Here is a 57,671-nt window from a genome sequence, read left to right as displayed (position 1 = left end):
TGAAACATATCGCGCAGCTCGCGGTAAAACGGCAGTGCGGCCGCCTTGAATGGAGCGTGCTGGACTGGAACCAGCCCGCCATTGATTTTTACCTGAGCATAGGCGCGCTGCCGCAGTCCGAATGGGTTCGCTATCGTCTTGATGGCGCAGCGCTGCTGAATTTTGCCGAATAGCAACACGTGGTACCCGAGATGATCCCGCCCCGCGGGGTCGCTCTGTCCTGCCTTGATCCCGTCTCAACAGATGATGAATTTATGCTACCCTTCCATAAATTTCATAAACATATTGCAGAACGCCATGACGACAGCCCCTTTTATCCGCCCACAACTTTCCCTGCCAGACGGTGCCGACAGGCTGCTGTTGCACTCCTGCTGCGCCCCCTGCTCGGGTGAAGTGATGGAGGCTATCCAGGCTTCGGGGATTGACTACACGATTTTCTTCTACAACCCCAATATCCATCCACAAAAGGAATACCTCATTCGTAAGGAGGAGAATATTCGCTTTGCGGAAAAACACGGCGTGCCGTTTGTTGATGCCGATTACGATACAGATAACTGGTTTGAGCGCGCGAAAGGCATGGAATGGGAACCCGAGCGTGGCGTCCGCTGCACCATGTGCTTCGATATGCGTTTCGAGCGTACGGCGCTCTATGCGGCAGAAAATGGATTCAGCGTCATCAGCAGCTCGCTCGGGATCTCGCGCTGGAAAAACATGCAGCAGATAAATGACTGCGGCCAGCGTGCTGCCGCGCGCTATCCGGGTATGGTTTACTGGGACTATAACTGGCGTAAACAGGGCGGCTCCTCTCGCATGATTGAGATCAGCAAGCGGGAGCAGTTTTACCAGCAGGAATACTGCGGGTGCGTTTATTCGCTCAGGGACAGTAACCTGCATCGTAAGTCTCAGGGCCGCCCGCTGATTCGCATCGGGAAACTGTATTACGGTCAGGATGACAATGAGAAATAACGGGTTTCCGGTATAGAGATATATCCGAAAACAGCCCTGATATGTACCGAATTTAGCCTAACGTCTCCCACATCCACAAAGAGCGGCTATCCTTTAATAATCAACAAAAGGAGGCAAAAATGTCTGATTTCGGTACTGATAAAAACACCCAGTTTGCTGAAGATAAAGCTAAAAATAAATTTGATGAGCTTGCAGGTTCCGCGCAGCAGCAGTTTGGTGAATTCGTTGATTCACCAAAGCATCAGGTAAAAGGTGCGGCTAAAAAATATGCCGCGCAGGCCAGCGATGCCGTTTCCGACGTCACTGAAGCTGTCAGAAATAATCCCCTCACCGGCCTCGTCGCAGCGGGTGCGGTCGGTATTGTTCTCGGCCTGCTGCTCGGTCGAAAATAATAAAAGGCCCTTCGGGGCTTTATTTTTCTTAGCTAAACATTCTGACCATACGGTCTAACTCTTCCTCTTTCACGGCACGAGATAAATAATACCCCTGAAAGTTTTTGACGCCCAGCGCGACTAATTTTTCAAACTTTTCTTCACTATCAACCCCCTCGGCAATACAGTCCGTTCCGGTCATGTCGCTATAAATCTGTATCGCTTTAATCAGGTTATAGTCATTGTCGTTTGCCACAAAATGCTCAACGATGTCGCGATCCAGCTTGAGTCCATCAAAATGCACCTGCCGCACCGGGAACATGGTTTGATGGTTAGAGAAGCAGTCATCCAGAAATAATCGACACCCCGTATTACGCAAATGCCGCATGGTTTCAGGGATCCTTTTGTCCTTCGTCACGTCAATATCTTCAGCAAATTCAAAGACCAGCTTTTCGGCCCACTGCGGCTTGAGCAGCATGTCGATAGCTTTCTTTGCCATATCAGGCAATGCATTTCCGGAAGCCAGACGAGGCGGAATATTTACAGAAAAATAGTATTTACCGTTATACTTATTAATCCCTGACACGGCGGCATGGATGACTAACGCCGTTATTTTCAACCATATCTCATGGTTTGAAATATCCGTGAGAAAACTGGCCGGCTTGACAATTTTACCGTTTTTATTCCAGCGGATCAGTATCTCAAAGCCTACGCCCTTTTTGTCACGATCGGTAATGATCTGATAAGCGGGGAAGATCTCTTTTTTATATAATGCATTAAAAATTTCTGATTCTTTATCCGTAAAATCCGTATGTTGGCTCCGCCGCTTGATACGTCTTTCCGCGCTGAAATTGTGCGAATCGTTTAGCCACCGCTTAATTAAGCGTAATTTCAGCACGCCTTCCTTACGGTGGGTATAAACCGTTTTATTAGAAAGCCCCATTTCGTCGCACATTTCTTTTACGGACATGCCGCGGTAGAAATTTAATAAAACGTCAATTTCTCTTTTTGTTAGCCACTTTACGGTTTCTTGCGAAGAATTATCCTTGTAGCGATCGCGTAATACGTACGAACGATCTTTAAAAACATGATGGTGTGTATGAATACAGGTTATGACATCTGAAACGCGGGCCAGTCGAATCAATGATAATTGATAACTATTATTTAAAAGAGTGCCCAGGGTGCGATATAGCCAGCTATCCGGCAGGTCGCCATACAGGGTGACGCGTCGAATAACGGGAAGTGCATTGAGCACGGATGCCAGTCGCTTCAGGCTCTCCAGGAGACTGACGATACCTTTTCCGAGAAACACCACAATATGAGCACTCTGATTTATAAGGATATTTTCAAGATCCTGTTGGGATACCTCATCCCCGTCAAAGTGAATATGCGAAGCCTGTATTCCGTACTGGTTAAGGATCAGACGATATCCCTGGAACGTAAAACCGCAGGCGGAGATGACAAATTTATGTTCATCGCACGCCTCATTTCTGAGAGAAATTGTGTGGGTCATAAACTGCTCCTGGGCACTGAGGCGCCATTTCCATTTGTGAATACGTAAAATTTAACGCACCTGTTATAAACATTAATTTTACAGTACAGCCTCAGGGTAAGAAACAGTTATCCGCTGAACTCACAGGAACATCTTTGCGTTAATCACCGTCGTTTAAATATACTTTTCTTTGCAAATAACAACGGCAAATATCTTATTCTCAGGGTATAATGAAAATTCCGAAAAAGAAGAGTGGACACTTCATCTATCGGCTCATTCAAATACGAGAAAAATGCTATGGATAATCACATCTCATCCAGGGCCTTGCTACATCGAAGGGATGTTATAAAGAACAATCCGCGATTCGGTGAGGCAATATTAGAGCACTACACAATTAATGACACCATCTACAAAAAACAACCTTTGTTCTACAAAACAATGCTGCAGGAATCACGGTTTAACATTATTCTCTCCATGTGTTGTTTTATTTTTGGAAATCAGGCCGAGTCAGTTTCAGAGATTAAAGAGTTATGCTCTCGCTATAAAATAGCCAGCCCCAACAGCGTGATTGCGATCATTACGATACTGAGAACCACAGGGCGCATCAGGACCTGGCGCTGCACGGATGACCGACGCAAAACGAGAATCGCGCCAACCGAAAAAGGACTCAATGAACTTAAGCGCTATATGTCCGGCGCTTTTTTGCCCGTCAGCATTCTTTATCCGGCATTTAATATTAATGTTAACCTGCTGGATAATGATATTTTGAGAAACAACTTTTTCCGCCGCGCGGCTGAATATCTTTTCCGGGGATTAACGTTCAGAAAGGTGTTACCTGAGGTGGGGTTATTTATTGATAAAGATGGCGGCCGCATGATTATGCTTTATATCTATCTGCAGGCCATGAAAAATAAATCCGCTCACGGTGCGGTCATTGACTATTCAGCCAGCACGCTCGCAAAGGAATTTTTTGTTTCGCGCATCCACGTCAACCGAATTGTCAAATCGGCACAAGAGGCGGGATATCTTAAAGATCGTGGTGATGGTCGGATGTCGATATACCCGGCGTTTATCGACCTTGTCGAAAATTATGCCGGTTTATATTTTGCGTATGTTACGCATTACATCAACGTTGTGCCTAAAGAGCGACGCCACGCTCACAACGTGACGTCAACCGTATAATCCAGCAGGCGTTCGGAGTTCCGAACGCCATTCCCCTATCGTTCCCGCAGCGCCTCTTTTGCCTTGTTCAGAGGTTTCAACAGATAATCCAGAATGGTTTTGCTGCCGGTTTTAATATCAACGGTGGCAATCATGCCCGGAAAGACCGGAAATTCCTGACCCTGCTTATTGGTCAGATGGTTACTGTCGGTACGGATATAGACGCGATAGTAGTAGACATCCCTTTTCACCTCATCCTGCAGGGTGTCCGGCGAAATCATCGTCACTTCCCCTTCCAGCCCGCCGTAAATGGAGTAGTCATAGGCCGTAATTTTCACCAGCGCTTTCTGGCCGGGATGGATAAACGCCACATCGCGCGGCGAGATTTTCGCTTCGACCACCATCTGATCGTCAAGCGGGACAAGGCTCATCAGCTTGCCGTTCGGCGGGATAACGCCTCCCACGGTTGTGACGTCAATATCCTTCACGATCCCGCGAACCGGGGCATTGAAGGTCAGCCGGGTCAGGGAGTCCTCACGCCCTTTCATCACCGAACGCTGGGCCTCAATCTCCGCATTGGCTTTCGCCAGCTCCTCACGGGCGCGAACGTAATACTGGTTTTTCATCTCGGTGATTTTGTTCTCAAGCTCGTTGTTTTGACGCTCAAGACGTAACACCTCAACCTTGCTGGCCGCCCCCTGGGTCACCAGCGGTCGGGTTAACGACAGCTCGCGCTGCACCAGCTCGGCGCCCTGACGCAAGCCGGCCAGCCCTTTTTCGAGACTTTCACGACGGGACTGGTAGAGCGCCGTTTCCTGTTTGACCAGCTCAACGTCGTCATCCAGCTCGTCCGGAAACGCGAGTTCCGTGTCGTTCACCTCGGCCTTCAGGCGCGCAGCGGTTGCCAGCGCCGCATTCAGGCGAGACTCGCTCTCCAGCACGCTCGACTCGGTTTTTGTCCGGTCAAGCTGCGCGAGCTGCTGCCCGCGTTCCACGATGTCGCCTTCACGCACCATCAGGCTGTGAATGATGCCGCCTTCCAGAGACTGGATGACCTGCTCATGCGAAGACGGTATGACCTTGCCGCTGCCGGTCGTCACTTCATCCAGATGGAACAGGCTTGCCCAGGCGATAAACACCGCCAGCAGGGCGAACAGGGACCATGCCACCAGCGACGAGCGCGGCAGGCGTGGCTCCTTCAGTCGGCTATTGAAACGAGAGAAATCATTCATGCCGCGCCCTCCTCGACAACCGCCGCTGGCTTCATGGTCACGGTGCGCTGCGCGGCTTTCTGCGGCGCCATGCCGTGCTGGTGCAGGATTGCATCGCGCGGGCCGTCCATCACCACCTTGCCGTTTTCCAGCACGATGATGCGGTCGACCAGGTCCAGAATCGGCAGGCGATGCGTCGCCACGACCAGCGTCCGGCGTTTACCCAGCCATTTGTGAAGATGCTGAATAAACTGCTTCTCGCTCATTTCGTCCAGCCAGGCGGTAGGCTCGTCCAGCAGCAGAATAGTCGGCGAGGTAATCAGGGCTCGCGCCAGCAGCAGCGCCTGACGCTGGCCGCCGGAGAGACCCGCCCCGCCCTCGTTGATGATGTAGTTCAGCCCCATTTTCTGCTTGCGCACAAACTCCAGCGCGCCGCTGTTAACCAGCGCCTGATGAATCTCATCATCGGTGGCTAACGGGTTCCCCATCAGGATGTTGTCCCGCACGGAGCCAAAGAACAGCCGGGCCTGCTGGCTGAGCAGCTGCATGTCGCGGCGCACGTCGGCCGGGTCCAGATGATTGAGGGCGATATCGTCGAGCAGGATGCTGCCCTGCTGCGGCTCCTGCATGCCCGCCAGCAGCTGTAACAGCGTGCTTTTACCGGAGCCATTGCGCCCGAGCACCGCCACGCGCTCTCCGGCGCGGATCTGCAGCTTGCTGATGTTGAGCACGGTGAGTTTTTCTTCCTCGTCGTAATAAAACCCGACGTCCTCAAGCGCATAGTCGCCGCGCAGGTGGGCTTTGTGCACCTTCTTGCCGTGCTGCGGATCGTCAATCGGGCGCTGCATCAGGTCGTCCAGCCCCTTGCGGGCCACCTTTGCCGACTGCCAGCGCGACAGCACGCCTGAGATCTGCGACAGCGGCGCGATGGTGCGCGACGCCAGAATCGAGGTTCCCACCAGCGCACCGGTAGTCATGTCGCCGCTGATGACCAGGTAACAGCCCACCAGCAGTACCACCGCGTAGACGATTGACTGCACCTCCTGCGTCCAGGTGAGCAGCAGGCCCGTCAGCCAGCGCTGCTTCATGCCGACGCTGGCGGCAACGTCGTTGGTATTATTCCACTGGTTCTGGAAACGCTGCTCGGCGCGCATCAGCTTGATGTCTTCAATGCCCTGCACCGCTTCCACCAGCGTGGCGTTACGGATGGCGGATTCCCGCATCCCTTCGCTGGAGAGTTTCCCCAGCGGGCGCTGCACCAGCAGGCCGGGGATAAGAAGCAGCGGCACGGCGAGCAGGACCACCAGCACCAGCGGGCCGCCAATCATCCACAGAATAAAGACGAACAGCAGGAAGAATGGCAGATCGGAAATCGCCGCAATGGTGGTCGAGGTAATGAGCTCGCGCACCGACTCCAGCTCGCGGATCTGGGCGATAAAGGATCCGGTCGATTTGGAGCGCGCGCCGTTTTTAATCCGCAGCGCGTGGGCAAACACGCGTTCAGAGATGCGCAGGTCGGCGCGCTTCCCCACCACGTCAGAAATATGCACGCGCAGCATGCGCATGATGAATTCGAACACGATGGCAATCATCACGCCGCCAAACAGCACCCACAGCGTGGCTTCCGACTGCGACGGTACCACCCTGTCGTACACCTGCATTGAGAAGACCATGCCGGAGAGCGCCAGCACGTTGGCGACCAGCGCCACCAGCATAATGTCGCTGTAGCGTCGCCAGTCCTTCAGCGCCAGCTGCCAGAACCAGTTTTTCTCATAGGGTTTGATGTAGTCGTCCACGCGGGCATCCGGCGTGGATTCGAGCGGGCGCAACACCATCAGCCCTTTTAACCGCGCCCCGAGCTCATCACGCGTCAGCGTCGTCTCCAGCCCCGCGTCGCCGCTAAACTGCAGGCTGACGTTGCCTTCGCTGTCCATGCGGTTAATGACCGCAATCTGTCCGCCGGTGAATTCCGCCAGCAGCGGCAGGCGCCACGGATCGAGGGATACCGCTTCAGCCGCCACCATACGCATCCCCAGCCCAAGCTGGCGCGCCATCTCCTCCAGCACCAGCTGGCGCGGAGACTGGCTTTCATGGTTAATCGTGACCCGAACATGCTCCGCTGAGAAATCCAGCCGGTAGTGCCTCGCGATGATGAGCATGCCCTGCAGCCAGGGTTCGTACTGTGGATGTGTCTTCATAATGCTACGTCCTGTCCAGAGCGGTAATTTCGCACTGAAATGATACCTTTACGGAATGATTAAAAATCGAACACTTTCTAAACGAGCCCGCAAAATAATCATGTGAAATATAGGGTTATCGCTATTCATGTAAAGAAACGCAAAAGGCCGCGGGGATCGCTCCCCGCGGCGTTGGTTTACGCAATTAACAGCTGATGGTTCGCCAGCAGCGTCGCCAGATCCGTCTGCACGCCGTTCAGGGTCACCAGCGTGGTTGGCGAGAACTGACCGCCCGTGCCGTCCAGGTCAACCTGGATCTCGGTATTGCTGCCGTTCTGCACCACGCGGATGTAATCGCTGATATTGCCCGCGCTGCTGTCCAGCGTGGCAACGCCGTTCACGTAGCTCGCCGAGCCCGTGCCGGTATAGCCGCTGCCGGAGAGCAGATCGCGCAGGTCAATACGATCCGTGTCCGCGGTCCCTTCCCAGGTGCCGACCGTAAAGCCGTTCACCACGTCGTGACCGTTACCGCCCGTTGCATCCGACGCGTTGATCAGCTTGTAGAGCAACGTATCGTGACCGCCGCTGCCGATGTTGAAGGTGTCGTTCCCGCCGCGGCCTTCGAACTGGTTATCACCGCTGTTGCCGGTAATGACATCGTCGAAGTCCGAGCCGTTGATCCCCTCAATGTTGAGCAGTCGTGACGTTCCGAACCCGGTGTCCTGCGCGGTAGAAAGGCGCAAATCAACGGTCACGCCGGAGGTCGCATTGCGGTAATCCACCACGTCCATCCCGCCGGTGTTGCTCCAGGTGTCGTAGTCGGAATGGGTATTCCAGCCGCCGGAGCCGTTGTAGGTATAGGTGCCATCCTCTGCGATAAAGGTGTCGTTATACCCGGTCCCGGTGATCGTCCCGCTGTGGCCGCCGGTGGCCGCTTCGGCCGTCAGGACGTAGCCCTCTTTGCCGTTGCCCGCTTCCAGACCGCTCCAGGTGACGTTATCCGACACGCCGTTGGTGATCTTCAGGATCTCGGCCGAATAGGTTTCATTCGGATCCAGACCGTAGAAACTCACCAGCGCAGAGGTATCGTTCGACCCGATACCTGACTGGGCGTTGATGATCTGCGAGGCCACCAGCACGCCCGCGGCGTTGTACAGATTGACCGTGTTGCCGTAGTAGGCGTTGATGCCCTCGCTGTCGACAATGTGCAGGTGCATCGCGGTGCCGTCAGCAATGGTTTTGCTGTTTTGCACCAGCACCACCTTGCCGTTCTGCTGAGAGACCAGCAGATCCTGCGCGCCGTCCCAGTTGTAGTCCACCGCCGCCACGCCGGTCGCGTAGGCAATACCGGACGCCAGCTGGCTGGAGTTCCAGGTGGAACCGTAACCGTTGTTGGTGAACAGCGTTGCCGTCTGCGAGCCGCCGTAGGTGCTGAGCTTGATGATGTCCATCTGCCCGTCACCGTTCCAGTCCACCGCCACCGACAGATACCCCGCCGTGGCGTTAGAGGCTTCCACCGCGCTCTTGGTGGCAGAGAGCTTCCCGGTACCGTCGTTGTAGTAGATCACCCCGCCGTTGTTGTTGTAGCTGCTGCCCAGGTACAGATCCATGTAGCCATCGCCGTTGAAGTCCGCCCACGTCATGGACGCCGCCGTGGTGGTATTCGAGGCGTTTGCCACAAACACGTTGGTCAGGTTCTGACCGATAGAGAGCGTGCCGTTGCCGTTGTTGTTGATCACGGTTAACGAGTACGCGCCGCTGCGGTTGGTGTGCTGAACGATATCCACCGTGCCGTCGTTGTTCAGGTCGACGCCGGAGATTTCACGCCCGGAATCGAACTGACCGTAGAAACCGCCTTCGCCACCGGTGCCGTCCGGCGACAGAACGCCGTTGTTGTTCACCAGGTAGGTCAGTGAGTCCATGCCGGCATCGCCGTACGCCAGATCCAGATAGCCATCGCCGGTTTTGTCGTAGGCAATCACGCCGCCGTACCAGATGGTGGTGCCCATCGCCAGCTGGCTGGCGTTATAGGTGCTGCCATCGTAGGTCCACATCACCTGCGTTGACCCGGCGTAGGTATTTTCCGTCGCGAAGATATCCTGCGTGCCGTTACGGTCAAAGTCGGCGGCGGTCTGGCTCACCACGTAATAGCCGCGGGTATTGGTCAGCGCATTTCCGGCATAGGTCGAGCTATCGCTGCTGGAGTATGACTGGCCGTTAGCAATGATATTCCACAGACCGCTGCTGTTCATGCCGAGGGTCATGGTGGAGTTGTTGCTGTTCCCCGCCGTGGTTGCCCAGTCGGTATTCACCGAGGTGGTATCAATCACCAGGCTGCCTGTCGCCGTACCGGTGGTATTGCCGTTACCTGCGCTGCTCTTCACCTGCGCCGTCACGCTGTAGCTCGACACGCTCAGCGCATCGCCGTCCGGGATCTGCAGATACCAGGTGTTGTGATCCGGATCGACCACCACCGCACCGCCGGTCTGGGAGGTGTAGGTTTTTCCGTTCACCGTTACCACCAGGTATTCACCGTTCACCAGGTCGGCGGAGACGGTACCGCTGACAATCGGCGTGGTGTCCGACGTGGTCTGCGCGGTAATCGCCGCCGTGGTGGTCGGGATGCTGGTATCAACGTTCAGCACAAAGCCGTCCGATTCCGTGTAGTTACCGGCCCTGTCGGTGACGCGCACAATGTAGGTGTGGTTGCCGTCGCTCAGGCCGTTGTCCTGGAAGGACCAGCTTGCGCTGCCGTTCATGGTCACCTGGCCGAGCAGGACCCCGTCACGGTAGAGCTGCACAATTTCACCGTCGTCCGGGGCGCGGTTAAGCGTACCGTTGATCAGCGGCGAGTTATCGTCCGTTGCCACCGCGCTGCCAAAGGTCCCCTGACGCTCGCCTTCACCGTCGGTATAGCTCACTACGGTTCCCACCGTGGTTGGCGGCGTGGTGTCAACCGTCACCACCTGAGAGGCGGTGGAGCCGACGTTGCCCGCCTGATCGATAATCCGCACCTGGTAGGTGTAGTCCCCGTCAGCCAGATCGCGGGTATCGGTATAGCTCCAGCGCTGGTTGGTGACCGTGGTATCGAGCCAGGTGTTCCCGCCGTCCAGGCTGATCTGTACGCGCTCGTCGTTTGCCAGCGCGCTGCCCAGCGAACCGTTGATGGTCAGCGTGGTGTCCATGGTGATGAAATCACTCCCGGACTGGCCGGTATCTTCGCTGATGCTGTCGATGGTGACGCCGTACTGCGGCGCCTGCGTATCCACCGTCACCGCCTGCGTGGTGGTTGCCCCGACGTTCCCCGCCTGGTCAACGACCCGCACCTGATAGTTATGGCTGCCGTCGGTCAGGGTACGGGTGTCGCTGTAGCTCCACTGCGTACCGCTGACGGTGGCGTACACCCAGGTGCTGCCGCCGTCCATGCTCACCTGCACGAATTCACCCGCGCCAAGCTCTGCGCCGAGCGTTCCGTGCAGCGTGTACGAGGTCGAACTGGTCAGGAAGTCGTTATTGTCGAAGCCGGTATCCACGGTGATGTTATCCACGGTTACCGTAATCGCCGCATCCGGGGCGACCGTATCGACGGTCACCTGCTGATGGGCGCTGGCCCCCACGTTGCCCGCCGCATCCACCACGCGAACGTAGTAGTCATAGGTCTGGTTACCCAGCGTGCGGCTATCGACGTAGTACCAGCTGTTGCCGGTGACAATCACGTTCTGCCAGGTGACGCCGCCGTCGATGCTGATCTGGGCATATTCGCCGTCGGCCAGCGTCGCGCCGAGCGAGCCGTGCAGCGTCAGGGACGTATCGTTGGTGATAAAGTCGCTGCTGCTCAGGCCGGTATCGTCGCTGATGCTGTCGATGGCGATGGTTTTGCTGGCGTCCGGCGCAACCGTATCAATGGTCACCACCTGGCTGGCGGTGGCGCTGATATTGCCCGCGTCGTCAATCACGCGCAGCTGGTAGTTGTAATCCCCGTCGGCCAGCGTGCGGCCATCGACATAGGTCCAGCTCAGGCCGCTGACGCTGACGTCTGTCCAGGTAACGCCGCCGTCGAGGCTGATCTGCGCGTGGTCGCCGCTGCCCAGCGCCGCGCCGAGCGTCCCTTTCAGGCTGATCTGGCTGTCGCTGGTGATAAAGTCGCTGCCGGACAGACCCGTATCCTGGGTGATGGAATCCACAGTAATGGTCGTCGCCGCAGGCTTCGTCTGATCGATCACCACGTCCTGGCTGTCCGTCGCCCCCACGTTGCCCGCGTTATCGATAACGCGCACCTGATACTGATACGTACCGTCCGTCAGGGTGCGGCCATCGGTGTAGCGCCAGGTGGTGCCGGTCACGGTCAGGTCAATCCAGGTGGTGCCGCCGTCGAGGCTGATCTGCGCCTTCTCGTTATTGCCGAGCTGCGCGGTCAGCGAGCCGTTGACCACCACCTGGCTATCGTTGGTGATGAAATCACTCGCGCTGAGGCCGGTGTCGTTTTGCAGCGAATCAATGCTGATGCCCATCGACGGCGCGGTGAGATCCACGGTGACGGTGTGGTTATCGCTGCCGCTGTTGCCGATGGTGTTGCTGACCTGCGCGTTAATGACGTACGAACCGCCGTCCGCCAGCGCGGCCACGTCTGCGCTGCCCACCGTATAGCTCCAGCTGCCGTCATTCTGGACGGTCGCCGTGTAGGTTTTACCGTTCAGCGTGAGGGTCACCGTCTGGCCCGCCGGGGCGTCGGTGGTGCCGCTGACGACCAGCGGCGTGCCGTGCTCGGCGGCGTTGACGATATCGTCCTGCGCAAAGGTGTTGATGGTGATGGTTGGGACATCGCCGTTCAGCGTCACGTCGTGCGTCGCGCTGCCCGGGTTGCCCGCCCTGTCGCTTACCGAAGCGGTGATGGTGTAATCCCCGTCGCTCAGGCCGAGGAAATCACGGCCCGGCACGAAGACCGACCAGGATCCGTCCGCCCCGACGGTCGCCTGATAGCTGTGCCCGTTGAAGGAGACGGTCACCGTCTGGCCCTGTTCCGCCGTGGTGGTGCCGCTGATGGTCTGGCCCGCCAGCTGCTCCGCGTTGTTGACGATATCGTCATCGGCCACGGTGCTGATGGTCACGGTTGGCGCGACGGTATCGACCGTTAAGGTGTGCGTGGTCTGGCCGTTATTACCCGCGTTATCGTTGACCGAGGCGGTCACCGTCAGCGCGCCCTGGCTCAGCGCGGCCAAATCGGCTGCAGGAACATCCAGCGTCCACGTCCCGTCGTTCGCGACGGTGGCAGTGTAGGTTTTGCCGCCCAGCGTCACGGTGACGGTCTGGCCCGCTTCCGCGCTTGAAGAGCCGTGCACGGTCAGCGGCTGCTGCGCTTCAAGCGCGTTCAGCATGTCGTCACCCGACAGCGTCGCAATGCCCACGACCGGCGCAGTGGTATCCACGCTGATGCCGTGGGTCGCCGACGCGCTGTTGCCCGCGCTGTCCTGCGCCGAGACGGACACCTGGTAGCTCGCGCCATCGGCCAGGGCGCCCACGTCGGCGGCAGGTACGGTGGTCGTCCAGCTACCGTCGCTCTGGATGGTGGCCGTATAGCTCTTGCCGTTCAGCGTCACGGTGACCTGCGTCCCGCTGGCGAACTGGGCGCTGGAGCCGTTAATCACCAGTGGCGAACCGGCTTCAGCCGCGTTGATGACGTCATCGCCGCTGAGGGTATTGATGGTCAGCGCCACGGAGGCCGTGTTCACTACCACGTCGTGGGTCTGGGTGCTGCTGTTGCCCGCGCTGTCGGTAATCGTCGCGCTGAGGGTCACGGTGCCGTCGGTCAGCGCGGAAATCACGCTGGCCGGCACGCCCACGCTCCAGTTACCGCTGGCGTCAACGGTGGTGGTGTACTGGTTCGAACCGATGGTGATGACCAGCTTATCGCCGACGCTCGCGCCGGTTGCCGTGCCGCTGACGATCTGCGCCTGCCCGTGCTCCACGCTGTTGATGACGTCATCGCCCGCGACAGCGTTAAAGCTGACGGTCGGTGGCGTGGTATCAAGCGTAATCGCTTTGCCCGCGCTGCCCGGGTTACCCGCGGCGTCGCTCACGCTGACCTGCACGGTGTAGCCGTTATCCGCCAGTGCGGACAGGTCGGAGCCAGGCACGTTCACGCTCCAGATGCCGCCCTGCTGCACCTGCGCGGTATAGCTCTTACCGCCCAGCGTCACGGTGACCGTCTGACCGACTTCCGCCGTGGTGGTGCCGGAAATGGCCACGCCCGCAGACGCTTCGCTGGCGTTAATCACGTTATCGCCTGCGACCGTATCGATGGTCACGGCTGGCGCGGTGGCGTCCACGCTGTACTCGCGGCCCGCCGAGGCGCTGTTGCCGTGCGCGTTGGTGACGCTCACCTGCACGCTGGCATCACCGTCCTTCAGGCCCGCGAGATCGGCGGAAGGCACGGTGGCCGTCCAGTTACCGTCGGCATCGACTTTCGCGGCGTACGTCTTGCCGCCGAAGGTGATGGTAACGGTCTGGTTTTCCTCCACGTTCGAGGTGCTGCCGGACAGCACCAGATCCGCGCCTTTCTCCGCCGCGTTAATCACGTCGTCGGTGGCAATCGCATCGATGCTGATAGCCACCGCTGACAGATCGACGGTCACGTCATGGCTGATGGTCACCGGGTTGCCCGCCGCGCTCTGGCCTGCAACGGTCACGGTGACCGTGCCCGCAGCCAGGGCCCCGACGTCTGCCGCCGGGATCGCCGCGCTCCATGTGCCGTCTGCCAGCACGGAGGCCGCATAGGTTTTGCCGTTGACGGTCACGGTGAGCGTGGTGCCTGCCACCAGCCCGTCGCTGGAGCCGGTAACGATCAGGTTCTGTCCATGCTCGATGCTGTTGATCACATCGTCGCCCGCCACGGTATCAATGCGCAGACCCGGCAGGCTGGCGTCGATAACGATTTCGCGCTCGCCCGCGCCGGTGTTGCCGTGGCCGTTGGTGACGGTCGCCGACACGGTCAAATCGCCGTTGCCCAGCGCGGTCAGGACGGATTCCGGCACGTTCACGGACCAGGTGAGATCGCTCTGCACCGTCGCGGTGTAGCTGTTGCCGCCGATAGTCACGGTTACCGTGTTGCCCGCTTCCGCGTTCGCTACCTTACCGCTGATGGTCTGACCCGCGGCCACTTCCGCCGCGTTGATGACGTTATCGCCCGCCACGGTGTTGATGGTGATGGTCGGCAGCGCGGTATCGACCAGCAAGGTCGCCGTATTGCTGACGCTGTTGCCCACGCCGTTGGTGGCGGTCGCGTTCAGGGTGTAATTGGCCTGACCGAGACCGGCCAGATCCGCTGCCGAAACGGTCAGGCTCCAGGTGCCGTCTGCCGCCGTCGTTGCAGTGTAGTTTTTACCGTTCAGGGTCACGGTCACCACGGTGCCTTCCGCGAGGTTGGCGCTGGTGCCGCTGACGCTCAGGTCCTGACCTTTCTCCACCGCGTTCAGCACGTTGTCGCCGCTGATTGAGTTGAACGCCACGGACGGCAGGCCGGTATCGACGGTCACGTTATGGCTGCCGGTGCCGGTGTTGCCCGCCGCGTCGGTGACTGACGCCGTTACGGTTACGGTGCCGTCGCTGAGGCCGGAAATCACGCTGGCCGGTACGCCCACGCTCCAGTTCCCCGCCGCGTCCAGCACGGTGGTGTAAGTCTGGCCGCCGATGGTCACGGTGACCTTATCGCCCGCTGCCGCGCCGGTGGCGGTGCCGCTGATGATGTGCGCCTGGCCGTGCTCAGCGATGTTAATCACATCGTCGCCCGCAACGGTATTGATGGTCACCGCAGGAACGGTCACGTCCACCGTCAGATTGCGATCCGCCGACGCCGGGTTGCCCGCCTTGTCACTGACGCTCGCCGTCACGGTGACGCTGCCGTCGCCGAGCGATGCCAGATCCGCCGCCGGAACGCTCAGCGTCCAGCTGCCGTCCGCGTCTGCGGTTGTGGTGTAGTCTTTGCCGTTCAGCGTCACGGTCACGGTCTGGCCTGCTTCGGCGGTGGTGGTGCCGGATACGGTCAAATCGGACTGCGCTTCTGCGGCATTCAGAATATCGTCAGCCGCCAGGGTATGAATGGTCACGGACGGCGCGGTTGCATCCACGCTGTACTCGCGGCCTGCCGAAGCGCTGTTGCCGTTCACGTTGGTGACGCTCACCTGCACGCTGGCGTCACCGTCCCTGAGGTGTACCAGGTCCGCAGACGGTACGGTGTAGGTCCAGTTACCGCTGTCGTCCACGGTAGTTGTGTAGATTTTGCCGTTCAGGCTGATGGTCACGGTCTGCCCGGCTTCCACGTTGGTGGTCGCACCGGACAGCACCAGATCCGCGCCCTTCTCCGCAGCGTTAATCACGTCGTCGGTGGCAATGGCGTTGATGCTGACGGCAACGGTCGCCAGATCCACCGTCACGTCGTGGCTGATGGTGATCGGATTGCCCGCTGAGCTGTCTCCGGTCACGCTGATTTTGACGGTGCCTTCCGGCCACGTGCTCACGTCGGAGGACGGGATCGCCGCGCTCCAGGTGCCGTCCGCCAGTACGGTCGCCGCATAGTCTTTACCGTTGACGGTGACGGTCAGCGCCGTGCCTGCCGCCAGCCCGTCGCTGGAGCCGGTGACGATCAGGTTCTGCGCGTGTTCGATGGTGTTGATCACGTCATCACCCGCGACGGTGTCGACGCGCAGGCCCGGCAGGTTAGCGTCGATAGCGATTTCGCGCTCGCCGGTGCCGGTGTTGCCGTGGCCGTTGGTGACGGTCGCCGTTACGCTCAGGCTGCCGTTGCCCAGCGCGGTCAGCACGTCAGACGGCACGTTCACGGACCAGGTCAGATCGCTCTGCACCGTTGTGGTGTAGCTGTTGCCGCCGATAGTCACGGTTACCGTGTTGCCCGCTTCGGTGTTCGCCACGGTACCGCTCAGGGTCTGGCCTGCCGCCACTTCCGCCGCGTTGATGACGTTGTCGCCCGCCACGGTGTTGATGGTGACGGTTGGCAGCGCGGTATCGACCAGCAGGTTCGCGGTGTTGCTCACGCTGTTGCCCACGCCGTTGGTGGCGGTCGCGTTCAGGGTATAGTTGGCCTGACCCAGACCGGCCAGATCCGCTGCCGGAACGGTCAGGCTCCAGGTGCCGTCTGCCGCCGTCGTTGCCGTGTAGTTTTTGCCGTTCAGGGTCACGGTCACTACGGTGCCTTCCGCCAGGTTGGCGCTGGTGCCGCTGACGCTCAGATCCTGACCTTTTTCAACGGCGTTCAGTACGTTGTCATCGCTGATGGCGTTGAAGGCCACCGATGGCAGACCGGTATCGACGGTCACGTTATGCGTGCCGGTGCCGGTGTTGCCCGCCGCGTCGGTGACTGACGCCGTTACGGTTACGGTGCCGTCGCTGAGGCCGGAAATCACGCTGGCCGGTACGCCCACGCTCCAGTTCCCCGCCGCGTCCAGCACGGTGGTGTAGGTCTGGCCGCCAATGGTGACGGTCACCTTATCGCCCGCTGCCGCGCCGGTGGCGGTGCCGCTGATGATTTGCGCCTGGCCGTGCTCTGCGAGGTTAATGACATCGTCGCCCGCAACGGTATTGATGGTCACCGCAGGCGCGGTGATATCTACCGCCAGGTTGTGATCCACGGACGCCGGGTTACCCGCTTTATCGCTGACCGATGCGGTGACGGTCACGCTGCCGTCGGTTAATCCAGCCAGATCCGCCGCCGGTACGTTCAGCGTCCAGCTGCCGTCTGCGCTGACGGTTGTGGTGTAGTCTTTGCCGTTCAGCGATACGGTCACGGTCTGGCCCGCTTCGGCGGTGGTGGTGCCGGATACGGCCAGATCGGACTGCGCTTCAGCGGCGTTCAGAATGTCGTCGGTCACCAGGGTATTGATGGTCACGGACGGCGCGGTCGCATCCACGCTGTACTCGCGGCCCGCCGAGGCGCTGTTGCCGTTAACGTTGGTGACGCTCACCTGCACGCTGGCGTCGCCGTCTTTCAGGCCCGCCAGATCCGCAGACGGCACGGTAGCTGTCCATTTGCCGTCGGCGTCCACCGTGGCGGTGTAGCTCTTGCCGCCAAAGGTAATGGTAACGGTCTGGTTTGCTTCCACGTTCGAGGTGGTGCCGGAGAGCACCAGATCCGCGCCCTTCTCGGCCGCGTTAATCACGTCGTCGGTGGCGATGGCATCAATGCTAATGGCAACGCTCGCCAGATCCACCGTCACATCGTGGCTGATGGAGACCGGGTTACCGGCGCTGCTCTGGCCCGATACGGTCACGGTAACCGTGCCTGCGGCCAGCGCACCCACGTCCGCCGCCGGGATCGCCGCGCTCCAGGTGCCGTCCGCCAGCACGGTTGCCGGATAGGTTTTGCCGTTTACGGTCACGGTCAGCGCCGCGCCAGCCGCCAGCCCGTCGCTGGAGCCGGTGATAATCAGATTCTGCCCGTGTTCGATGCTGTTGATCACGTCGTCACCCGCCACGGTATCCACGCGCAGGCCCGGCAGGTTAGCGTCTATCACGATTTCGCGCTCGCCCGTTCCGCTATTGCCCACGCCGTTTGTGACGCTGGCCGACACCGTCAAATCACCGTTGCCCAGCGCGGTCAGCACGGATTCCGGCACGTTAACGGACCAGGTGAGATCGCTCTGCACCGTGGCGGTGTAGCTGTTGCCGCCAATGGTCACGGTCACGGTGTTGCCCGCTTCGGCATTCACCACCTTACCGCTGATGGTCTGCCCGGCTGCCAGCTCCGCCGCGTTAATGACGTCGTCACCTGCAATGGTGTTGACGATCACGCCCGGCAGAACAGATTCCACGTTCACGGTGTGCGACGCGCTGGTATTGTTGCCGACGCTGTCCGTTGCTGAGGCGGTGACGGTATAAAGCGCCTCGCCCAGCTGACCGACCTCGTTCGCCGGAACGGTAGTCGTCCATTTTCCGTTATCGTCCACCTGCGCGCTGTACGCTTTGCCGTTCAGCATCACGGTCACCACCGCGCCTGCCGCCAGGCCGGAAGCCGTACCGGAGATCGTCAGATCCTGAGTTTTCTCGGCGTTGTTGATCGCATCGTCACCGGAAACGGTGTCAATGGTCAGCACCGGCGCGGTCAGGTTCACCTCTACGCCGTGCGTGGCGCTGTTGCTGTTGCCCGCTTTATCGGTCAGCGCCGCGGTAATAGTGTGATCCCCGGCGGCCAGCGCGGTTACGTCTGCCGCAGGCACGCCCACGCTCCAGTTGCCTGAGGCATCCAGGGTGGCGGTGTACGATTTGCCGTTGAGCGTGACGGTGACCACATCACCCGCCGCCGCGCCGGTCACGGAACCCGTGACAATCAGTGCCTGCGCATGCTCGGCGCTGTTGATCACGTCGTCGTCGGAAACGGTGTGGATGGTCAGCTGCGGAACGGTGGTATCGACCAGCACGTCGCGATCCGCTGAGGCCGGGTTGCCCGCCTTATCAGACACGGCGGCGCTGATGGTGTAGTTGCCGTCGGTAATACCGCTCAGGTCCGCGGACGGCACGGTCACGCTCCAGCTGCCGTTTGCCTGCACGGTGGTGGAGTAGTCCACGCCGTTCAGCGTCACGGTGACGGTCTGGCCCGCTTCGGCGTTGGTCACGCCGTTAACGACCAGATCCTGCTGCGCTTCGGCGGCGTTGATGATGTTGTTGTCGCTGACGATCTCGATAGATACCGTCGGCGCGGTCGCGTCCACGCTGTACTCGCGGCCCGCCGACGCGCTGTTGCCGTTGACGTTGGTGACGCTCACCTGCACGCTGGCATCGCCGTCTTTCAGGCTGCCCAAATCGGCGGACGGTACGGTCGCCGTCCAGTTGCCGCTGGCATCGACCGTCGCGGTGTACGACTTGCCGCCGAAGGTGATGGTGACGGTCTGGTTTTCTTCCACGTTGGAGGTCGAGCCGGACAGCACCAGGTCCGCGCCTTTCTCCGCCGCGTTGATTACGTCGTCCGAGGCAATCGGGTTAATGCTAATGGCGACTGCCGCCAGATCCACCTTCACGTCGTGGCTGATGGAAACCGGATTGCCCGCCGCGCTCTGGCCTTCCACGGTCACGGCAATCGTGCCCGCATTCAGCGCGCTGACGTCTGCTGCCGGAATGGCCGCCGTCCAGGTGCCGTCTGCAAGCACGGTTGCGGCGTAGGTTTTGCCGTTGACGGTCACCGTTAACGCCGCGCCCGTTGCCAGGCCTTCGCTGGAGCCGGTGATAATCAGGTTTTGAGCGTGCTCAATGCTGTTGATGACATCGTCGCCCGCCACGGTGTCGACCCGCAGGCCAGGCAGGTTAGCGTCTATTACGATTTCGCGCTCGCCGGTGCCGGTGTTGCCGTGGCCGTTGGTGACGCTGGCTGACACGGTCAGATCGCCGTTCCCGATGGCGGTTAAGACCGTGGACGGCACGTTGACCGACCAGCTCAGATCGTCCTGAACCGTCGCGGTCCAGGTATTGCCGCCGATTGAAATCGTGACAGTGTCACCTCTCGCCGCGCCGCTCACTTTGCCGCTCAGGGTCTGCCCGGCAGCCACTTCCGCTGCGTTAATGACATCGTCCGTGGCGACAGGGTTGATGGTGACCTGCGGCAGCGCGCTGTCGACCAGCACGCTGTGGCCGGTGCTCGCGCTGTTGCCCGCCGCGTCGGTTACGCTCGCCGTCACCACGTAGCTCGCTTCGCCCAGCGCGGAGACGTTTGCCGCCGGAACGCTGATGCTCCAGTTCCCGCTGGCGTCGGTGGTGGCCGTATAGCTGATGCCGTTCAGGGTCACCGTAATGGTGGTTCCGTCCGGCTGGTTGCTGGTGCCGGACACCAGCAGATCCTGGCCTTTCTCGGTCGCGTTGATCACGTCGTCAGCCGCCAGGGTATTGATGGCAACCACCGGCGCGGTCAGGGAAACGTCAAACTCGTGCGTAGCGGTGGTGCTGTTACCGGCTTTATCGGTGAGTGTCGCGGAGATCGTCTGTTCGCCGTTAACCAGCGCGCCCACGTCCGCCGCCGGAACGCCCACGCTCCAGCTGCCGGACGCGTCCAGCATGGCGGTGTAGTCTTTGCCGTTCAGGGTCACGGTAATCACGTCACCCGCCTGCGCGCCCGTGACCTTACCGGAGACAATCAGCGCCTGGCCGTGCTCGGCAATATTCACGACGTCGTCGCCCGCGACGATGTTGAACGAAATCTGCGGTACGGTGGTGTCGACCAGCACCGAGGAGCCCGCGCTGGCCGGGTTGCCTGCCTTATCGGACACGGTCGCCGTCACCGCCGCGCTGCCGTCGGCGATGCCTGCCATATCCGCCGCCGGAACGTCGAGCGTCCAGCTGCCGTCCGCCTGCACCTGCGCGGTGTACTGATTGCCGTTGAAGGTCACGGTGACCGTCTGGCCTGCTTCGGCAGTAGAGGTGCCGCTCAGGGTCAGATCCTGCGCCGCCTCTGCCGCGTTCAGCATATTGTCACTGCTGATGGTGTTAATGGTCACCGTCGGCGCGGCGGTATCGACGCTGAATTCCTGCGCCGAAGACGCCGCGTTGCCGTTCACGCTGGTGACGGTTACCTGCACGCTGGCGTCACCGTCTTTCAGGCCGCTCAAATCGGCTGCCGGAACGGTCCAGGTCCAGTCGCCGTTAGCATCCACCGTCGTGGTATAGGTTTTACCCGCAAAGGTGATGGTTACGGTCTGACCCGCTTCCACGTTGGAAGTCGTGCCGGAAAGCAGCAGGTCCTGGCCTTTTTCCGCCGCGTTAAGCACGTTATCGTCGGTCACGCTGCTGATGGTGATGGCGACAGGCGCGAGATCGACGTCCACGACGGTGCCGATAGTCACCGGGTTGCCGGAAGCATCCTGCGCGCTTGCCTTGATATCCAGCGAACCGTCCGCCCACTGGGAGACATCGGCCGCCGGTACCGCCGCCTGCCAGGTGCCGTCCGCCAGTACCGTTGCGGAATAATCTTTGCCGTTGATGGTCACGGTCACGGCGCTGCCCGCCGCCAGATCGGTGCTGGTACCGGATACAATCAGGTTCTGAGCGTGTTCAATCACGTTAATTACGTCGTCACCCGCCACGGTATCAATACGCAGTCCCGGGAGCTGGGCGTCGATGGTGAAGTCGTGAGAAGAAGAGCCGGTATTGCCGTGCGCGTTGGTCACGCTGGCGGATACGGTGAGGTCGCCGTTGCCGAGCGCGGTTAACTGGCTCTCGCTTAACGGCAGGCTCCAGGTCAGATCGTCCTGCACGGTAGCTGTGTACGTCTGGCCGCCAAGGATAATAGTGACAGTGTCACCTGGCGCCGCATTCGTCACCTTACCGGTCAGGGTTTGCCCTGCCGCCACTTCCGCTGCGTTAACGATATTGTCGCCCGCCAGCGTGTCGATCGTTACCACCGGCAGGGAGCTGTCCACCAGCACGTCGTGCGAGGTTGAGGCGCTGTTGCCTGCGCTATCCGTAACGCTCGCCGTCACGGTGTAATGGGCTTCTCCCAGCGCGCTTACGGCGGAGGCCGGTACGGTCACGCTCCAGTTACCGCTGGCGTCAGCGGTGGCGGTGTACTGAATGCCGTTCAGGGTCACCGTAATGGTCGTGCCTTCCGGCTGGTTGCTGGTGCCGGAGAGCAGCAGATCTTCGCCCTTCTCGGTCGCGTTGATCACGTCGTCCGCCGCCAGCGTGTTGATACCGATGACAGGCGGCACGGTATTCACCACCACATCCAGCGAACTGCTTCCGGTGTTGCCGGACCTGTCGGTCACGGAGACGTCGATGGTCCAGGTGCCGTCAGTCAGTCCCTGCACGACGGACGCCGGCAGGCCAAGGCTCCAGTTCCCCGCCGCATCCACCACGGTGGTGTAATCGACGCTGTTAATGGTGATGGTGACCAGGTCGCCCGCGGCCGCACCGGTGACGGAGCCGCTCAGGATCTGCGCCTGTGAATGGGCGAGCTGGTTAACGGTGTTGGTGTCGGTGACAAAGTCGTTAATGGTCACCTGCGGTACGGTGGCGTCCACCAGACCCACGCGCTCGGCGCTGCTGGCGTTGCCCGCCACGTCGCTGACGGTGGCCGTCACGGTCACAATGCCGTCCGTCAGTGCACCCACATCAGCCGCAGGCACGCTCAGCTGCCACGTACCGTCCGCCTGAACCGTGGTCTGATACGTTTTACCGTTCAGCGTCACGGTGACCGTCTGGCCCGGTTCCGCAGTGCTGGTACCGCTTAAGGCTAAATCCTGCTGCGCTTCTGCCGCGTTGATGATGTTGTCGGCGGTCAGGTTATCGAGCGTAATCGCCGGAGGCTGCGTATCCACCGTGACCACGCGCGCGGCGTCCGCGCTGTTGCCGCTGACGTTAGTGACGCTGACGCTCACCTGCGCGCGCCCGTCGATCAGGGTTTCCATGGCGCTGGCGGGTACGGTCAGGCTCCAGGAGCCATCCTGCTGCACCTGCGCGGTGAAGGTCTGGTCGGCGAATTTCACCACCACGGTCTGCCCCGCCTCCACGCCCTGCGTCTGGCCGGAAAGGGTTAAATCACCGCCTTTTTCTGCCGCATTCAGCAGGTCATCGCCGGAGACGGTATCAATGGTGACCGCCACGGCATTCAGATCGAGTTCAATCGGGTGTTCAGCCGCAACGGGATTGCCCCAGGCATCTACCGCGCTGACGCTCACCGTCATGCCGCCCGCCGTCCAGGCCTGCAGGTCCGCCGCCGGAACGCCGATCTGCCAGCTGCCGCTGGCGTTAACCGCGGTGACGTACTCCACGTTGTTGATGGTGACGATAATCTGCGTGCCCGCGGCCAGATGAGTGCTGGAGCCGGTGACGCTCAGATCCTGCTGCTGTTCGATGGCGTTGATCACGTCATCGCCGGAAATGGTGTTCACGCGCAGGCCCGGCAGCTCCGCGTTGATATTGATATCACGCTCGCCGGTGCCGGTATTGCCGTGCCCGTTGGTGACGGACGCGGTGAAGGTTAAATCCCCGTCGCCGAATGCCTGAAGATCCGCTGACGGGATTTTCACGCTCCAGGTCAGGTCGCTGCCAACCGTTGCGGTGTAGCTCTTGCCGCCTGCGGTGATGGAGACGGTATCGCCCGCCGCCGCGCCGGTAACGCGACCGCTGAGGGTTTGATCGGCGCCCGCTTCGGCGTTATTAACCAGGTTGTCGCCCGCAAACGTATTGATAATGACCTGCGGAAGAACGGTATCCACCAGCAGATTCGCCTCGGCAGAACCGCTGTTACCCACGCTGTCGGTCCCGCTGACGCTGACGGTATAAAGCGTGTTCGCCAGATTCAGGACGTCGGAAACCGGCACCTGGACCGCCCAGATACCGTTTTCGACGGTTGCCTGATAGCTGACGTTGTTCAGCGTCACGGTGACGGTGGAGCCGTCCGGCAGGTTGCTGGTGCCGGTCAGGCTCAGCGGCTGCATCGCCTCCTGGGCATTCAGGACGTTATCCTGGCTGATGGCGTCAATCGTAAATTCCGGCGGGTGTCCGCTCAGCGTAATGCCGTGCGTGGCGCTGCCGGTGTTGCCTGCCGCGTCAGTGACGGAAACCGAAAGCGTGTGGTTGCCTTCACCCAGCGCGCCCAGCACGGACGCCGGAACGCCCACGCTCCAGCTGCCGTCCGCCAGCACCACGCCGGTGAAGGTCTGGCCGCCAAGGGTCACGGTGACCACATCGCCCGCGGCGGCACCGCTCGCCAGGCCGGAAATAATGTGCGCCTGGCCTTGCTCGCTGATATTGAGGATATCGTCGCCCGCCACGGTATGGATGGTGACGATCGGCGCGGCGGTATCCACCGTGAAATCTGCCGTCACGGACGAGCCGTTGCCCGCTTTGTCGCTAACGTTAACCGTCAGGGTGTGATTACCCTCACTCAGCGCCTGCACGTCGTTCACATCAAGCGTGACGGACCAGGTGCCGTCGCTGCCCACCGTGGCGTTATAGTTTTTACCGTTCAGCGTGACCGTGACGATCTGACCGGCTTCCGCATTCGTTTTACCGGTCAGGGTCAGCGGCTGGCTGTGCTCAGCCGCATTAATGATGTTGTCCTGCGCGAGGGTATCGACAGAAAGGGTTGGCGCGGTGGTATCCACCCCAATCGTCTGGCTTCCGCTAACGGTGTTACCCGCCGCGTCTTTACCGCTCACGTTGACCGTCCAGGTACCGTCGCCCAGCGCCTGCGCGTCCGCCGCAGGCACGTTAACACTCCACGCGCCGTCTGCCCCGACTTCAGCCGCGTAGGTTTTGCCGTTCAGCGTCACGGTGAGTCCGGTACCCTGCGCCAGGTTTTTGCTGGCACCGGAAAGCGTAAAGCCCGCGGATTGCTCGCTGGCGTTCAGCACGTTATCGCCCGCCGTGGTGGCCAGCGTAATGGCGGCGTCGGCGGTAGAGACCGTCACGGTGATACTGCCCGCAGAGGTGGTTTTACTGCCGTCGATCTGCACGACGGACCAGGTGTGTTCCCCGTCCGTCTGGGTCGGTAATATTACCGTCCAGGTGCCGTCTTTACCGACCATGGCGCTGGCAATGGTGCTGCCGCTGCTGTCTTTGATCTGGATGGTCGCGCCCGGCTGACCGGTGCCGCTAAAGGTTGGGTTGCTGTCGTCCGTGATCTCGTTTGCGCTCAGCACGCCCTGCTTGTCACCCGCTTTATCCGACAGCAAGAAGGTCGGCGTGGCGCTTTCAACGTCTTTCGTATTATCAATGACTTTTGTTTTAGTTTCGCCGTCACCGCCGTTTGCCAGCAGTGCCCCGATAGCACCGCCGCCTAACGCAGCCCCCGCAATCCAGCCCCACGGCGCGTCGCTTAAAACACTTTCCTGCTCAAGGAAAGGTTGAATGCTGCTAATCGGTGTGGCCTGCGCGGTTAACTCGGTCACCGCAGCGCCTGACGCTTCCCCGGCATCAGCAAAAGAAATATGCGTCAGTTCCTGACGGTCGTTGAACACCAGCTCTGACTGATTATGCGATTCTGCATCTTCGACAAAATAGTTATTGCAGCGAATAACGCTGCCATCTTTCATATAAATGAGGAGATCTTTACCCTGGCGGACATAACGCGCCACATCCTGAGCAGAGCCCTGGATTTCAATCACGCTCGGCGATGAAATAGAGACCGACAGATTTCCTTCGCCGGTTAATTTCGTTTTCTCCGCCGTTTTGCGAATGATGACATCAACAACTTTCATGTTACTCATATTCTTCTCCTTGCAGGTGTACGGATTCCTGTGGATATGTCCACCAGACGGATGTAGCTATCCCTGGGAAAAAACACCCATTATTTTCAGTCTTACTTTGCGCAACACTGCGCGTCTTTTATTAACTCAAGTCGGGTAATTTTGCGGCAGCGTTTTTCTCTATTCCAATAAGCGGCATTAAATTATCAACCGCGGAAGCATAATTAATTGCCGAACTCCAGCCGTCATACTCGGCGATTATTTTCGCTGAGGTCGCCTGCCAGACATCCTGCTCAACGCTGAGCAGATCGTTAATGCTCCGCTTGCTCAGGGTGTATTCATTTTTATAAACATCGCGGGCCCGCAGAGCATTTTCCAGCTGCTGCTTCCCCGCCTCCATTCGTCCCCGCGCGCCGGTCCAGTCAGCCTGCGCGACGGAGGCCTTTTGCAGGACATCGAAACGCGCCTGATCGACCTGAGAGGAGGCCATGGCACGTGCGCCTTCCGCCTGTCGAACGCGCGCGGAAACCGCGCCCCCCTGATACAGCGGCGCGTCGATATTGAGCTGTATCTGGTCGTCCCAGTAGGAACGGTTGTCCGATTCATAACGGGTGCGCCCCCCCTTCAGGCTTAACGTCGGCCAGTGCTGGGACTTCGCCGTTTCCACGCCATACTGGGCCGAGCGTTCCATGTTCTGCGCGGCCATCACCGCCGGTATCAGGGAATAATCGATGCGGTTGAGCGAGTCCGGCTCCACGGCAAGATTCGCGGGCACCGGCGAATACGCCTCTGCCTGCATTCCGGTTAATACCGCAAGCCTGGCGCGCGCGCTGTTTAAGGCGGCGGTATACTGCGCGACCGTCGCCTGCATGCCGGCAATGCGCGTGCGGGTCTGAAGCTCATCGGAGGTCGAACTCACGCCCGCGTCTGCGCGCAGCTTTGCCAGCTGCTCGACGTTTTTGAGCGCCTGAACGTTTTCGATTGCCGCCTGCAGCAGATCGGAATAGCGTTTGACCTCGACGTAGCTCAGCGCCGTTTTTTCCGCCACGTCCGAGAGCGTGCCCATCAGCTGATAGCGGTAGCTATCGCGCTGGGCGGAGGACTGGCTGATGCTGTTATTGGTCTTGCCAAAATCGTACAGCAGCTGCGTCAGGCTCAGCCCCCAGGCGGCTGAATTCTTCAGCGACCCGCTGGAATCGGTGGTCTGGCTGTGCCCCGTACTCCCGTTCAACGATATTTGCGGCATCCAGCCGCTGCGCGCTTCATCTATTTGTGCCTGGCCAATACCTAATTGCGCGGCCTGCTGGCTAATTGACGGATCGCGATCGATCGCAAAAAGAATACTTTCTTTTAAGGTTGTGGTTGCCACCGGGGCAATACCCACCTGATTACTATTGGCGAAAGCCGTATTTATGGCTAATGAAATGAATGCCAGTGCTGCTGTAAATCGGCGTAACATAGGCTTTCGTAATATCGTCATGTTATCTCCCTGACTCTGAGTGATACTCAAGCAAATACCCAAAAAGAGGTACAGATAATTAGACAAATATCTTATTTAGCTACCTTGCTGAATTTCAGGTAATACTCCCCATACCCATTTCCATCGGAGATGAGATCTGCCCGCATCTTATTTCAATTAAGAATTTACTTATTTCTTAAACTGGTTAGCAGCATAACAAAATGTGTTATACCCCACTACAGCCACAATGTTAATGTGGTGTTACAAGCAAGAAAAAATATGGGGTTTCTGGACAAAACTCTAAAAGTATCCTTTCAGATGAAACATATAAACTCTCTGTTATCTAAGGAAAATTCTTAATTCCCTCCGTGCACATTTTTGCGTTAATTTCAGAGCGAGTCAGACACAAAGATTTTCAAAGAAGTGTCAGTTTACGTAGCCAAAGGGATATATTTAAAATTAAAAACCCTTAAAAAACTAATTAAAGCAATTAAACCCTGCGTAATTTCTATTAAACAGCATTTAACACCACCCAATGGCGATACGCTGGTTACATAACCCAAATCGTTAAATAAAACATAACAATAACATTGTGATTAACATTCAAAACGGCTTCCTTATACCCTCTTAATAAAATTTTAATAATCACCCATCTGAATTATCACGCTGCCGCACATCGTCCTGAGGATATTCCCCTTCTCTCTGCGTCAAAATGCTGTATTATGCAAACTATTGCGACATTTTGCAGGAATGTACTCCCATGCACAAAACCGCTCGTCAACGCTACGTCCTGGATATCCTCAGCGAGCAAGGCCAGGCCAGCATCACCGACCTGGCTGAAAAGCTGCAGGTTTCGGCGGATACCATTCGTCGGGATCTGACCGACCTGGAAAACCAGGGTCTTGCGCAGAAGAACCACGGCGGCGCCATCGCGCTCAACCTCTCCGCCATGAACCGTCAGGGCCGCAATACGCTGCTGCCGGAGACCAAACAGCGCCTGGGTAAACAGGTCGCACAGCAGGTTCCACCGGGCTCCACCCTGTTTCTGGATGCCGGAAGCACGGTGATGGCCGTCGCCACCTTTCTTCAGGGGCCGCTCACCGTTATTACCCCCTCGCTGGACATCGCCCAGCATTTTAGCGACCGGGAAGATATTGAGCTGATCCTGCTAGGCGGGAAATGGGACCACAAGCAGCGACTGTTTGCCGGAAGCGCCACGCTGTCTTTGCTGTCCCGTTATCGGGCAGATATCGCCATTCTTGGGGCGTGCGCCATTCATGCCGAACTCGGTTTGAGCGCCGGTAAAGAAGCGGATGCCGAAGTTAAACGCGCGATGCTGGACGCAAGCCATGCGCACTGGATTGTCGCCGACCACCTGAAAATTAACCGCTGCGAGCCGTATCTGATTTCCGGGTTATCCAGCATTCAACAACTCTTTTTAGATCGTCCCTGGCCTGAGCTTGGGGACCATAGCGCACTGCAGGTTACGGTGTGCGCGAATTAACGTGGAGAAGGTCATGAATAAAGTTCAAACAATCAACATTGCGCTGATCGGGTATGGATTTGTCGGTAAAACCTTCCATGCCCCGCTGATCCAGTCTGTGGACGGGATTAAGCTGGCCGTGGTCTCTTCTCGTGATGAAGAGAAGGTTAAACGCGATCTGCCGGACGTACAGGTGGTGGCGACACCGGAAGAGGCTATTCAGCATCCTGATATCGATCTGGTGGTGATTGCCTCCCCCAACGCCACGCACGCCCCGCTGGCGACGCTGGCCCTGAACGCGGGAAAACACGTGGTCGTGGATAAGCCTTTTACCCTCGACATGCAGGAAGCCCGCGACCTGATTGCGCTGGCGGATGAAAAGCAGCTGCTGCTCTCCGTCTTCCACAACCGCCGCTGGGACAGCGATTTCCTCGGCATTAAGCAGATTATTGAGCAAGGCACGCTCGGCAAGGTAAAACACCTGGAATCGCACATCGACCGCTTCCGCCCGGAAGTGCGCGTGCGCTGGCGCGAGCAGAACGTCCCCGGGAGCGGTCTGTGGTTTGATCTGGGCCCTCACCTGATTGACCAGACGCTACAGCTCTTTGGACTGCCGGAGTCGGTTCAGGGGAATATCGCGACGCTGCGCGACGGCGCAGAAATTAACGACTGGGCGCACGTGGTCTTAAACTACCCGGAGCATAAGGTCATTCTGCACGCCAGCATGCTGGTTGCTGGCGGTACGGCGCGCTTTACCGTCCACGGGGACAAGGGCAGCGTGGTGAAAGCCAGAATCGACCAGCAGGAAGCGCAGCTGCTCGCAGGAGTGATCCCCGGCAGTGAAACCTGGGGCGAAGACGGCGACAGCATGGTGTTCTTTGGGGCCGACGGCGCACCGCAGACGCTCCCTACCCCGAAAGGCGATCAGCGCCAGTATTACGTCAACGTACGTGATGCGCTGCTCGGGAAAATCACCAACCCTGTCCACCCTGTTGAGGCACTGGCGGTCATGGCCGTGCTGGAAGCGGCGGTGAAGTCGTCGGAGACGGGATCAACGCAGGCGCTGGCGTTAACTGCCGAAGAGCGTGCGCTGCTGGGTTAAAAAACAAGCCGGGTGGCGCTGCGCCACCTGGCAAGCGTTAAAGACTACGAACGCTTTTTCGGCATCATGCGCAGAAGAGTATTATCTTTCCAGAAATAGTGATGCATCAGCGCCGCCGCCGCGTGCAGGCCAATCACAAAATAGCCCAGGTTCGCCAGCGTCTCGTGCCACTCTTTCAACATATCCACCAGGTCGAAATTGGACTCCGCCGCATGCGGCATCGCCAGGCCGAAAGCAAACCAGTCGCTGCCCCGGTTGTACATCATCACAATGCCAATCAGCGGCAGCGCAATAAACAGCAGATACACCACCAGGTGCCCAAGGTGGGACATCCCCGTCACCATCGCTTTTGGCTTCGGCTGAATCGGCGGCGCGCGGAATTTCAGGCGAACCAGCAGACGCGTCACCATCAGCACCAGGATACTGATACCGCACGAGACGTGGATCATATTGATCGCTGGACGCGCGGTGCGCGGGAAGAAACCTTTGAACTCCATGGCGCAGTAGGCGACGATGATTAACAGAAACACCAGCCAGTGGATGCCGATTTGCAGGCTTGTATATTTAGTGCGCATGTGATTTCCCGATTAAAAACAGTTATCGCGCCAACATAATCTCCTTTCCTTAAAAATTCATTAACTTTTCTGTATGGTTTTTCAAATACTTCCTCCCGCATGAAGCATCTTCAATTGCCGCCCTGCCCGTGATGGTCTAAGCCTGGATGAGTTCAAACTGTCGCATCGACACGTTTACAGGAGAACACCATGAGTAAAATTGGCATTAACGGCTTTGGACGCATTGGGCGCCTTGTACTGCGTCGCCTTCTTGAAACCCAGGACAGCAATACCGTCGTCGCCATCAACGACCTCACCTCACCGAAAGTGCTGGCCTACCTGCTCAGGCATGATTCCAACTACGGTGGCTTCCCGTGGAGCGTGGATTTCACCGAGGATGCACTGATTGTTGACGGTAAAACCATTGCGGTGTACGCCGAAAAAGAGGCGAAGCACATTCCGTGGAAAGCCGCAGGCGTGGATATCGTCGTGGAGTGCACCGGCTTTTATACCTCTGAAGAGAAATCACGGGCGCACCTGGACGCCGGCGCGAAGAAAGTGCTGATTTCTGCCCCTGCGGGTGAGATGAAAACCATCGTCTACAGCGTGAATGACGACACCATTGACGCCAGTGACACTATTATTTCCGTCGCATCCTGCACCACCAACTGCCTCGCCCCGCTGGCGAAAGCCCTGAACGATGCGTTTGAAATAAAAGTGGGCACCATGACCACCATTCATGCCTATACCGGTACGCAGGCGCTGGTGGATGGCCCGCGCGGGAAAGACCTTCGCGCCTCGCGGGCGGCGGCAGAGAATATCATTCCCCACACCACCGGCGCCGCAAAGGCCATCGGTCTGGTGATCCCGGCGCTCAGCGGCAAGCTGAAGGGCCACGCGCAGCGCGTGCCGGTAAAAACGGGTTCAGTCACCGAGCTGGTGGCGATTCTGGGCAAGAAAGTGACCGTTGAGGAGATCAACGCCGCGCTGAAAAAGGCGACGCAGGGCAATAAATCGTTCGGGTATACCGACGAAGAGATTGTGTCGTCCGATGTGATTGGCTCGCATTACGGTTCGGTGTTTGACGCCACGCAGACGGAGGTGTCAGAAGCGGGAGAGCTGCAGCTGGTGAAAGCGGTAGCCTGGTATGACAACGAGTACGGTTTTGTGACGCAGCTGGTGCGGACGCTGGATAAGTTTGCGGCGCTGTGATTTTCCCCTCACCCTAACCCTCTCCCCAATGGGGCGAGGGAATGGTTCCGTGCTTAGATTATTTTACGCGCCCCCTTCAGAACCGGGTCCTGCTGTAACTGTTCCCATGCGGCAATCACAGCATCCGGGAATTCAACGTGCGCGATAAAATCCCGCCCGGCCGGACCATAGCCGTTAACGTCATCGTACAAACGCGGCAGCTCCCCCAGGACCAGTGACAGGTAGCGCTCAACGGGCCACAGTCCGCTATTGCCCGCGCTAAACTCCACGCCCTCTTTGCCATTGTGCAGCGTTGGCGTAAACCCAGGATGGCTTATCCACTGCGGTGACACGGGCTCATCCCGACACACGCGGGCAAACGTCGCCATCGTACGGCGCTGCATCGTCGGGTCCTGCACCACCAGCACCCGCCCGGTTGCTCGCTCATGCTGTTTTAGCATATTCCAGCTAAAACGCGCGTTCTCACCGCAGTTGGTGGAGCGATCTTCAATCCACAGGCGCGCATCGGGGATCTGCCAGAACTCCCGCGCAATGTCGGCAAGAATGCTCGCTTCCGCCCGCCCTTCGACGGGCAAGGTGTGATAACGCGGATGACTGCCGATAGCGGCATATAGAAACGCGGTTGAATGACCAATACCGCCGCTAATCAGGAGCGGGATGTCTCTCTGCGTGGCAATACGGCAGGCCGCCTCAATGGTCGGGATCACCGCGTTTCCTGCCAGGATCACCGCATCGACGTCCGGGGGCTGGCGGCTGTCGCTCAGGTCGTCCTGCGCCAGCCATTCACCGACAGTATTGATGGCCGCCAGCGTGGCATCCGGCAGGATGGGAAAATGGGGCTGAACCATGGTGAACTCCTCATTTATGTCTCTTCAGGGTAGCGGCTTCTTACCGATAACGCAGAGGCGGGCTCTGAAACCAGACGTTGTTTTACCGCCCAAATTGTCATTTTTCTGAAATAACCAGAAACATCCAAAAACAATCGGGTTGCACCTGCATATTATGCTTTTGGTTTTCCATCATACAAAACATCCTGTTGCACATGCCCTCTGCAAAAGCACCCAACGCTGCTTATTTCACCGTGATCTGACCAGTTTCATCCCCCGTTAGCTTGCCAAATACAACATCCAACCCTAAGTTGCTTAACAATTTCACAACCTTTTTCATCATCACAGGTTGCACCTGAAGCGCGCCAGGTGACACCTCATACATCATCAACGTGGCGGGGTTTCAGGTCATGACAGAACATGAAAGTACGACGACGGTATTACGAAAAAATAAGAAGGTATTAATCGCCAGCCTTACCGGGAGCGCCATTGAATGGTTTGACTATTTTCTCTACGGCACGGCGGCCGCGCTGGTCTTCAATAAGATCTTTTTCCCGATGGTCGATCCGGTGATCGGGCTCATCCTCTCTTATCTCTCGTTCTCATTAACCTTTTTCATTCGCCCCATTGGCGGGGTACTTTTCGCCCATATCGGTGACCGCATCGGACGTAAAAAAACCCTCGTTCTTACCCTCTCTCTGATGGGAGGTGCAACCGTCATGATCGGTCTGCTGCCCACGTATGAAATGATTGGCCTGTGGGCGCCCGCTCTGCTGATCCTGATGCGTATCATTCAGGGGATGGGCATAGGCGGTGAATGGGGCGGCGCGCTGCTGCTGGCCTACGAATACGCGCCCGAAAAACGTAAAGGCTTCTTCGGCAGTATTCCGCAGGCGGGCGTCACCATCGGCATGCTGATGGCGACCTTCATCGTCTCGCTGATGACCCTGTTCAGCGAGGAAGATTTCCTCTCCTGGGGCTGGCGCATCCCGTTCCTGCTGAGTTCGGTTCTGGTGTTGCTCGGCCTGTGGATCCGTAAGGACATCGACGAGACGCCTGATTTCAGGAAGGTAAAACAATCGGGCCAGGTGGCGAAAGCGCCTCTGCGCGATACTCTGAAACACCACTGGCGCGAAGTGCTGATTGCCGCCGGTCTGAAGGTGGTTGAAACCGCGCCGTTCTACATCTTCTCGACGTTTGTCGTGAGCTATGCCACCACGACGCTGACGTATCAAAAGTCTCAGGCGCTGGAAGCCGTGACGCTGGGAGCCCTGGTGGCCACGGTGATGATCCCGTTAATGGGGCTACTCTCGGATAAAATTGGCCGTCAACGCATGTATGCCGCGAGCGTCTTCATCCTGGGGTTGTTTATCGTGCCGTGGTTTATGCTGCTCAATACCGGTACAACCTGGGGCATTGTGCTCGCGACGGTCATCGCCTTTGGCGTGCTGTGGGCACCGGTAACGGCGGTACTCGGCACGCTGTGCTCTGAAATTTTTAGTGCAAACGTACGCTACACCGGCATTACGCTCGGTTATCAGCTGGGTGCCGCGCTGGCAGGCGGTACCGCGCCGCTGATTGCCACCGGACTGCTGGCGAAATATGACGGCGACTGGGTTCCGGTGGCCTGGTATCTTGCCGTCACGGTAGCCATTTCCCTAATCGCGATTTTCTGCGCCAGCCGCGTTAAGCGAACATCCCCTCTGCAGGCACAGCCCGAACAGCTCTGATCGTTGTCGGCCCGACTTTCGGGCCGCTCTTTTTCCTTAAATTTCCCTTCTACATTTGATTAACATGCGTAAATCATATTCACTTGAATTATCATTTGCGGCAGACGTAGAATCGCTAGCCCGCTAATTATTCAATTATTTCTAAGGTAAACGACGTTATGCGCCTGCCCGAACGCGACCCTTATGCTCCTCGCGAGTGGCAGCCACATGAGAAACCCGCCCTGCTGGGTTCGCCTTCCACACCCGAGCACAGTACGCCAAAACGCATTGCCTACGGCGTCGTTGGCCTGCTGGTGTGCCTGACGGGAGCGCTGGGAAATGCGGTGGTGACCGCCAACCTGCAAAACCTGCAGGGGACCTTCGGGGCCTGGTCGACCGAAATCGCCTGGCTGCCTGCGGTCTACGTCATGACCAACATCTCTATCAACCTGCTGCTGGTCAAGTTCCGCCAGCAGTACGGTCTGCGCGCCTTCACGGAAGGTTTTCTGGTGCTGTACGTGCTGGTGACCTTTTTCCACCTGTTCGTTAACGATCTCAGCTCGGCGCTGATGGTTCGCGCCGCGCACGGGATGGTGGCCGCCGCGCTCAGCTCGCTGGGGATTTACTACCAGATCCAGGCCTGGCCTGCGAAGCACCGCCTGAAGGCGCTCACCATCGGGATAACCGGCTCATCGCTCGCCATTCCTCTGGCCCGCCTGTTTTCCACCGAACTGCTGCAGCTGGACGAATGGCGCGGGCTCTATTTCTTCGAGCTCGGGCTGGCGCTGATCTCCCTGGCCTGCGTGGTAGCCTTAAAACTGCCGCCGGGCGATCGGCGAAAGGTCTTTGAGAAGAAAGACTTCATCACCTTCTTTTTAATGGCCCCCGGAATGGCCCTGCTCTGCGCCGTGCTCTCGTTGGGCCGCCTAGACTGGTGGTTCGAGGCGCCGTGGATCGGCTGGTCGCTGGCGCTATCGCTGGTGCTGATTGTGGCCGCCATCGTCTTTGAACATAACCGCGCCAACCCGCTGCTGAACACCCGCTGGCTGTCGAGCGGCAGCATCGTCCGTCTGGGGCTCATCATGCTGCTTATCCGTATCGTGCTGGCAGAGCAAAATACCGGGGTCATCGGCTGGCTGCAGTACGTGGGGTTACAGAATGAGCAGATGACCCACCTGGCGTGGTCCATTTTCGCCGGGATCGTCTGCGGGATTGTCACCAGCTGCCTCACGATTAAGCCGACCAAACTGGCGTGGCCAATCATCACCTCCCTGGCGCTGATGATTGTTGCCTCGCTGCTGGACAGCCAGTCCAACAACCTGACCCGACCGGATCAGCTGATGCTAAGCCAGTTTCTGCTGGGCTTCGGCAGCGCCTTCTTCCTGGCGCCCGCCATGCTGGCCGCCATTGGTGGGGTGATCGCCGACCCGCGCAACCTGGTCAGCTTCTCGGTGATGTTCGGCATGAGTCAGAACCTCGGCGGCCTGCTGGGTTCCGCGATCCTCGGAACCTTCCAGACCTGGCGCGAGAAGTACCACTCCAGCCTGCTGGCGGACCAGCTCACCACGCTCAATCCGCTGGTCAACGAGCGTATCCAGATTTACACCCAGATGTACCGGAGCCTGATTGGCGACAGTTCGCTGCTGGGGACGCAGGCGATCACGCAGCTGCAAACGGTGACGACGCTTGAGGCGAATATTCTGGCTTACAACGATACTTATCTGCTGACGGCGGGCATCGCTGCCGCCACGCTGGTCTGGATTTTATGGCGCTTGCTGCGCCTGCGCATCACTGCCCGTATGGCGCTTAAGAACGCCACCGGCAACAAATAATTGAAATATTTCTGGAGAGTTTATGAGTCAGCAGGATGCCGCCAAAGAGCAGGCCAACACCCGCAAAAATGTGCGCATTGTTTCCGTTTTCACCGCCGCTGCCATCGGTATTGTCGGCGTGCTGGTGATCCTTTATGCGTGGCAGCTGCCGCCGTTCACCCGCCACGCGCAGTTTACCGACAACGCCTACGTGCGCGGTCAGACGACGTTCATCAGTCCCCAGGTAAATGGCTATATCACCGAGGTGAAGGTTCAGGACTTTGTACAGGTTAAAAAAGGCGACCTGCTGCTGCAGATTGATGACCGTATCTATCGTCAGCGCGTGCATCAGGCCGAGGCACAGCTGGCGATGAAAATTGCCGCGCTTAATAACAACCTGCAGCAGCGTAAAAGCGCCGAAGCGACGATCGCCAAAAACGACGCGGCGCTGAAAAATGCCCGCGCCCAGAGCCTGAAAACCCAGGCGGATTTAAAGCGCGTGAAGGATTTGACGGCGGACGGCTCGCTTTCCATTCGCGAGCGCGACGCGGCGCTGGCCAGCGCGGCCCAGGGCAGCGCCGACATCGAGCAGGCCAAAGCCTTGCTTGAGATGTCGCGTCAGGATCTGCAGACGGTAATTGTGAACCGCGGCGCGCTGGAGGCGGATGTCGAAAATGCGAAAGCGGCGCTGGAGCTGGCGCAAATTGACCTGCAAAACACCCGAATTACCGCCCCGCGCGACGGCCAGCTCGGCCAGATTGCCGTGCGTCTCGGGGCGTACGTGACCGCCGGGACCCATCTCACCACCCTTGTGCCTCCGCAGCACTGGGTGATCGCCAATATCAAAGAGACGCAGCTGGCGGAGCTGCGCGTCGGCCAGCCTGTCAAATTCACCGTCGATGCCCTGAACAACAAAGCGTATCAGGGCCGCGTGGAGAGCATCTCGCCGGCAACCGGAGTTGAATTCAGCGCCATCACGCCGGACAACGCCACCGGCAACTTTGTCAAAATCGCCCAGCGTATTCCGGTGCGCATCGAGGTGCTCGGCAAGCCTGAGGACTCCGCCCTGCTGCGTCCGGGCATGTCGGTGCAGGTGACGATTGATACGCGGGAGGGCAAACAATGACCCTTCGCCCGATAGCCGGTCTGGTGCTGGCGGTGACGCTGGCCGGATGCCAGTCCGTTGACGTAAAACCGGCGCAGCCGACGCTGCAAATCCCTGCGCAGTGGCGCGCCGATTCCGGTCCTGCCAGCCCGGCGGAGCAGCTCTGGTGGCGCAATTTTCATGACAACAACCTCAATCGCTATGTGGATCAGGCGCTAAAGAACAACAGCGACGTGCTGATCGCCCGCGAACGAATTAACGAGTATCAGGCGCGGGTCTTTGCGGCCGACGGCAGTCTGTTTCCGTCGCTTGACGCGGGCGTAACGGGGACGCGCGCCCGTTCCCAATCCGCCGCGACCGGGCTGCCGGTCTACGGCACGCTCTACAGAGGCAGCCTGACGGCGAGCTACGACGTCGATATCTGGGGCGTCAACCGCAGCACCGCCAATGCCGCCGAAGCCTCGCTGGCGGCGCAAAAAGCCGCCGCCGCCGCCGCGGATTTGACCGTCGCGTCTTCCGTTGCTTCCGGGTATGTCACCCTGCTCTCGCTTGACGAACAGCTGCGCGTGACCGAGTCCACGCTGAAATCACGCGAAGAGGCATTTAACCTCGCGAAACGTCAGTTTGAGACGGGCTACAGCTCGCGTCTGGAGCTGATGCAGTCGGATTCCGAACTTCGCTCAACGCGAGCGCAGGTTCCCGTGCTGCAGCATCAGATTGCACAGCAGGAGAACGCCCTCAGCCTGCTGCTGGGAAGCAATCCCGGCGCGGTAGCGCGCAGCGAAAGCTTTGAGGCGCTAACGCCGCTGACGCTGCCGTCACAGCTGCCTTCTACGCTCCTGAACCGTCGGCCGGATATCGTTCAGGCCGAACGCCAGCTGGTTGCGGCAGACGCCTCGCTTGCCGCGTCGCGCGCGAGCCTGCTGCCGTCGATCAACCTGACCGCCACAGGATCGATACAGGATCGCACCCTGTCCGGCCTGCTGGACAACCCGCTACAGCTCTGGAGCGTCGGGGGCAGTATTCTCTCCCCGCTGCTGAACCGCCAGGCGCTGAATGCGCAGGTGGATATTTCCCAGTCCCAGCGTAACCAGGCGCTGTACGCCTATGAAAAAACCGTGCGCAACGCGTTTGCCGAAGTGAACAACAGCCTAGATGCTATTACGCGCTATCAGGAACAGCTGACCGAGCTGCTTGCCCAGCAGGAGGTGGCGCAGGAGACGCTGCGCATTGCGCAGAACCGCAATCGCAACGGCTACTCCTCCTATCTGGACGTGCTGGACGCCCAGCGCACGCTGTACTCGGTGCAGACCAGCGTGGTGCAGGTGAAAAATAACCTGCTGCTGGCGCAGATCGATTTGTACAGGGCGCTGGGCGGCGGCTGGAAGAGCGCGTGAACCGCCTTGCGCGCTGATGCCCTCACCCCGATCCTCTCCCACAGGGAGAGGGAGAAAAATCCAGGGAGTCAATCTATGCATCAACAATGGTCTGCAGTAGATAATTACATGATTTCGTCGCTTATCCCTGACGATGACGTGCTGAGTCAGGTACTGGAAAACAACAAGCGCTCCGGGCTACCCGAACACGATGTTGCGGCCAATCAGGGGCAGCTGCTGGCGCTGTTCGTGCGCATGACCCAGGCAAGACGCATTCTTGAGATCGGGACGCTGGGCGCCTATAGCTCAATCTGGATGGCGCGCGCCCTGCCGCCGGACGGAAAGCTGATTACGCTCGAGGCTGACCCGACGCATGCCGATGTGGCCCGCCAGAATATTCACCTCGCGGGGCTGAACGATCGCATTGAACTGATTGAAGGCCCGGCGCTGAGCTCGCTGGAGAATTTCGCTGACGTTCCGCCGTTCGACCTGATCTTTATTGATGCCGATAAGCCAAACAATCCCGGCTATCTGGAGTGGGCGCTTCACTACTCCCGCCCGGGTACGGTGATTATCGGCGATAACGTGGTGCGCGATGGCGAAGTGATTAACGGGCAAAGCGACGACGCGCGCGTGCTGGGGGTGCGGCGTTTTATCGAGATGATTGGGGATAACCCGCGCCTGACCGCCACCGCGCTGCAAACGGTGGGGGTTAAGGGATGGGATGGGTTTACGCTGGCAATGGTGAACGGGTGAAAATTGTGCGGCCTGATGCCCTCACCCCGACCCTCTCCCACAGGGCTGAGGAATCCCCACAAAATAATGCCAGCACGGACGCCCCCCTCTCCCTTGAGGGAGAGGGCTGGGGTGAGGGGGAACATACAGATCTGGTGGTCATTCCGTTCACTTTTATGTTCCTTGCTACTCTGTAACGACATGACCGGTGAACGTGCCAGGGTGGCTCAGTCGCCACCACCCTGGCGACCCGGGCTCCCGGCGGTAAATCGCCGCTTCGCGGTGCCCTCGGCTTATTCCTTCCGGCTTATCGGGTACGGGCGGAGGTAACGTCCCTGTAAAGCCCGCCCTCTCGGCGCATCCCTGCGCCTCGCCCCGGCCGGAAGGCAAACGCCTCAGCGATTTACAGCCGGACCAGGGCGTCGCTGTAAGTCTTCAAACTTTCTGAAACAATGTTATAGCTTCTGTTTAATCATTACTGGGGATTCCTCAGTCCACAGAGAGAGGGAGAAAACCGGGCAAGAGTTTTAAGCGGAAATCAGCTCCATCGCCTGCAGGATACGCTTATCCGAAATCGGATACGGCGTACCGAGCTGCTGGGCAAAGAAGCTGACGCGCAGCTCCTCGATCATCCAGCGGATCGCCTGCACGTCTTCATCGTCGCGGCGCGCCGGCGGCAGCTTGTTTAACCACTGCTGCCACGCCTGCTGCACGCTCTCCACTTTCAGCATCTGCGCGCGATCGCGGTGCGGGTCGATAGCCATTTTTTCCAGACGTTTTTCAATCGCCTGCAGATAACGCAGCGTATCGCCCAGACGCTTAAAGCCGTTGCCGGTGACAAAGCCGCGATAGACTAGCCCCGCCATCTGCGCCTTCACGTCCGACAGCCCCAGCGCCATGGTCATATCCACGCGCCCCTTCAGGCGCTTGTTGATATTGAACACGGCGGTGAGGATCTGCTCGACCTGTTTGGCTATCTCCACCACGGTGTCGTTCAGCTCTGCGCGCACCTTTTCATGAAGCTGAGCAAAGCCCTCTTCCGTCCAGACCGGACCACCCGCCTCGTGGATCAGCTTGTCCACGCCGCAGGAGATGCAGTCGTCAATCAGATCCAGCACCTTGCCGTACGGGTTAAAGTACAGCCCGAGCTTGGCTTTGTTCGGCAGCTTCTCGTGCAGATACTTAATCGGCGACGGGATGTTCAGCAGCAGCAGGCGACGCAGCCCGCGCCACATCATCTGCTGCTGTTCCAGCGGGTTATCAAACAGTTTGATCGCCACGCTGTCGCGCTCGTCCACCAGCGCCGGCCAGGCTTTGACCTTATAGTTACCGCGTTTCTGTTCGTAGCTTTCCGGAAGCTGACCAAAGCTCCAGATGTGCAGCCCGCTCTGCTCGATACCGTCGTCCGCCACCGCAGACAGCGTTTCCTGAACTTTGCCTTTCAGCGCCTCTTTCAGCTCGCTCAGGGAGCGCCCTTCCAGCAGCTTTTTGTTTTTATCATCCACCACGCGGAAGCTGATTTTCAGGTGATCGGGCACCTGATCCCAGTTCCAGTCTTCGCGGTCGATGGTGGTGCCGGTCATGCGTCTGAACTCACGCTCCAGCGCGTCCAGCAGCGGCAGCTCCAGCGGCGTGACGCGGCCTAAAAACGCTTCCGCATAGTTTGGCGCAGGCACAAAGTTACGGCGCACCGGTTTCGGCAGGGATTTGATCAGCGCAATCACCAGCTCGCGGCGCAGGCCGGGGATTTGCCATTCAAACCCGCCCTCATCGACCTGGTTTAGCAGCGGCAGCGGAATATGAACGGTCACGCCGTCCGCGTCGGCACCCGGTTCAAACTGATAGGTCAGACGCAGCTTGAGGTTGCCCTGATGCCAGAAGTTCGGGTAGTCGAGCTTGCTGACCGACTCCGCCCCCTCTTTAATCAGCATGCTCTTTTCGAAGTTGAGCAGGTCCGGCGTCTCTTTGCTGGCCTTCTTCCACCAGCTGTCGAAGTGGCGGGCGGAAATAACATCGTGGCTGATGCGCTGGTCGTAAAACTCAAACAGCGCCTCGTCGTCCACCAGAATGTCGCGGCGGCGGGACTTGTGCTCAAGCTCCTCCACTTCCGCGCGCAGCTTCAGGTTTTCGCGGAAGAAGGCGTGGCGCGTCTGCCAGTCTCCCTCCACCAGCGCGTGGCGGATAAACAGCTCGCGGCTGAGCGCCGGGTCAATCTGGCTGTAGTTGACCTTACGCGCGGCGACCACCGGCAGGCCGTAAACGGTCACTTTTTCGGTCGCCATTACCGCTCCCTGCGCGCGCTCCCAGTGCGGCTCGCTGTACGAGCGTTTCAGCAGGTGCTGCGCCACCGGCTCGACCCATTCCGGATCGATACGCGCGGCAATGCGCCCCCACAGGCGGCTGGTTTCCACCAGCTCGGCGACCATGGTCCATTTCGGCGGCTTCTTGAACAGGCCGGAACCGGGGAAGATGGAGAAACGGGCGTTGCGCGCGCCGGTATACTCCTGCTTTTCGGCGTCCTTCATCCCAATGTGGGACAGCAGGCCGGTCAGCAGCGCGATATGAATCTCGCGGTACTCCGCAGGCTCGCTGTTGACCGGAATGCCCAGCTCTTTCACCACCTGGCGCAGCTGGGTGTAGATATCCTGCCACTCGCGCACGCGCAGGTAGTTGAGGAAATCCACGCGGCACTGGCGGCGGAACTGGTTCGAGGAGAGCGCTTTCTGCTGCTCACCGAGATAGTTCCACAGGTTCACGAAGGCGAGGAAGTCGGACTCTTTGTCGTGGAAGCGACGATGCTTTTCATCAGACGCCTGCTGTTTGTCCATCGGACGCTCGCGCGGGTCCTGAATGGAGAGCGCCGAGGTAATGATCATCGCCTCGCGCACGCAGCCGTGCTTCTGCGCTTCCAGCACCATACGGGCCAGACGCGGATCCACCGGCAGCTGGCTTAGCTGGCGGCCGAGCGGCGTCAGCTTGTAGACCGTCGCCTGCTCGTCGGTGGTAATGGCGCCGAGTTCTTCCAGCAGACGCACGCCGTCCTGAATGTTGCGTTTGTCCGGCGCTTCGACGAACGGGAACGCCGCGATGTCGCCCAGCCCCAGCGCGGTCATCTGCAGGATAACGGACGCCAGGTTGGTGCGCAGAATTTCCGGGTCGGTGAACTCCGGGCGCGACAGGAAATCATCTTCGGAATAGAGACGAATACAGATCCCTTCCGACACGCGGCCGCAGCGGCCTTTACGCTGGTTGGCGGATGCCTGAGACACCGGCTCAATCGGCAGCCGCTGAACCTTCGTACGGTAGCTGTAGCGGCTGATGCGCGCCGTGCCCGGGTCGATCACGTATTTGATCCCCGGTACGGTCAGCGAGGTTTCCGCCACGTTGGTCGCCAGAACGATGCGTCGCCCGCCGTGCGGCTGGAATACGCGGTTCTGCTCGCTGTTTGACAGGCGCGCGTAAAGCGGCAGGATCTCCGTATGGCGCAGGTCGCGCTTGCTGAGCGCATCGGCGGTATCGCGGATTTCGCGCTCGCCGCTCATGAAGATCAGGATGTCGCCCGCACTTTCGTTGCCCAGCTCGTCAACGGCGTCGAAGATAGCCTGCAGCTGGTCGCGCTCGGTATCGTCGGCATCTTCCACAATCGGGCGATAGCGCACTTCCACCGGATACGTTCGTCCTGACACCTCGATAATCGGCGCATTGTTGAAATGCTTTGAGAAGCGCTCAGGGTCGATGGTCGCGGAGGTGATGATGATTTTCAGATCCGGGCGACGCGGCAGCAGCTCTTTCAGATAGCCGAGCAGGAAGTCGATGTTCAGGCTGCGCTCGTGCGCTTCGTCAATGATGATGGTGTCGTACTGCATCAGCAGACGATCCTGCTGGATTTCCGCCAGCAGAATACCGTCGGTCATCAGCTTGACCATGGTGTTATCGCTAACGTGGTCGCTGAATCGCACCTTGTAACCGATGCAGCCGCCCGGCTCCGTCTGCAGCTCTTCGGCAATACGGTTCGCCACGGTGCGCGCCGCCAGTCGACGCGGCTGGGTGTGGCCAATAAGCCCTTTTAGCCCGCGCCCCAGCTCCATACAGATTTTCGGCAGCTGGGTGGTTTTCCCCGAGCCGGTTTCCCCCGCGACAATCACCACCTGGTGGTCGCGGACGGCCTCAAGGATGTCCTGTTTTTTCTGGCTGACGGGCAGGTTTTCCGGGTAGGTAATTGCCGGACGCGCGGCTTCGCGCAGCACAACTTTCCCTGCCGCCTGTTCAATCTCTTTCGCCATCTCCTGGTAAATGGCCTGTTGTGCATCAGGATTTTTAACCTTCTTCACACCGTGCAGACGGCGGGCAAAGCGCTGTTTATCGCGCAGCATCAGAGAATCAAGCTGTTGCAGGAGCATCGGGAAGGTTAATTTTTGTTGTTCTGTCATAGCGTTAAAGGGCAGTACACGCCCTGATAAACTCTCTTTTTAATGATTGCTATAGAGTACCACATTGACGTCTTTCGCGCCTTATTCAAAAAATTCGAACATAGGCTTCGATATATTGCGCTATCTCTGTGGCAGGATTGTGAATAGAGTGTCAACAAGCAACGGGGCAACCCCCTTCAATCAAATGCAACAACAGGAATCACCCATGAGCAAAGTATTAGTTTTGAAATCCAGTATTCTGGCAGGGTACTCTCAGTCTGGTCAGCTGTCTGATTACTTCGTTGAACAGTGGCGTGAACAGCATTCCGCTGACGAAATCACCGTGCGTGACCTGGCTGCAAACCCAATTCCTGTGCTGGACGGCGAGCTGGTTGGCGCGCTGCGCCCAAGCGATGCACCGCTGTCTCCACGTCAGCAGGAAGCCCTGGCCCTGTCCGACGAGCTGATTGCTGAGCTGCAGGCGCACGACGTTATCGTCATCAACGCCCCAATGTACAACTTCAACATCCCTACCCAGCTGAAGAACTACTTCGACCTGGTGGCGCGCGCTGGCGTAACCTTCCGTTACACCGAGAACGGCCCTGAAGGTCTGGTGAAAGGTAAACGTGCGATCGTCCTGACCAGCCGTGGCGGTATCCATAAAGACACCCCAACCGACCTGGTTGCGCCGTACCTGAGCCTGTTCCTGGGCTTCATCGGCATCACTGACGTGAACTTCGTGTTCGCTGAAGGTATCGCTTACGGTCCGGAAGTGGCAACCAAAGCGCAGACCGATGCGAAAGCCGCCATCGACAGCCTGGTAGCAGCCTAAGATTTTGCCCTCTCACCGCCTGGTGGGAGGGTTTTTCTTTTCCCCGCATTTCGTTATCATCCGCTCCCACTCTCAAGCCGGGCGGCCTGATGTCTGCGATTATTGATTCTTTTATTGCCCCACCGTGTCACGACGACATTCAGATCCTCTGGCAGGATGAACATCTGCTGCTGATCGATAAGCCTTCCGGTCTGCTCAGCCTCTCGGGCAAAAATCCGCAAAACCTTGATTCCGTCCATTATCGTCTGGTCCAGACGTACCCCGGCTGCACGCTGGTACACCGTCTGGATTTCGGCACGTCCGGGCTGATGGTGGTTGCGCGCAATAAGGCCATCAACGCGGCGCTGTGCCAGCAGTTCAGCCAGCGCAGCGTGGAGAAGATCTACAGCGCCCTGCTTTGCGGCCATGTGGAAAACGACGAGGGAATAATAGACGCGCCAATTGCCAAAGACCCGGCGCTGTTCCCGCTGATGTCGATTTGCGCCATCAACGGAAAACCCGCCCGCTCCCGCTATCGGGTGGTGGAACGGTTTTATCAGGGTACGGGACTGCCGTTAACGCGGGTGATACTTACGCCGGAGACCGGGCGAACCCATCAGCTGCGTATTCACTGTCAGCAGCTGGGGCACCCGATTCTGGGCTGCGATCTGTATGGCGGTCTTGAAGCGCCGGGGGCGGAGAAAACGCCCCGGCTGATGCTGCATGCAAGCGAACTGAATTTTATTCATCCCATGAGCGGAGAGCCGGTTAACGCCCGTCACGCCGCCCCGTTCTGAATGCGGTTTACCACATCAAATCGTCAGGGATTTTGAAGTCCGCGTACGGATCGTCTTCGTCCTGCTCTTCCTGACTTAGCGCGCTGTTTAACACGATGCTGTCGGCATCGCGCTGGGCAATTTTATCGGCCACCACCGCCGGAATAATCGCGTATTCACAGTCGCCGCTGGCGTTAATGACCAGACGGGCAATCGCCAGACGGCCATTAATCAGCTGAGTCTGGGTTTGCTTGTCGACGTCGATTTTTTTGATCAGATTGCCGTCGGTGAAGTTAAAGGTGATGTTACCTTTCGCCACGGTGATGCGGTTCATCTCAATCAGCTGCTTCACCTGTGCCTTAAACTCTTTCGCCAGCACGGCCTGCTTCTGCTGCTCGCTCAGCAGCTTGTCGCGCTCGATCTGCGCTTTCTTGTTCTCTTCTACCGCTTCCCGAGCCTCGCGCGCCTGAACGCGTGATTTCTTTGCCGTGCGCTGCACTTTCGCCGCTTTTTTGCTGCTGACTAAGCCCGCTTTCAGCATCTGCTCTTGTAAGGTGAGTTTTGTCATGATCGTTTCTAAACCGGTTGGAAATTTTGGGGATTATAGCGTCATTAAGCCCGTGCCGAAACATAAGTAAAACATAGGACAACGCACCTTAACTGTCTGATAATTTGGCGGCTGCTAAATAAAGCACACTGGAAACGCCCATGATAACGATTAAAGCAGCCGACCTGCACGCGCTTGAATCCCAACGTCTCATTGAAAATCTGTCATCAGAACTGGCGGCTATAACCGGGGATGGCGGTACGCGACATTTTAACGTCGACGCCATGACGACCGAACGCGCACTGTGGGTTGTCGCTAAAAATGAAAAAGGTGGCGCCGTGGGATGTGCGGCATTGCGCCCGCTCTCCGAACAGGTTGCCGAGCTTAAACGAATGTACTCCGACCGAAGCGAACCCGGCATTGGTCAGGCTTTACTGGCTTTCCTCGAAGCCTCTGCGCAACGTTTAGGCTACAGTGAAATCTGGCTTGAAACACGAAAAGTGAACAGGCGCGCTGTGAATTTCTATGAGAGGAATGGCTACAGCGTTATCGATAACTATGGCTTCTACATCGACAGGCAAGAAGCCGTCTGTTTCGCTAAAAAACTCATGATGACCTAACGCGGTCGTAATATGTGATCAACATCATGAACTTCGCTCATGTTGCATTGAAATTAAGTCACTTCCCCTGCGCCGCGGGCTCAGGCATAAATTATGCATCGGTAACTTCTTAGCAACATGAACTTAGGATGCATAACCACAATGAGCAAAGCTTTCACATATACCCTTAAGCGCAGTTGCTTCGATGAGAATTACAACCCGTCAGAAAATACGCGTACGACCACCAACTTTGCCAACCTGGCGCGCGGGGAAAAGCGTCAGGAAAACCTGCGCAATACGCTGGTGATGATCAACAACCGCTTTAATGCTCTGGCGCGCTGGGATAACCCAAACGCCGATCGCTACGCGGTTGAGCTGGAAATCATCTCTGTCGACTTGAACATTGGCGCGGAAAAACCGTTCCCGGCCATTGAGATATTGCAAACCACGATTGTCGACAAAAAAAATAACAAGCGTATCCCTGGCATCGTCGGGAATAACTTCTCTTCTTACGTGCGGGATTATGATTTCAGCGTGCGACTTCTGGAACACAACAAGAACCAGCAGCACTTCAGCATTCCGGAAAAGTTTGGCGAACTGCACGGCAATATTTTCCGCCACTTTGTGAGCTCGCCGGAATACAAAGAGAACTTCAGCAAGGGTCCGGTGATCTGCCTGAGCGTCTCCAGCAAAGACACCTACCGCCGCAACGGTAACCAGCATCCTGTGCTGGGCGTTGAATATCAGCCGGATGGCGAGTCGCTGACGGAACAGTACTTCGCGAAGATGGGCCTGCAGGTTCGCTATTTCATGCCGGAAAACAGCGTGGCGCCTTTCGCGTTCTTCTTTACCGGGGATTTGCTGAGTGACTACACCGATCTGGAGCTGATTGCCACCATCAGCACGATGGAGACGTTCCAGAAAATCTATCGCCCGGAAATTTATAACGCAAACTCGGCGGCGGGACTGTGCTACCGACCGGATCTGAACCAGCAGGATCACTCCTTAACCAAAATTGTTTATGACCGGGAAGAGCGTAGCCGACTGGCGATTGAACAGGGTCGCTTTACCGAAGCGTACTTTATTAAGCCTTACCAACACATTCTTGAGCAGTGGTCTGATAACTACACGCTTTAATTCATCAAAAAAGGTCTTTTATTATGAAAACATTGCTCCCGACTTCTACGGCTGGCAGCCTGCCTAAGCCGACCTGGCTTGCACAACCTGAAACGCTGTGGTCACCCTGGAAATTACAGGATCAGGAACTCCTGGCGGGTAAACAGGACGCGCTGCGCCTGTCTCTGGATGAGCAGATCCGCGCGGGTATCGATATCGTCAGCGACGGAGAACAGACCCGCCAGCACTTCGTCACCACCTTTATTGAACACCTGAGCGGCGTGGATTTTGAAAATCGCCAGACGGTGCGCATTCGTAACCGCTACGACGCCAGCGTGCCGACCGTTGTTTCAGCCGTAGCGCGTCAGAAACCGGTATTCGTGGACGATGCGAAGTACCTGCGTCAGCTCACGGACAAGCCGATCAAATGGGCGCTGCCCGGGCCAATGACCATGATCGACACCCTTTACGACGCGCACTATAAAAGCCGCGAAAAGCTGGCCTGGGAATTCGCCAAAATCCTCAATCAGGAAGCGCGTGAGTTAGAGGCCGCAGGCGTGGATATTATCCAGTTTGATGAACCGGCATTTAACGTCTTTTTTGACGAGGTGAACGACTGGGGTATCGCCGCGCTGGAGCGCGCCATTGAAGGGCTGAAGTGCGAAACCGCGGTACACATCTGCTACGGCTACGGCATCAAAGCCAATACGGACTGGAAAAAGACGCTCGGCTCAGAGTGGCGCCAGTACGAAGAGGCCTTCCCCAAGCTGCAGACCTCTAACATCGACATTATCTCCCTGGAGTGCCACAACTCCCGCGTGCCGATGGATCTGCTGGAGCTGATCCGCGGTAAAAAGGTGATGGTCGGCGCGATTGATGTGGCAACCAACGCCGTTGAAACGCCGGAGGAAGTCGCCGATACGCTGCGTAAAGCGCTGCAGTTCGTCGATGCCGACAAGCTTTACCCGTCAACCAACTGCGGCATGGCTCCGCTTTCACGCCAGGTGGCTAACGGCAAGCTGAAAGCGCTCAGCGCTGGCGCAGAGATTATCCGCAAGGAGCTCGGCGCGTAATCCCTTACGTTTGCCAGTAGAGCGGCGTACCGAAAAACGCCACGTAATAATCAATCACCGCCCTGACGTTCAGGGGCGGATGACGTGCGTTAGGATAGATCGCCGCAATATTGAGTTGCTCCGTGTTGATGGCGCACGCCATTTCCGGCATAAGGGCGATCAGCTCGCCCCGCTTCAGCCTGTCGCCAATCAGCCAGTCCGGAAACAGGACGATCCCCATCCCACCCAGCGCGGCAATGAGCAGCGACTCCGCATTATTGGACGTCATCAGCGGCGCGACGGGATAATGCACCCAATTCTCCCCTTTGCGCCGCACGAGCCAGCGGTTAGGCCCGGACGAACCGCGATAGACCAGACATTTGTGCTGGCTCAGTTCGGTCGGGTCGGCCGGGACGCCGTGTTGACGCAGATACGCGGGCGACGCGGCGAGGTGGTAGCGCTGCTGCCCAAAAACACGGGCGTGGAACGTCGAATCCGTCAGCGTGCCGATGCGGAAGATGAGATCGGCGGCATCCCGGTGCGGGTCGATAAAGTCATCGGTCAGCGTCAGCTCAATGGTTAACCGTGGATAACGCTCGGCCAGACCTGCCAGTCCGGGCGCAACGTGTCTCTGTCCAAAAAATACCGGCCCGTTTATGCGGACCGTGCCGGAGGGTTCGGTCGAACGTTCATCCAGCTCACGACGCGCCTCTTCGAAGTTATCGACCATCGCCCGGGCATAGCGGATAAACAGATGCCCGCTTTCCGTGGGGATCACCGCCCGGGTATTGCGATAGAACAGCTGCTGGCCGAGCGCGTCCTCAAGCTGATGAACAATGCGCGACACCTGCGAGGCAGAGATTCCCTCTCGTCGCGCGACGACGGAAAAGTTCTGCGTTTCATAGACGGCAATAAACAGCAGCAGTGAGCGAAGGTTCATGCTTCCGGCATCTGACATTAATGCATTTCCTGCAAAGGTGTTTCCTGCATTATGGCATTTTTCTCACGGGTCTACCGACGTAATCTTCTTCGCCTGAAAACGGAGGAAGCGTAATGCAGTTTGTTTTGATTTTACTGGTGATTGCCGGCGGGATGGGCCTCTCCGTCGAGGCGGGGCTACTGGGGCCATTAGGGGGAGAAGTGGGCGATTTATGGGCGACGTTCAGCATTTTTGGCGTCGGCGCCGCGCTGACGTTTCTGCTGATGCTGTTTTTCAGCCCGCGTAACAGCCCGTCGTTTTTCGCCCAGCCCGGCTGGCAGCTGCTCGGCGGCGTGCTTGGCCCTGTTTACGTGGTCATTCTGACGATCGCCACGCCGACCATCGGCATCGCTCTGACGATGATTGGCATTCTGGCTGGTCAGGTTTTTAAAAGCCTGATCATTGACCACTTTGGCCTGCTGGGTACGCCGCACAGGAAGATAAACGCAAAACGTATCGTGGCGCTGGTTTTTATTATTGCGGCACTGGTTCTGGTCGCGCAGGGGTGATGATATGACGCTGATAATGATTCTTCTGGCCGTCTGCGGCGGCGCAACGCTGAGCATTCAGGCCGCGATTAACGGGCAGCTCGGCAGCAATGTCGGGGTATTTAAAAGCGCGTTTCTGACGTTTTCCGTCGGCGCGCTGATAACCGCCCTGCTCATTTTCTTCTTTGAACCGAAGCAGGCGGTCACGCTGCTGGACGTGCCGAAATGGCAGCTCATCGGGGCGATGTTCGGCGTGCCTTACATTGTGATCATGGTCGTGGCGGTGCAGCGCATCGGCACCGCCGTCGCCGCGGTGGCGGTGATATTCGGCCAGCTCGCCATGAGTATGTTGATTGATAACTTTGGCTGGCTGGGCAATGCCGCCATTCCGTTTTCACCGAGCCGTCTGGGGGCAATTGTCTGCCTGGGGATTGCGCTTGTTTTCATTTACTCGGGCAGTAAAGCCCGCTCAGCGAGCACGGACATCCCCTCGCCCCTTCGGGGAGAGGGTTAGGGTGAGGGGAACATACCGCAGTGATGGTCATTCCGGTCACTTTACGTTCCCTGCGACTTTGTAAAGAACAGCGTCACCGTGGCGACGGTGACGCCCAGCTTCTTCATCTCGGTTTTGTTAAACAGATGCGTCTCATCCTGCAAATACATCCAGTCGTCGAAGTTCAGTAGCCAGGTGCTGCCGTTGGCCTTCACGTTCATGCTGTAATGCCAGTTAAAGGCGTTGCCTGCGGCCTGCCCCGTGGCAACGCCTTCAATGTCCCCTGCCGTTCCCTCGTAGCGGTCGTTCCCCACGCGCCGGATGTGCCAGACCCGCTGCTGCTTCTCGCCATCGTCGTAGACGAAGTGCTCGTTGAGCGTCAGCGTATCGCCGATAACGTCTCCGGCAATCTCAACGTGGAAACGGCGGATCTGCTTGCCGCTGCGATCCTGCACCATCCCCCACGCTTCGGTTTTGCCCTGGAAGTAGTGAAAGATATCAAGCCGCGGCTGCTGCTGGCGATACTCGGCCACCTCAGTGCTACAGCCCGCCAGCAGCATTGTGAATGCCAGCGCCATCATCAGGATACGTTTCATTTTTGGCCTCCGATTAACTGCTGACGCAGCTCAGGATATTGCGTTCGGGGATCGAGCCAGATGGCCAGAAAACGGGTGCTGAACGCTTCCGACTGGCGCGCTCCGAGTGGAATAAAGGATGTTTGCGCCGCTGACGCGCGATACCAGAACTGCCCCTGCTTATCGTTGAGAACAAACGCCAGCTGTGAGCCCGGGCGGACATCCGGCCAAAGGGACTGGAGCATCCGCAGCCAGGCTTCGCTTTGCGGCTCCTGGGCCAGGATCCCCTGCGCCTGCCACTGGTCGCGGGTCGCCTCAACCAGTTCATCGCGATCGATGTCGCGCGCATAGGTAATAATGAGCGCCTGATCCTGGTCCCGGCTGTAACGGCCGTCCGGGGTGCGCAGCTGGGAGGTGTAGACGGTGAAAGGTCCCCAGGTGAGCGTGGCGTCACCCACCTTCCGCCAGGCAAGCCAGTCGGCGGCCTGGGCAACCGGAACAACCAGCGTCAGCCAAAGCAGCAAAACCACAGATCTCATTTTTGTCTCCCCATCAGCAGGTGGAAAAACAGCATCAACACCAGCCAGCCCGGCGCCATCCAGCTCACGACGATAAAGGTCGGCTCCAGAAACGTGATGCCCCCCAGCCGCTCGCCGAACAGGTAGGCCACCGGTCCGCCCACGGCGGCCAGCAGGGTCAGCAGCCAGCCGGGTAGCGTGGTGGTACGCGTCAGCTGCGTCCAGACGGTGGCGAACATCAGCCACAGTGCCACCATCCATAACGGCATCAGGGACTCGCCCGTAAAGGCAATCAGCCCGGTCAGGGCCCAGAGTGCGTCCAGCAGACTGCCCGCCGCGGCCAGCCCAATGGCGTAAAACCGGTAAGCAGGCGGCAAGAGCAGGCACGCCAGGATCGCCAGCGCGAGCCAGATAATCAGGCCCTGTTCGCGAAAGAGCACCACCAGCGCCCAGTAGAGATCGAACGCGACGGCGAGCAGGAAGACCTGAAGGTAACGTCTCATACGCGCTCGGCGGTCAGCTGCACCACGCTGATGGTGCGAGCGTTAAACCCGGCCTCACAGTAGCCAAAGTAGTACAGCCACATGCGGCGGAACCGTTCATCGAAGCCGAGCTTTTCAATCTCCTGCCAGGCGTGGACAAAGCGCTGCCGCCAGTGGGCCAGCGTGCGGGCGTAGTCGGGGCCCATGTCGAAAAGATTGCGGACCACGAAATCGGTGTGGCGCGTCATCAGCTCGTTCATCGCGGTGATGCTCGGCAAGAATCCGCCCGGGAAAATGTAGCGCTGGATAAAATCGACGCTTTTGCTGTAGTCGCGATAGCGCTGGTCCTGAATGGTAATGGCCTGAATCGCCATCCGTCCTCCGGGGCGCAGCCGCGCCTGGCAGGTGCGGAAGAACGTGGGCAGGTAGCGTTGCCCGACGGCTTCAATCATCTCGATTGAGACCAGCTTGTCGTACTGTCCGGTGAGGTCGCGATAGTCGCAGAGCAGTACCTCAACGCGATCCTGCAACCCCGCGCGGGCGATCCGCTCTGTCGCCCAGCTATATTGCTCCTGCGACAGCGTGGTGGTGGTCACCCGACAGCCGTAATGACGCGCCGCGTATTCCGCCATCGCGCCCCAGCCGGTGCCAATTTCCAGCAGGTGGTCACCCGGACTTAGCGCCAGCTGGTCACACAGGCGCGCCATTTTGGCCTGCTGGGCCGCCGTGAGATCCTGCTCGTCAGCGGTAAATAGCGCGCTGGAATAGAGCAGCTCTTGATCCAGAAAATGGGCGTAAAAGGTATTGCCCAGATCGTAATGGGCGGCAATATTTTCGCGCGCCTGCATGCGGGAGTTACGCCGCGTCCAGTGGCGTATCCGCTCCAGCGGCCTGCCGAGCAGACGGAACCCGTTTTCCAGACGGCCAAGCACCTCGCCGTTTATCGCGAGCAGCTCCAGAAGCGGCGTAAGGTGCGCAGTTTCCCATTCGCCGTCCATCCAGGCTTCTGCCGCAGCAAGGCTCCCGCCCGTTAAGACGCGCCAGTAGACGCCGGGCGTGAGGATCTGCACGTCGGCATGCAGCGCGGAGGACGTCTCGCCAAAATGGAAGGTCTGCGCCCCTTCACGCAGCGTGAGCGAGCCGCCGCGGATACCGCTTAACAGACGAAACAGCAGCCATCGCGCGATGCGGACGTTGCGCGGGATATCGGGTTCTAACGCAAAGACGGGATCGGTCATGAGCGTTCACTCCTGCTGACGGGATGGTTATACAGCGGCACGCGCTTGAGCCACAGGCGCAGCGCCTGCCAGTAAATGGCAAAAACGGTTTTCAGGGTCATGAGCGGAATGCGCAGCAACAGCGAGCGCAGCGCGGAGCGCGTCAAAGGCTCCCGGCGCAGCGCGAGCGTGGCGTCAAAGACCTTCGCTTCCTGATGATTTTCAATGTGCATATGCAGCGTGTTATCCGGGTCGTTAAAGCGCCAGTGGTAGATCATGTCCATCGGGTTGAAGGGGGAAACGTGAAACGCTTTTTCCGTCGGCTGCGCATCCTGTCCGTTGACGGCATAGTAATGGCGTTCATTCCACGGCGTGTTGCGAACCTCCGCCAGCACCCAGCGCAGCGTCCCCTTCCCGTCGTAGCAGTAGTAAAAGTTGACCGGATTGAAATGAAAGCCGAAATAGCGCAGCTGCGTCAGGAGCATCACCCGCCCGTCCGGACGTTCCCCGGTCAGGCTCTCCAGCCTGCTCAGCACGTTCTCTTTGAGCGGCGCGCCGAGCGGATAGTCCGCGTCGTGGAACGATGCGCCGGCAAAGCGATTGCGCCGCACGCCGACGGACGGCAGCAGCGGTAGTTCATCGAGATCCAGCCAGGCCATAAAGACGCTGTAGCTGAATTCATGGGTTTTCGGCTGAAGGCGGCGGTGGCGTAATACGCCGTGGTAGAGGCAGCTGTTCATCTCAGTTCCCCTCTCCGGCCGCTATCGCATTGACCACGTCCAGCGCGCTGCGCACGCCATCTTCATGAAAACCGTTGTACCACCAGGCACCGCAGTACCAGCTCCGGTTATGACCGTTGATCTCGCCGCGCCGCGCCTGCGCCCGCCAGCTTTGCGGGTTAAACAGCGGATGTTCATAGACAAAGCGTTGCAGAACGAAGCGTTCATCTACCGGCGCGTCCGGGTTGAGGGTGACGCAGAACAGGGGACTGCCCGCAGGCAGCCCCTGCAGGATGTTCATGTTGTAGGTGACGCAGGCGCTGGCCTGTTCGTGCGCGCTCAGGCGGTAGTTCCAGCTGGCCCACGCGCGCCGCCGCTCCGGCAGCCATCGCGGATCGCTGTGTAAAACGACCTCGTTGCGCTGCCAGCCGATATCGCCCAGCACCTCGCGCTCTGCGGGCGTCGGGTCATCAAGCATCGCCAGAGCGCTGGCGGAGTGGCAGGCAAAAATCACCCGATCGAAGGTATGGCTGCCGTTTTCAAGCTGAAGCGTAACCCCGTGCTCGTGGCGGCTCACCCGCTGCACCGGGGAATTGAGATGCAGATTCAGACGGTCGCCCAGCTTGTCGAGCATGGCGCGGATATACTCCCGCGAGCCGCCCGGCACCACGTACCACTGCGGGCGCTGGGTGATATCCAGAAGCCCGTGGTTCTGGAAGAAACGTAAGAAAAGCGGCAGCGGGAAACGCTTCATCTCCTGCAGCGACGAGGACCAGATGGCGGCCCCCATCGGCAGAATGTAGTGGCGCGCAAAAAACGGCGTGAAGCCGTGCTGTTCCAGAAACGTCTGCAGCGTGGCGTTCGGGTCCACCTCCCCGTCCAGCGCCTGTTTTGCCAGACGATTGAAGCGAACGATCTCCCCGAGCAGCCGCCAGAATGCCGGATTCACCAGGTTTCGGCGCTGGGCAAACAGCGACGTCAGGGTGTGTCCGTTGTACTCCAGCCCCGTCGCCGGGTTGTGCACAGAAAAGCTCATCTGCGTTTTTTGCCCGCTGATGCCCAGCTCGCTGAGCAGGCCCATAAAGCGCGGATAGGTGCGATCGTTGTAAACGATAAACCCGGTATCGATCGCGTAGGTACCCTGTGGCGTCGAGACGTCAACCGTTGCGGTATGGCCGCCGGGCGTGGCGCCCGCTTCAAACAGGGTCACCTGATGGTGCCCGGCCAGGCGCCAGGCGCAGGTCAGCCCGGCGATGCCGCTGCCGATAATCGCAATGTTCATGAACGCACCATCCTGCGCAGCAGCGCGCGCTGAAGAAACGCAGGCAGCCCGGAGAGCAACCGCAGAATAAAGCCGAACCCGTCAGGAAACGCGATATGCATTTTCCCTGCCGCCAGCCCGGTACGGATCGCCTTGACCGCCTCGTCGACGCTCACCCTGCCCGGCATGGCAAAGTCGTTTTTGCGCGTCAGCGGCGTATCAACAAAGCCAGGGGAGACCACCGTGACGGCAATTCCCTTTGGCTCCCAGTCCAGGCGCAAACTCTCGGCAAACCAGCTCAGGGCCGCTTTGGACGCGCCGTAGGCTTCTGCCCGTGGGAAAGGCAGCCAGTGGGCCATGGAACTCACCAGCACCACGCGGTTGCCAGCCGTCAGCTGGGGCTGCAGCGCGTCAAGACAGTTCACCGGGCCGAGGAAATTTGTCGCCATAACCCGCTCCACCAGCGCCGCATCCACCACGCCTCCATCGAGATATTCGCAGGTACCGGCGCAGAGAATAATCAGATCGGCGTAGCTGCCGGTCAGCGCCTGGCGACAGGCATCCCTGTCTGTCATATCGAACAGGCGAACGGTGAGATTGGGGCAGGTCTGATACAGCGCTTCGAGGCGCGCCGGATCGCGTCCGCAGGCAATCACGTGGTAGCCGTCTGCGGCAAAGGATTTCGCCAGCCCGGCGCCAATGCCCGAGCTTGCGCCGGTGATCAGTACCGTTTTCATGATTTGACCCTCCGCTTCACGCCGCGTACCGCCCAGCCCAAAAGAGGAAGGTGCTCGTAGATCATCTCTCCCGCATCGTAGTAGTCGCGCTGGTGCGTGATGAGATCGTTTTCCGTGTCCACCACCGAACATCCCGGCAGTTCGAGCGGATCTCCCCCGGCAATGCGCGGATGCGACCAGTGCATTACCCAGGTCACAGCAAACCGGTTCCCGCTGCACAGCGGCGTATCGATGGTAAAACGGCAATGCTCGACGTTGGCCAGCAGATGGGTGAAATAGCGCTGAAGCGCGAAAATCCCGTCATGCTCGCCAAACGGATCGATAAGCGTGGCATTCGAATGGTAAAGCCCCACCAGCGCGGACGGCGGCTGGCTATCCAGTGCGGCGTAGTACTCAACAAACCGACTCACGACAGAGGGCAAAGTGCTCATGGGTCACATCCTGGCTGTAAACAACGTGGCGTAATCGCATACTTAAAACTTACACAATTAACGTTATTTGTCCAAGTTTGTGATGATCTATTTTTTATTTTAACTATATATCAATAACTTAATAACAGTTAAAGAGTAGGCTTTGTAGACCAGGTAAGGAGTGGCCGCCACCCGACTTTAACTTTCAGGATTTCCTTAAGGCAAACTCGCCGGTCTTCTTCCAGGCTTATCCTTTTTATTCATAAGGATGCCTGCATGAAACGTTTCTTTCTCTCCCTATTCTCAAGCCCGGAATCCTTACTGCAGGTGATGAGCCAGCAGGAAATCATAGAAGCCGTCGAAGATGGCGATCGCATCATTATCGACCAGGACGGGAACGCCTCGGTGAACTACAAAAGCAACGAGGTACGGCAGGATTTTCTGCGTCACGTCAACATGCTGAAGAGGGCCTGATATGGGAACGGCGATATTTATGGTGCTGATGGTATGCGGGTACTGGTACACCAGCCGCGACCTGTCGACCCGCTTTAAAATCAAGCGCTCCTTTGGCTGGGATGTCTATTTTCTTGTGGCGCTGTACGGCTGTATTTTCGTTCTGCAGGGCGTGATTGCCACCGGTCTGCTCTGGCTGCTCCTGCTCGCCCTTTCTGCGGCCAACAACGCTTTTCACTTTGCCTCGCCGAAATATACCGACTGGCAAATCGACTTTATGAACTGGAGCTTTTTAGGCATTCAGGCGCCGGTGGTCGTGATGCTGGCGTTTGCCATCCTGTTTTGCCTCTACCGCTCTAACTGGGCAGGCAGCGCCAGGCTGGACGGCGAAAGCCGGAAAAAGCTCTATAAACGTCTGGCGCAGTCGAGCGGTATTGAACAGCTGCTGTATCAGTGTATGGAGCAAGGGGAACTGGCGCAGGTCACGCTGCGGTCGAGGCGGATTTACGTCGGCATGATCCACACCGCGACGCTGGAATATGAAAAAACGGCCAATATCGTGCTGATCCCGATGTTAAGCGGGTACAGAGATGCGAAGACGATGAACTTTCGCATCGAGAATAACTACAGCAGGTGGTATGCGGAGCATGACATCACGCTCGACTCCGAACCCCGCAGCGCCATGTCATTCCGGAAGGTGATTTTACTCGATCAGATTGAGAGCCTCTCGCTGTTCGATCCCGCCAGCGCCAGCGCGCTGTCGCTGGCACAGCGCGACGAGAGCTCTCGCCCTAAAGAGACATCCCCATAATCCTGATTATGCTCTGCTGTGAAGCGGTTTCGAAAAGGACGTTCTTAACGCAGAGCATGCCCTGCTTCTGGTAGAACCGGTACGCTCCCGCGTTCTGCTCAAGCACTTCCAGCCAGAGATAGTCTTTCGCCCTGCTCCGGGCCATGTCGGTGATGCTGTTGAACATCACCTGGCCATAGTTCTTGCCGGTCTCGGCGGGATCGAGGTAGAGCTTGTTGAGGAGAACGCCCTTCATGTCCGTTTCCGGGAAAAGGGCTTCCCAGGTCACTTTCATAAATCCCACTG

40 protein-coding genes (2 of these 40 cut by a window edge) are annotated in these 57,671 nt (G+C 58.6%); 21 read left to right on the top strand and 19 right to left on the bottom strand.

What is annotated here, in order from left to right; translation table 11 throughout:
- The 3 genes from ACERY3_RS07285 to ACERY3_RS07275 all read left to right on the top strand — a co-directional run.
- Positions 1 to 173, top strand: partial view of a GNAT family N-acetyltransferase gene (locus ACERY3_RS07285; protein WP_087822545.1) — the end only. The gene continues 304 nt to the left of window position 1, outside the view; the window shows 173 of its 477 coding nt (coding positions 305-477); its start codon lies beyond the left edge, outside the window; its stop codon occupies positions 171 to 173.
- Between the two features lie 124 nt (positions 174 to 297).
- Positions 298 to 966: an epoxyqueuosine reductase QueH gene (locus tag ACERY3_RS07280; protein WP_023311652.1), complete on the top strand. Its 669-nt coding sequence runs from the start codon at positions 298 to 300 to the stop codon at positions 964 to 966.
- Positions 967 to 1,085: 119 nt separating this feature from the next.
- Complete coding sequence (locus tag ACERY3_RS07275; RefSeq protein WP_023311651.1) at positions 1,086 to 1,358, top strand: YqjD family protein; 273 nt, start codon at positions 1,086 to 1,088, stop codon at positions 1,356 to 1,358.
- Positions 1,359 to 1,386: 28 nt separating this feature from the next.
- Here the strand turns inward: ACERY3_RS07275 and ACERY3_RS07270 are convergent, their stop codons facing one another.
- Complete coding sequence (locus ACERY3_RS07270) at positions 1,387 to 2,850, bottom strand: EAL domain-containing protein (protein WP_210867214.1); 1,464 nt, start codon at positions 2,848 to 2,850, stop codon at positions 1,387 to 1,389.
- Between the two features lie 276 nt (positions 2,851 to 3,126).
- Between ACERY3_RS07270 and ACERY3_RS07265 the strand changes: the two genes are divergently transcribed.
- Complete coding sequence (locus ACERY3_RS07265; RefSeq protein ID WP_033145482.1) at positions 3,127 to 4,011, top strand: hypothetical protein; 885 nt, start codon at positions 3,127 to 3,129, stop codon at positions 4,009 to 4,011.
- A 35-nt stretch (positions 4,012 to 4,046) separates the two neighbouring features.
- Here the strand turns inward: ACERY3_RS07265 and ACERY3_RS07260 are convergent, their stop codons facing one another.
- The 4 genes from ACERY3_RS07260 to ACERY3_RS07245 all read right to left on the bottom strand — a co-directional run bounded on the left by ACERY3_RS07260 (position 4,047) and on the right by ACERY3_RS07245 (position 27,040).
- Positions 4,047 to 5,222, bottom strand: a complete 1,176-nt coding sequence (locus ACERY3_RS07260; protein ID WP_096149885.1) for an HlyD family type I secretion periplasmic adaptor subunit — start codon at positions 5,220 to 5,222, stop codon at positions 4,047 to 4,049.
- Positions 5,219 to 7,399 (bottom strand): type I secretion system permease/ATPase, encoded by a 2,181-nt coding sequence (locus ACERY3_RS07255; RefSeq protein WP_373225366.1) that lies wholly within the window; start codon positions 7,397 to 7,399, stop codon positions 5,219 to 5,221. Before ACERY3_RS07255 ends, ACERY3_RS07260 begins: the two co-directional genes overlap by 4 nt.
- Before the next feature lie 176 nt (positions 7,400 to 7,575).
- Positions 7,576 to 25,581, bottom strand: a complete 18,006-nt coding sequence (locus tag ACERY3_RS07250; RefSeq protein ID WP_373225365.1) for an Ig-like domain-containing protein — start codon at positions 25,579 to 25,581, stop codon at positions 7,576 to 7,578.
- Between the two features lie 121 nt (positions 25,582 to 25,702).
- Entirely contained in the window at positions 25,703 to 27,040 is a 1,338-nt protein-coding gene (locus tag ACERY3_RS07245; protein ID WP_047647819.1) for a TolC family outer membrane protein, read from the bottom strand.
- Between the two features lie 739 nt (positions 27,041 to 27,779).
- Between ACERY3_RS07245 and ACERY3_RS07240 the strand changes: the two genes are divergently transcribed.
- On the top strand, positions 27,780 to 28,523 hold the full coding sequence (locus tag ACERY3_RS07240) for a DeoR/GlpR family DNA-binding transcription regulator (RefSeq protein WP_373225364.1): 744 nt from the start codon (positions 27,780 to 27,782) through the stop codon (positions 28,521 to 28,523).
- A 13-nt stretch (positions 28,524 to 28,536) separates the two neighbouring features.
- A complete protein-coding gene (locus ACERY3_RS07235; protein WP_373225363.1) occupies positions 28,537 to 29,604 on the top strand; it encodes an oxidoreductase in 1,068 nt (355 codons plus the stop codon).
- 44 nt (positions 29,605 to 29,648) lie between these two features.
- Here the strand turns inward: ACERY3_RS07235 and cybB are convergent, their stop codons facing one another.
- Positions 29,649 to 30,179: a cytochrome b561 gene (gene cybB, locus ACERY3_RS07230; protein ID WP_023311642.1), complete on the bottom strand. Its 531-nt coding sequence runs from the start codon at positions 30,177 to 30,179 to the stop codon at positions 29,649 to 29,651.
- Between the two features lie 189 nt (positions 30,180 to 30,368).
- Here cybB and gap point away from each other — a divergent pair, with 189 nt between their 5' ends.
- Positions 30,369 to 31,370 carry a type I glyceraldehyde-3-phosphate dehydrogenase gene (gene gap, locus ACERY3_RS07225; RefSeq protein ID WP_029740556.1) on the top strand — a complete coding sequence of 334 codons (1,002 nt, stop codon included), beginning with the start codon at positions 30,369 to 30,371 and terminating at the stop codon, positions 31,368 to 31,370.
- Positions 31,371 to 31,423: 53 nt separating this feature from the next.
- On the opposite strand, the gene ACERY3_RS07220 is transcribed toward gap, so the two are convergent.
- The gene (locus tag ACERY3_RS07220) at positions 31,424 to 32,218 is read right to left on the bottom strand and encodes a YdcF family protein (RefSeq protein ID WP_373225362.1); all 795 of its coding nucleotides are present in this window, start codon (positions 32,216 to 32,218) and stop codon (positions 31,424 to 31,426) included.
- Between the two features lie 389 nt (positions 32,219 to 32,607).
- Between ACERY3_RS07220 and ACERY3_RS07215 the strand changes: the two genes are divergently transcribed.
- From ACERY3_RS07215 to ACERY3_RS07195, 5 genes are all read left to right on the top strand, one after another.
- Entirely contained in the window at positions 32,608 to 33,927 is a 1,320-nt protein-coding gene (locus ACERY3_RS07215) for an MFS transporter (protein ID WP_048981126.1), read from the top strand.
- A gap of 158 nt (positions 33,928 to 34,085) precedes the next feature.
- Positions 34,086 to 35,738 (top strand): MFS transporter, encoded by a 1,653-nt coding sequence (locus ACERY3_RS07210; protein WP_373225361.1) that lies wholly within the window; start codon positions 34,086 to 34,088, stop codon positions 35,736 to 35,738.
- Between the two features lie 22 nt (positions 35,739 to 35,760).
- Positions 35,761 to 36,843: an HlyD family secretion protein gene (locus tag ACERY3_RS07205; RefSeq protein WP_373225360.1), complete on the top strand. Its 1,083-nt coding sequence runs from the start codon at positions 35,761 to 35,763 to the stop codon at positions 36,841 to 36,843.
- Positions 36,840 to 38,219 (top strand): efflux transporter outer membrane subunit, encoded by a 1,380-nt coding sequence (locus ACERY3_RS07200; RefSeq protein WP_373225359.1) that lies wholly within the window; start codon positions 36,840 to 36,842, stop codon positions 38,217 to 38,219. The genes ACERY3_RS07205 and ACERY3_RS07200 overlap by 4 nt, the downstream gene beginning before the upstream one ends.
- 75 nt (positions 38,220 to 38,294) lie before the next feature.
- Positions 38,295 to 38,954 carry an O-methyltransferase gene (locus ACERY3_RS07195; protein WP_373225358.1) on the top strand — a complete coding sequence of 220 codons (660 nt, stop codon included), beginning with the start codon at positions 38,295 to 38,297 and terminating at the stop codon, positions 38,952 to 38,954.
- Positions 38,955 to 39,460: 506 nt separating this feature from the next.
- Here ACERY3_RS07195 and hrpA read toward each other — a convergent pair.
- Complete coding sequence (gene hrpA, locus ACERY3_RS07190; protein WP_373225357.1) at positions 39,461 to 43,363, bottom strand: ATP-dependent RNA helicase HrpA; 3,903 nt, start codon at positions 43,361 to 43,363, stop codon at positions 39,461 to 39,463.
- Between the two features lie 205 nt (positions 43,364 to 43,568).
- Between hrpA and azoR the strand changes: the two genes are divergently transcribed.
- Both azoR and ACERY3_RS07180 read left to right on the top strand, forming a co-directional pair.
- Entirely contained in the window at positions 43,569 to 44,174 is a 606-nt protein-coding gene (gene azoR / locus ACERY3_RS07185; protein ID WP_008502313.1) for an FMN-dependent NADH-azoreductase, read from the top strand.
- An 89-nt stretch (positions 44,175 to 44,263) separates the two neighbouring features.
- A complete protein-coding gene (locus ACERY3_RS07180; RefSeq protein ID WP_373225355.1) occupies positions 44,264 to 44,950 on the top strand; it encodes an RluA family pseudouridine synthase in 687 nt (228 codons plus the stop codon).
- Between the two features lie 7 nt (positions 44,951 to 44,957).
- On the opposite strand, the gene ACERY3_RS07175 is transcribed toward ACERY3_RS07180, so the two are convergent.
- Positions 44,958 to 45,497, bottom strand: coding sequence for a DUF2058 domain-containing protein (locus ACERY3_RS07175; protein ID WP_373225353.1), 540 nt, complete (start codon positions 45,495 to 45,497; stop codon positions 44,958 to 44,960).
- A gap of 140 nt (positions 45,498 to 45,637) precedes the next feature.
- Between ACERY3_RS07175 and ACERY3_RS07170 the strand changes: the two genes are divergently transcribed.
- The 3 genes from ACERY3_RS07170 (at position 45,638) to ACERY3_RS07160 (ending at position 48,264) form a co-directional block, all read left to right on the top strand.
- Positions 45,638 to 46,096 (top strand): GNAT family N-acetyltransferase, encoded by a 459-nt coding sequence (locus tag ACERY3_RS07170; RefSeq protein ID WP_373225352.1) that lies wholly within the window; start codon positions 45,638 to 45,640, stop codon positions 46,094 to 46,096.
- Between the two features lie 141 nt (positions 46,097 to 46,237).
- Positions 46,238 to 47,212 (top strand): DUF1852 domain-containing protein, encoded by a 975-nt coding sequence (locus ACERY3_RS07165; RefSeq protein WP_373225351.1) that lies wholly within the window; start codon positions 46,238 to 46,240, stop codon positions 47,210 to 47,212.
- A gap of 23 nt (positions 47,213 to 47,235) precedes the next feature.
- Positions 47,236 to 48,264: a methionine synthase gene (locus ACERY3_RS07160; RefSeq protein WP_023311627.1), complete on the top strand. Its 1,029-nt coding sequence runs from the start codon at positions 47,236 to 47,238 to the stop codon at positions 48,262 to 48,264.
- A 4-nt stretch (positions 48,265 to 48,268) separates the two neighbouring features.
- Here ACERY3_RS07160 and ACERY3_RS07155 read toward each other — a convergent pair whose 3' ends face one another.
- The gene (locus ACERY3_RS07155) at positions 48,269 to 49,201 is read right to left on the bottom strand and encodes a LysR family transcriptional regulator (RefSeq protein ID WP_039262572.1); all 933 of its coding nucleotides are present in this window, start codon (positions 49,199 to 49,201) and stop codon (positions 48,269 to 48,271) included.
- A gap of 95 nt (positions 49,202 to 49,296) precedes the next feature.
- Between ACERY3_RS07155 and ACERY3_RS07150 the strand changes: the two genes are divergently transcribed.
- Together ACERY3_RS07150 and ACERY3_RS07145 are read left to right on the top strand one after the other, a co-directional pair.
- Positions 49,297 to 49,731 carry a DMT family transporter gene (locus ACERY3_RS07150; RefSeq protein WP_032657293.1) on the top strand — a complete coding sequence of 145 codons (435 nt, stop codon included), beginning with the start codon at positions 49,297 to 49,299 and terminating at the stop codon, positions 49,729 to 49,731.
- Positions 49,732 to 49,735: 4 nt separating this feature from the next.
- Complete coding sequence (locus ACERY3_RS07145; RefSeq protein ID WP_373225350.1) at positions 49,736 to 50,224, top strand: DMT family transporter; 489 nt, start codon at positions 49,736 to 49,738, stop codon at positions 50,222 to 50,224.
- Between the two features lie 41 nt (positions 50,225 to 50,265).
- Here ACERY3_RS07145 and ACERY3_RS07140 read toward each other — a convergent pair whose 3' ends face one another.
- From ACERY3_RS07140 to ACERY3_RS07105, 8 genes are read right to left on the bottom strand one after another with little or no spacing between them, the layout of a single operon-like run.
- Positions 50,266 to 50,799, bottom strand: a complete 534-nt coding sequence (locus ACERY3_RS07140; protein WP_033145464.1) for a DUF3833 domain-containing protein — start codon at positions 50,797 to 50,799, stop codon at positions 50,266 to 50,268.
- Positions 50,796 to 51,317, bottom strand: coding sequence for a hypothetical protein (locus ACERY3_RS07135; protein ID WP_047061806.1), 522 nt, complete (start codon positions 51,315 to 51,317; stop codon positions 50,796 to 50,798). Before ACERY3_RS07135 ends, ACERY3_RS07140 begins: the two co-directional genes overlap by 4 nt.
- Entirely contained in the window at positions 51,314 to 51,799 is a 486-nt protein-coding gene (locus ACERY3_RS07130; protein ID WP_032657304.1) for a DUF2878 domain-containing protein, read from the bottom strand. Before ACERY3_RS07130 ends, ACERY3_RS07135 begins: the two co-directional genes overlap by 4 nt.
- Positions 51,796 to 53,016 carry a cyclopropane-fatty-acyl-phospholipid synthase family protein gene (locus ACERY3_RS07125; protein WP_039262577.1) on the bottom strand — a complete coding sequence of 407 codons (1,221 nt, stop codon included), beginning with the start codon at positions 53,014 to 53,016 and terminating at the stop codon, positions 51,796 to 51,798. Before ACERY3_RS07125 ends, ACERY3_RS07130 begins: the two co-directional genes overlap by 4 nt.
- Positions 53,013 to 53,735: a DUF1365 domain-containing protein gene (locus ACERY3_RS07120; protein ID WP_224978861.1), complete on the bottom strand. Its 723-nt coding sequence runs from the start codon at positions 53,733 to 53,735 to the stop codon at positions 53,013 to 53,015. Before ACERY3_RS07120 ends, ACERY3_RS07125 begins: the two co-directional genes overlap by 4 nt.
- Position 53,736: 1 nt before the next feature.
- Positions 53,737 to 54,996, bottom strand: a complete 1,260-nt coding sequence (locus ACERY3_RS07115; RefSeq protein ID WP_373225348.1) for an NAD(P)/FAD-dependent oxidoreductase — start codon at positions 54,994 to 54,996, stop codon at positions 53,737 to 53,739.
- Positions 54,993 to 55,712, bottom strand: coding sequence for an SDR family NAD(P)-dependent oxidoreductase (locus tag ACERY3_RS07110; RefSeq protein ID WP_217072936.1), 720 nt, complete (start codon positions 55,710 to 55,712; stop codon positions 54,993 to 54,995). The genes ACERY3_RS07115 and ACERY3_RS07110 overlap by 4 nt, the downstream gene beginning before the upstream one ends.
- Positions 55,709 to 56,143, bottom strand: coding sequence for a nuclear transport factor 2 family protein (locus ACERY3_RS07105; RefSeq protein WP_217072935.1), 435 nt, complete (start codon positions 56,141 to 56,143; stop codon positions 55,709 to 55,711). The genes ACERY3_RS07110 and ACERY3_RS07105 overlap by 4 nt, the downstream gene beginning before the upstream one ends.
- A gap of 255 nt (positions 56,144 to 56,398) precedes the next feature.
- On the opposite strand from ACERY3_RS07105, the gene ACERY3_RS07100 reads away from it, so the two are divergent.
- Together ACERY3_RS07100 and ACERY3_RS07095 are read left to right on the top strand one after the other, a co-directional pair.
- The gene (locus tag ACERY3_RS07100; RefSeq protein WP_023311615.1) at positions 56,399 to 56,596 is read left to right on the top strand and encodes a hypothetical protein; all 198 of its coding nucleotides are present in this window, start codon (positions 56,399 to 56,401) and stop codon (positions 56,594 to 56,596) included.
- 1 nt (position 56,597) lies between these two features.
- Positions 56,598 to 57,386: a hypothetical protein gene (locus ACERY3_RS07095; RefSeq protein WP_373225346.1), complete on the top strand. Its 789-nt coding sequence runs from the start codon at positions 56,598 to 56,600 to the stop codon at positions 57,384 to 57,386.
- Here the strand turns inward: ACERY3_RS07095 and ACERY3_RS07090 are convergent.
- Positions 57,367 to 57,671, bottom strand: the 3' portion of a protein-coding gene (locus ACERY3_RS07090) for an N-acetyltransferase family protein (RefSeq protein WP_373225345.1). 208 nt of this gene lie beyond the right edge of the window; only the last 305 of its 513 coding nucleotides appear in the window; its start codon lies off the right edge, out of view; it ends in the stop codon at positions 57,367 to 57,369. The two genes, ACERY3_RS07095 and ACERY3_RS07090, sit on opposite strands and share 20 nt — an antisense overlap.

Source organism: Enterobacter cloacae complex sp. ESBL7 (assembly GCF_041679625.1).
Lineage (GTDB): Bacteria > Pseudomonadota > Gammaproteobacteria > Enterobacterales > Enterobacteriaceae > Enterobacter > Enterobacter asburiae_B.
The sequence above is the reverse complement of the archived record's forward strand: the minus strand, read 5'-3'. Positions and strand labels throughout refer to the sequence as shown.

Bases quoted from the DNA above. Each gene is read 5' to 3' on its own strand.
- ACERY3_RS07280 (WP_023311652.1), top strand. From the start codon at position 298: ATGACGACAGCCCCTTTTATCCGCCCACAACTTTCCCTGCCAGACGGT.
- ACERY3_RS07275 (WP_023311651.1), top strand. From the start codon at position 1,086: ATGTCTGATTTCGGTACTGATAAAAACACCCAGTTTGCTGAAGATAAA.
- ACERY3_RS07270 (WP_210867214.1), bottom strand. From the start codon at position 2,850: ATGACCCACACAATTTCTCTCAGAAATGAGGCGTGCGATGAACATAAA.
- ACERY3_RS07265 (WP_033145482.1), top strand. From the start codon at position 3,127: ATGGATAATCACATCTCATCCAGGGCCTTGCTACATCGAAGGGATGTT.
- ACERY3_RS07260 (WP_096149885.1), bottom strand. From the start codon at position 5,222: ATGAATGATTTCTCTCGTTTCAATAGCCGACTGAAGGAGCCACGCCTG.
- ACERY3_RS07255 (WP_373225366.1), bottom strand. From the start codon at position 7,399: ATGAAGACACATCCACAGTACGAACCCTGGCTGCAGGGCATGCTCATC.
- ACERY3_RS07250 (WP_373225365.1), bottom strand. From the start codon at position 25,581: ATGAGTAACATGAAAGTTGTTGATGTCATCATTCGCAAAACGGCGGAG.
- ACERY3_RS07245 (WP_047647819.1), bottom strand. From the start codon at position 27,040: ATGACGATATTACGAAAGCCTATGTTACGCCGATTTACAGCAGCACTG.
- ACERY3_RS07240 (WP_373225364.1), top strand. From the start codon at position 27,780: ATGCACAAAACCGCTCGTCAACGCTACGTCCTGGATATCCTCAGCGAG.
- ACERY3_RS07235 (WP_373225363.1), top strand. From the start codon at position 28,537: ATGAATAAAGTTCAAACAATCAACATTGCGCTGATCGGGTATGGATTT.
- cybB (WP_023311642.1), bottom strand. From the start codon at position 30,179: ATGCGCACTAAATATACAAGCCTGCAAATCGGCATCCACTGGCTGGTG.
- gap (WP_029740556.1), top strand. From the start codon at position 30,369: ATGAGTAAAATTGGCATTAACGGCTTTGGACGCATTGGGCGCCTTGTA.
- ACERY3_RS07220 (WP_373225362.1), bottom strand. From the start codon at position 32,218: ATGGTTCAGCCCCATTTTCCCATCCTGCCGGATGCCACGCTGGCGGCC.
- ACERY3_RS07215 (WP_048981126.1), top strand. From the start codon at position 32,608: ATGACAGAACATGAAAGTACGACGACGGTATTACGAAAAAATAAGAAG.
- ACERY3_RS07210 (WP_373225361.1), top strand. From the start codon at position 34,086: ATGCGCCTGCCCGAACGCGACCCTTATGCTCCTCGCGAGTGGCAGCCA.
- ACERY3_RS07205 (WP_373225360.1), top strand. From the start codon at position 35,761: ATGAGTCAGCAGGATGCCGCCAAAGAGCAGGCCAACACCCGCAAAAAT.
- ACERY3_RS07200 (WP_373225359.1), top strand. From the start codon at position 36,840: ATGACCCTTCGCCCGATAGCCGGTCTGGTGCTGGCGGTGACGCTGGCC.
- ACERY3_RS07195 (WP_373225358.1), top strand. From the start codon at position 38,295: ATGCATCAACAATGGTCTGCAGTAGATAATTACATGATTTCGTCGCTT.
- hrpA (WP_373225357.1), bottom strand. From the start codon at position 43,363: ATGACAGAACAACAAAAATTAACCTTCCCGATGCTCCTGCAACAGCTT.
- azoR (WP_008502313.1), top strand. From the start codon at position 43,569: ATGAGCAAAGTATTAGTTTTGAAATCCAGTATTCTGGCAGGGTACTCT.
- ACERY3_RS07180 (WP_373225355.1), top strand. From the start codon at position 44,264: ATGTCTGCGATTATTGATTCTTTTATTGCCCCACCGTGTCACGACGAC.
- ACERY3_RS07175 (WP_373225353.1), bottom strand. From the start codon at position 45,497: ATGACAAAACTCACCTTACAAGAGCAGATGCTGAAAGCGGGCTTAGTC.
- ACERY3_RS07170 (WP_373225352.1), top strand. From the start codon at position 45,638: ATGATAACGATTAAAGCAGCCGACCTGCACGCGCTTGAATCCCAACGT.
- ACERY3_RS07165 (WP_373225351.1), top strand. From the start codon at position 46,238: ATGAGCAAAGCTTTCACATATACCCTTAAGCGCAGTTGCTTCGATGAG.
- ACERY3_RS07160 (WP_023311627.1), top strand. From the start codon at position 47,236: ATGAAAACATTGCTCCCGACTTCTACGGCTGGCAGCCTGCCTAAGCCG.
- ACERY3_RS07155 (WP_039262572.1), bottom strand. From the start codon at position 49,201: ATGTCAGATGCCGGAAGCATGAACCTTCGCTCACTGCTGCTGTTTATT.
- ACERY3_RS07150 (WP_032657293.1), top strand. From the start codon at position 49,297: ATGCAGTTTGTTTTGATTTTACTGGTGATTGCCGGCGGGATGGGCCTC.
- ACERY3_RS07145 (WP_373225350.1), top strand. From the start codon at position 49,736: ATGACGCTGATAATGATTCTTCTGGCCGTCTGCGGCGGCGCAACGCTG.
- ACERY3_RS07140 (WP_033145464.1), bottom strand. From the start codon at position 50,799: ATGAAACGTATCCTGATGATGGCGCTGGCATTCACAATGCTGCTGGCG.
- ACERY3_RS07135 (WP_047061806.1), bottom strand. From the start codon at position 51,317: ATGAGATCTGTGGTTTTGCTGCTTTGGCTGACGCTGGTTGTTCCGGTT.
- ACERY3_RS07130 (WP_032657304.1), bottom strand. From the start codon at position 51,799: ATGAGACGTTACCTTCAGGTCTTCCTGCTCGCCGTCGCGTTCGATCTC.
- ACERY3_RS07125 (WP_039262577.1), bottom strand. From the start codon at position 53,016: ATGACCGATCCCGTCTTTGCGTTAGAACCCGATATCCCGCGCAACGTC.
- ACERY3_RS07120 (WP_224978861.1), bottom strand. From the start codon at position 53,735: ATGAACAGCTGCCTCTACCACGGCGTATTACGCCACCGCCGCCTTCAG.
- ACERY3_RS07115 (WP_373225348.1), bottom strand. From the start codon at position 54,996: ATGAACATTGCGATTATCGGCAGCGGCATCGCCGGGCTGACCTGCGCC.
- ACERY3_RS07110 (WP_217072936.1), bottom strand. From the start codon at position 55,712: ATGAAAACGGTACTGATCACCGGCGCAAGCTCGGGCATTGGCGCCGGG.
- ACERY3_RS07105 (WP_217072935.1), bottom strand. From the start codon at position 56,143: ATGAGCACTTTGCCCTCTGTCGTGAGTCGGTTTGTTGAGTACTACGCC.
- ACERY3_RS07100 (WP_023311615.1), top strand. From the start codon at position 56,399: ATGAAACGTTTCTTTCTCTCCCTATTCTCAAGCCCGGAATCCTTACTG.
- ACERY3_RS07095 (WP_373225346.1), top strand. From the start codon at position 56,598: ATGGGAACGGCGATATTTATGGTGCTGATGGTATGCGGGTACTGGTAC.